The 57,671-nt window shown below is 70.2% G+C and carries 41 protein-coding genes (1 of these 41 running past the window's edge); 25 read left to right on the top strand and 16 right to left on the bottom strand.

What is annotated here, in order from left to right; genetic code table 11:
• The 6 genes from ACTOQ1_RS29240 to ACTOQ1_RS29215 form a co-directional block, all read left to right on the top strand.
• Window positions 1-505, top strand: the 3' portion of a protein-coding gene (locus tag ACTOQ1_RS29240) for an ArsR/SmtB family transcription factor (protein ID WP_440071188.1). Its footprint begins 116 nt before the window's first position; only the last 505 of its 621 coding nucleotides appear in the window; its start codon lies beyond the left edge, outside the window; it ends in the stop codon at window positions 503-505.
• Window positions 506-732: 227 nt separating this feature from the next.
• A complete protein-coding gene (rpsB, locus tag ACTOQ1_RS29235; RefSeq protein ID WP_440071187.1) occupies window positions 733-1,659 on the top strand; it encodes a 30S ribosomal protein S2 in 927 nt (308 codons plus the stop codon).
• A gap of 109 nt (window positions 1,660-1,768) precedes the next feature.
• On the top strand, window positions 1,769-2,602 hold the full coding sequence (tsf, locus tag ACTOQ1_RS29230; protein ID WP_440071186.1) for a translation elongation factor Ts: 834 nt from the start codon (window positions 1,769-1,771) through the stop codon (window positions 2,600-2,602).
• Window positions 2,603-2,724: 122 nt separating this feature from the next.
• Entirely contained in the window at window positions 2,725-3,420 is a 696-nt protein-coding gene (gene pyrH, locus ACTOQ1_RS29225) for a UMP kinase (protein WP_329091288.1), read from the top strand.
• A 353-nt stretch (window positions 3,421-3,773) separates the two neighbouring features.
• Window positions 3,774-4,331, top strand: a complete 558-nt coding sequence (frr, locus tag ACTOQ1_RS29220; protein WP_440071185.1) for a ribosome recycling factor — start codon at window positions 3,774-3,776, stop codon at window positions 4,329-4,331.
• Window positions 4,332-4,408: 77 nt separating this feature from the next.
• On the top strand, window positions 4,409-5,260 hold the full coding sequence (locus ACTOQ1_RS29215; protein ID WP_440071184.1) for a phosphatidate cytidylyltransferase: 852 nt from the start codon (window positions 4,409-4,411) through the stop codon (window positions 5,258-5,260).
• Window positions 5,261-5,404: 144 nt separating this feature from the next.
• Here ACTOQ1_RS29215 and ACTOQ1_RS29210 read toward each other — a convergent pair whose 3' ends face one another.
• Window positions 5,405-6,496 (bottom strand): suppressor of fused domain protein, encoded by a 1,092-nt coding sequence (locus tag ACTOQ1_RS29210; RefSeq protein WP_440071183.1) that lies wholly within the window; start codon window positions 6,494-6,496, stop codon window positions 5,405-5,407.
• A gap of 72 nt (window positions 6,497-6,568) precedes the next feature.
• On the opposite strand from ACTOQ1_RS29210, the gene rlmN reads away from it, so the two are divergent.
• Window positions 6,569-7,693, top strand: coding sequence for a 23S rRNA (adenine(2503)-C(2))-methyltransferase RlmN (gene rlmN, locus ACTOQ1_RS29205; RefSeq protein ID WP_440071182.1), 1,125 nt, complete (start codon window positions 6,569-6,571; stop codon window positions 7,691-7,693).
• An 88-nt stretch (window positions 7,694-7,781) separates the two neighbouring features.
• On the opposite strand, the gene ACTOQ1_RS29200 is transcribed toward rlmN, so the two are convergent.
• A complete protein-coding gene (locus tag ACTOQ1_RS29200; RefSeq protein WP_440071181.1) occupies window positions 7,782-8,000 on the bottom strand; it encodes a hypothetical protein in 219 nt (72 codons plus the stop codon).
• 238 nt (window positions 8,001-8,238) lie between these two features.
• Window positions 8,239-8,451, bottom strand: coding sequence for a hypothetical protein (locus ACTOQ1_RS29195; protein WP_440071180.1), 213 nt, complete (start codon window positions 8,449-8,451; stop codon window positions 8,239-8,241).
• A gap of 340 nt (window positions 8,452-8,791) precedes the next feature.
• On the opposite strand from ACTOQ1_RS29195, the gene ACTOQ1_RS29190 reads away from it, so the two are divergent.
• Window positions 8,792-10,189, top strand: coding sequence for an alpha/beta fold hydrolase (locus tag ACTOQ1_RS29190; protein ID WP_440071269.1), 1,398 nt, complete (start codon window positions 8,792-8,794; stop codon window positions 10,187-10,189).
• Between the two features lie 111 nt (window positions 10,190-10,300).
• Here the strand turns inward: ACTOQ1_RS29190 and ACTOQ1_RS29185 are convergent, their stop codons facing one another.
• The 4 genes from ACTOQ1_RS29185 to ACTOQ1_RS29170 all read right to left on the bottom strand — a co-directional run bounded on the left by ACTOQ1_RS29185 (window position 10,301) and on the right by ACTOQ1_RS29170 (window position 17,533).
• Complete coding sequence (locus tag ACTOQ1_RS29185; protein ID WP_440071179.1) at window positions 10,301-10,972, bottom strand: hypothetical protein; 672 nt, start codon at window positions 10,970-10,972, stop codon at window positions 10,301-10,303.
• Window positions 10,969-11,727, bottom strand: a complete 759-nt coding sequence (locus ACTOQ1_RS29180; RefSeq protein WP_440071178.1) for an ATP-binding cassette domain-containing protein — start codon at window positions 11,725-11,727, stop codon at window positions 10,969-10,971. Before ACTOQ1_RS29180 ends, ACTOQ1_RS29185 begins: the two co-directional genes overlap by 4 nt.
• 322 nt (window positions 11,728-12,049) lie before the next feature.
• Window positions 12,050-15,364 carry a galactose-binding domain-containing protein gene (locus ACTOQ1_RS29175; RefSeq protein WP_440071177.1) on the bottom strand — a complete coding sequence of 1,105 codons (3,315 nt, stop codon included), beginning with the start codon at window positions 15,362-15,364 and terminating at the stop codon, window positions 12,050-12,052.
• Between the two features lie 45 nt (window positions 15,365-15,409).
• A complete protein-coding gene (locus ACTOQ1_RS29170) occupies window positions 15,410-17,533 on the bottom strand; it encodes a ThuA domain-containing protein (protein WP_440071176.1) in 2,124 nt (707 codons plus the stop codon).
• Window positions 17,534-18,153: 620 nt separating this feature from the next.
• Here ACTOQ1_RS29170 and ACTOQ1_RS29165 point away from each other — a divergent pair.
• Together ACTOQ1_RS29165 and ACTOQ1_RS29160 are read left to right on the top strand one after the other, a co-directional pair.
• Window positions 18,154-20,910, top strand: a complete 2,757-nt coding sequence (locus tag ACTOQ1_RS29165; protein WP_440071175.1) for a glycosyl hydrolase family 95 catalytic domain-containing protein — start codon at window positions 18,154-18,156, stop codon at window positions 20,908-20,910.
• A gap of 447 nt (window positions 20,911-21,357) precedes the next feature.
• Window positions 21,358-21,939, top strand: coding sequence for a DivIVA domain-containing protein (locus tag ACTOQ1_RS29160; RefSeq protein WP_440071174.1), 582 nt, complete (start codon window positions 21,358-21,360; stop codon window positions 21,937-21,939).
• A 122-nt stretch (window positions 21,940-22,061) separates the two neighbouring features.
• On the opposite strand, the gene ACTOQ1_RS29155 is transcribed toward ACTOQ1_RS29160, so the two are convergent.
• Complete coding sequence (locus ACTOQ1_RS29155; protein WP_329091340.1) at window positions 22,062-22,556, bottom strand: Lrp/AsnC family transcriptional regulator; 495 nt, start codon at window positions 22,554-22,556, stop codon at window positions 22,062-22,064.
• 193 nt (window positions 22,557-22,749) lie between these two features.
• Here ACTOQ1_RS29155 and ACTOQ1_RS29150 point away from each other — a divergent pair, with 193 nt between their 5' ends.
• From ACTOQ1_RS29150 to ACTOQ1_RS29100, 11 genes are all read left to right on the top strand, one after another.
• Entirely contained in the window at window positions 22,750-24,207 is a 1,458-nt protein-coding gene (locus ACTOQ1_RS29150; protein ID WP_440071173.1) for a gamma-aminobutyraldehyde dehydrogenase, read from the top strand.
• A gap of 25 nt (window positions 24,208-24,232) precedes the next feature.
• On the top strand, window positions 24,233-25,378 hold the full coding sequence (locus ACTOQ1_RS29145) for an ABC transporter ATP-binding protein (protein ID WP_440071172.1): 1,146 nt from the start codon (window positions 24,233-24,235) through the stop codon (window positions 25,376-25,378).
• Window positions 25,379-25,421: 43 nt separating this feature from the next.
• Entirely contained in the window at window positions 25,422-26,630 is a 1,209-nt protein-coding gene (locus ACTOQ1_RS29140; RefSeq protein ID WP_440071171.1) for a polyamine ABC transporter substrate-binding protein, read from the top strand.
• Between the two features lie 42 nt (window positions 26,631-26,672).
• Window positions 26,673-27,524 carry an ABC transporter permease gene (locus tag ACTOQ1_RS29135; RefSeq protein WP_440071170.1) on the top strand — a complete coding sequence of 284 codons (852 nt, stop codon included), beginning with the start codon at window positions 26,673-26,675 and terminating at the stop codon, window positions 27,522-27,524.
• A complete protein-coding gene (locus ACTOQ1_RS29130) occupies window positions 27,521-28,372 on the top strand; it encodes an ABC transporter permease (protein ID WP_440071169.1) in 852 nt (283 codons plus the stop codon). Before ACTOQ1_RS29135 ends, ACTOQ1_RS29130 begins: the two co-directional genes overlap by 4 nt.
• A gap of 243 nt (window positions 28,373-28,615) precedes the next feature.
• Window positions 28,616-30,010, top strand: coding sequence for an NAD(P)/FAD-dependent oxidoreductase (locus ACTOQ1_RS29125; protein ID WP_440071268.1), 1,395 nt, complete (start codon window positions 28,616-28,618; stop codon window positions 30,008-30,010).
• Window positions 30,011-30,218: 208 nt separating this feature from the next.
• Window positions 30,219-31,106: an alpha/beta hydrolase gene (locus tag ACTOQ1_RS29120; protein ID WP_440071168.1), complete on the top strand. Its 888-nt coding sequence runs from the start codon at window positions 30,219-30,221 to the stop codon at window positions 31,104-31,106.
• A gap of 5 nt (window positions 31,107-31,111) precedes the next feature.
• Window positions 31,112-32,107 (top strand): N-acetylglucosamine kinase, encoded by a 996-nt coding sequence (locus tag ACTOQ1_RS29115; RefSeq protein ID WP_440071167.1) that lies wholly within the window; start codon window positions 31,112-31,114, stop codon window positions 32,105-32,107.
• Window positions 32,108-32,274: 167 nt separating this feature from the next.
• Window positions 32,275-33,456, top strand: a complete 1,182-nt coding sequence (locus ACTOQ1_RS29110) for a DUF418 domain-containing protein (protein ID WP_440071166.1) — start codon at window positions 32,275-32,277, stop codon at window positions 33,454-33,456.
• 8 nt (window positions 33,457-33,464) lie between these two features.
• The gene (locus ACTOQ1_RS29105) at window positions 33,465-33,797 is read left to right on the top strand and encodes a hypothetical protein (RefSeq protein WP_440071165.1); all 333 of its coding nucleotides are present in this window, start codon (window positions 33,465-33,467) and stop codon (window positions 33,795-33,797) included.
• Between the two features lie 68 nt (window positions 33,798-33,865).
• The gene (locus tag ACTOQ1_RS29100) at window positions 33,866-35,086 is read left to right on the top strand and encodes a cation:proton antiporter (protein WP_440071164.1); all 1,221 of its coding nucleotides are present in this window, start codon (window positions 33,866-33,868) and stop codon (window positions 35,084-35,086) included.
• Window positions 35,087-35,096: 10 nt separating this feature from the next.
• Here the strand turns inward: ACTOQ1_RS29100 and ACTOQ1_RS29095 are convergent, their stop codons facing one another.
• Both ACTOQ1_RS29095 and ACTOQ1_RS29090 read right to left on the bottom strand, forming a co-directional pair.
• Window positions 35,097-37,376, bottom strand: coding sequence for a WD40 repeat domain-containing serine/threonine protein kinase (locus ACTOQ1_RS29095; protein WP_440071163.1), 2,280 nt, complete (start codon window positions 37,374-37,376; stop codon window positions 35,097-35,099).
• A 149-nt stretch (window positions 37,377-37,525) separates the two neighbouring features.
• Entirely contained in the window at window positions 37,526-39,418 is a 1,893-nt protein-coding gene (locus ACTOQ1_RS29090; protein WP_440071162.1) for a propionyl-CoA synthetase, read from the bottom strand.
• Between the two features lie 137 nt (window positions 39,419-39,555).
• Here ACTOQ1_RS29090 and ACTOQ1_RS29085 point away from each other — a divergent pair, with 137 nt between their 5' ends.
• The 4 genes from ACTOQ1_RS29085 (at window position 39,556) to ACTOQ1_RS29070 (ending at window position 43,739) form a co-directional block, all read left to right on the top strand.
• Window positions 39,556-40,059 carry a hypothetical protein gene (locus ACTOQ1_RS29085; protein ID WP_440071161.1) on the top strand — a complete coding sequence of 168 codons (504 nt, stop codon included), beginning with the start codon at window positions 39,556-39,558 and terminating at the stop codon, window positions 40,057-40,059.
• Entirely contained in the window at window positions 40,056-40,217 is a 162-nt protein-coding gene (locus ACTOQ1_RS29080; protein WP_440071160.1) for a hypothetical protein, read from the top strand. Before ACTOQ1_RS29085 ends, ACTOQ1_RS29080 begins: the two co-directional genes overlap by 4 nt.
• Window positions 40,218-40,320: 103 nt before the next feature.
• Window positions 40,321-40,524, top strand: coding sequence for a hypothetical protein (locus ACTOQ1_RS29075; protein WP_440071159.1), 204 nt, complete (start codon window positions 40,321-40,323; stop codon window positions 40,522-40,524).
• Complete coding sequence (locus ACTOQ1_RS29070) at window positions 40,521-43,739, top strand: hypothetical protein (protein ID WP_440071158.1); 3,219 nt, start codon at window positions 40,521-40,523, stop codon at window positions 43,737-43,739. Before ACTOQ1_RS29075 ends, ACTOQ1_RS29070 begins: the two co-directional genes overlap by 4 nt.
• Before the next feature lie 128 nt (window positions 43,740-43,867).
• Here ACTOQ1_RS29070 and ACTOQ1_RS29065 read toward each other — a convergent pair whose 3' ends face one another.
• From ACTOQ1_RS29065 to ACTOQ1_RS29040, 6 genes are all read right to left on the bottom strand, one after another.
• On the bottom strand, window positions 43,868-45,586 hold the full coding sequence (locus tag ACTOQ1_RS29065; RefSeq protein WP_440071157.1) for an HAD-IIB family hydrolase: 1,719 nt from the start codon (window positions 45,584-45,586) through the stop codon (window positions 43,868-43,870).
• A 223-nt stretch (window positions 45,587-45,809) separates the two neighbouring features.
• Window positions 45,810-46,355, bottom strand: a complete 546-nt coding sequence (locus tag ACTOQ1_RS29060; RefSeq protein ID WP_440071156.1) for a hypothetical protein — start codon at window positions 46,353-46,355, stop codon at window positions 45,810-45,812.
• A gap of 170 nt (window positions 46,356-46,525) precedes the next feature.
• Window positions 46,526-52,264, bottom strand: coding sequence for a ThuA domain-containing protein (locus ACTOQ1_RS29055; RefSeq protein WP_440071155.1), 5,739 nt, complete (start codon window positions 52,262-52,264; stop codon window positions 46,526-46,528).
• Between the two features lie 215 nt (window positions 52,265-52,479).
• Window positions 52,480-53,769, bottom strand: a complete 1,290-nt coding sequence (locus tag ACTOQ1_RS29050) for an ROK family protein (RefSeq protein WP_440071154.1) — start codon at window positions 53,767-53,769, stop codon at window positions 52,480-52,482.
• 260 nt (window positions 53,770-54,029) lie between these two features.
• A complete protein-coding gene (locus tag ACTOQ1_RS29045) occupies window positions 54,030-56,849 on the bottom strand; it encodes a PEP/pyruvate-binding domain-containing protein (RefSeq protein WP_440071153.1) in 2,820 nt (939 codons plus the stop codon).
• Window positions 56,818-57,306, bottom strand: a complete 489-nt coding sequence (locus tag ACTOQ1_RS29040; RefSeq protein WP_440071152.1) for a MarR family winged helix-turn-helix transcriptional regulator — start codon at window positions 57,304-57,306, stop codon at window positions 56,818-56,820. The genes ACTOQ1_RS29045 and ACTOQ1_RS29040 overlap by 32 nt, the downstream gene beginning before the upstream one ends.
• Between the last annotated feature and the right edge of the window lie 365 nt (window positions 57,307-57,671).

Below are 57,671 nucleotides of genomic sequence, written 5' to 3'. Positions count from 1 at the left end.
GACCGAGGTCGCCGAGGTAGTCGGGGTCACGCCCAGCGCGGCCAGCTACCACCTGCGCATGCTCGCCAAGTACGGCTTCGTCGAGGACGCGCCCGCGCGCGACGACGGCCGCGGTGACGGCAGGGAGCGCCTGTGGCGCCCCAGTGCCGGCGGGTTCAGCGTCAGCCCCGAGCCCGACGACGGCCCGGACGTGCGCAGCGCCAAGGAATTCCTGATCAAGGCGTTCCGGGAGCAGGCGGCCGACGAGGCGAGCAGAGCGCTGGAGGGCCTTGAGCGGGAGTCACGCGAGTGGCGCGAGGCCGCGATGTTCAACCGCGCCATCCTGCTGGTCGACGCCGACGAGCTGAAGATGCTGAACGAGCGGATCGACGAGCTGCTCGCCCCCTACAAGACCACCGTGAGGGGCCGGGAGGACGCCCCGCCCGGGGCCCGGGTCTCCGAGGCGCAGGTCAGCCTCTTCCCCCGCGCCCGGCGCCGGCCGCACGGTCTTCCACGCGACGGGTAAGGGCCACCTGACACCCGAAGGTCGGGAAGAGGCGCGGTTGCGGGTACACTTTTGGAGGCCTGTGAGTCATGGGCCGACTTCGCATGCCCCGTCAAGAACCGGGGTCCCTCGGTCCGGGCGAGAGCCCGGCTGGATCCTGTTCGGGGCATCAGGGCGACAGCCGCAGGCTGTCGCGTCCAACCGAGAACAGCGCCCAGAGATGGGCGCCCCGATCTGGAGGACAATCAATGTCCACCCCCGTCGTCACCATGCGACAGCTGCTGGAAAGCGGCGTGCACTTCGGCCACCAGACCCGTCGCTGGAACCCGAAGATGAAGCGCTTCATCTTCACCGAGCGCAACGGCATCTACATCATCGACCTTCAGAAGTCGCTGGCCTTCATCGACAGGGCCTACGACTTCGTCAAGGAGACCGTCGCGCACGGCGGCACGATCATGTTCATCGGCACGAAGAAGCAGGCCCAGGAGGCCATCGCCGAGCAGGCCGCCCGCGTCGGCATGCCGTACGTCAACCAGCGCTGGCTGGGTGGCATGCTCACCAACTTCTCCACCGTGCACAAGAGGCTCCAGCGCCTGAAGGAGCTGGAGGAGCTCGACTTCGACAACGTGGCCGCCTCGGGGCTCACGAAGAAGGAGCTCCTCATGCGCCGCCGCGAGAAGGAGAAGCTCGAGCGCACCCTCGGCGGCATCCGCGACATGTCCCGGATCCCCAGCGCCGTGTGGGTCGTCGACACCAAGAAGGAGCACATCGGGATCAGCGAGGCCCGCAAGCTTCACATCCCGGTGGTGGCCATCCTCGACACCAACTGCGACCCCGACGAGGTCGACTACCCGATCCCGGGTAACGACGACGCCATCCGCGCCGTCGGCCTGCTGACCCGCGTCGTCGCCGACGCCGTCGCCGCCGGTCTCATGGCCCGCGCCGGCGCCAACCGCGGCGACGACAAGCCGGCCGTCGCCGGTGGCGCCGAGCCGCTGGCCGAGTGGGAGCAGGAGCTGCTCGCGGGCAGCGCCGACAGCGCCCCGGCCGCCGAGGCCGAGACCGCCGAGGCCGCGGAGGCCCCCGCCGAGGTCGCGGAGACCGAGACCGCCGAGGCGACGGACGCTCCCGCCGCCGAGGACGAGTCCGCCGAGAAGACCGAGAAGCAGGCCTAGGTCACCTTCGTACGGCCCCGGCCGTACGACCCGCAAGACCCTTCCGGGTGGGTGCCGCTCAGTCGGGGGCACCCACCCGATCCACGACGATTCCCACGAGGAAAAGACAATGGCTTCCGTGAACATGGCCGACGTCAAGCGGCTTCGTGAGCTGACCGCCGCCGGCATGATGGACTGCAAGAAGGCTCTCGAGTCCTCCGAGGGCGACTTCGACCGCGCGGTCGAGATCCTCCGCCTCAAGGGCGCCAAGGACGTCGGCAAGCGTGAGGCCCGCACCGCCTCCAACGGCCTGGTCGCCCTGAAGCAGGAGGGCGACTCCGCCGCCGCGCTGCTGGAGCTCAACTGCGAGACCGACTTCGTCGCCAAGGGCGAGCGTTTCCAGGAGCTCGCCGGCCAGGTGGTCGACCACATCCTGGCCACCAAGCCGTCCGACGTGCCCTCGCTGCTCGACTCCGAGCTCGCCGGCAAGAGCGTCAAGACGCACCTCGACGAGGCCAACGCCGCGCTCGGCGAGAAGATCGAGATCCGCAGGTTCGCCGTGCTCGAGGGCGGTTTCATCGGCTCCTACATGCACAAGACCGACCCCCAGCTTCCCCCGGCGGTCGGCGTGCTCGTGCAGCTCGACTCCCCGAACGCCGACGTCGCCAAGGACATCGCGCAGCACGCCGCCGCGATGGCCCCGAAGTACCTCAGCCCCGCCGAGGTCCCGGCCGACGTCGTCGAGAAGGAGCGCGCGCTCTTCGAGGAGATGACCCGCGAGGAGGGCAAGCCCGAGGCCGCCATCGGCAAGATCGTTGATGGCCGGATCAACGGCTGGTACAAGGACTTCACCCTCCTTGAGCAGTCCTTCGTCAAGGACAGCAAGAAGTCGGTCGCGAAGTTCGCGGACGAGAATGGTGTCAAGGTCCAGGCCTTCGTCCGCTTCAAGGTCGGCCAGGCCTAATCCCTGACATCCGCTCTTCAAGCAGAGCACCAAACGAGGAGGCCGCCGCCGTGCAGGAGAACCCAGGATCCGCTACGCCGGCGGTTTCTTCGTACTCGGACCCGCTTCGCTGGAAGCGGGTGATGTTGAAGCTGTCCGGCGAGGCGTTCGCCGGCGGCGAGCCGCTGGGCATCGACCCGGGCGTCGTGGGCCACCTCGCCGACTCGATCGCCGAGGCCGTCCGCGGTGGTGTCCAGGTCTCGGTCGTCGTGGGCGGCGGCAACATGTTCCGGGGTGCCGCCCTGTCCGAGCGCGGCATGGACCGCGCGAGGGCCGACTACATGGGCATGCTCGGCACGGTCATCAACTGCCTCGCCCTCCAGGACTTCCTGGAGAAGCGGGGCATCGACACCCGGGTCCAGACGGCGATCACCATGCAGCAGGTCGCCGAGCCGTTCCTGCCCCGCCGTGCCATCCGCCACCTGGAGAAGGGGCGCGTGGTCATCTTCGGGGCGGGGCTCGGCTCGCCGTTCTTCTCCACCGACACCTGCGCCGCGCAGCGAGCGCTGGAGATCGGCGCCGAGGCGCTGCTCAAGGGCACCCAGGTGGACGGCGTCTACGACGCCGACCCCCGCAAGAACCCCGACGCCGTCCGGTTCGACCATCTCGAATATGGTGAGGTGCTGACCCGCGGCCTCGGGGTCATGGACGCCACCGCCATCAGCCTGTGCATGGACAACAGCCTGCCCATCGTGGTCTTCGACCTCATGGGCGAGGGCAACATCCTGCGGGCGGTGCGCGGTGAGAAGATCGGCACGCTGGTGAGTCCGGCACGGTGACGGAACCGGCATGGTGACGGGCCGGCACGGCGACAGGGCCGGTACGGCAACGGGAGCGAGCCCGACACGGCGAGTGGAGTGGTACGCGAGGTAGGAGCGTCCCGCGAAGCGCGTGAGGGGCGCGTGACCGAGAAGACAGGGAGCGAGCCCGACGTGGCGAGTGGAGTGGTACGCGAGGTAGGAGCGTCCCGCGAAGCGAGCGAGGAGTGGTGAGCGACCAGAGGACAAGGTACGAACCTGACGTAGCGAGCTGAGCGGTACGCGACCGTGGCGGTCCAGGGTGGGCCTCCGGCGTGATGGCGTCCCGCGAAGTGCGTGAGGATGGGGAGTGACCGAGAAGACAGGGAGCCGCTGTGATCGACGAAACCCTCCTCGAAGCCGAGGAAAAGATGGACAAGGCCGTGTCGGTGGCGAAGGACGACTTCGCGGGCATCCGCACAGGTCGTGTCACCCCGTCGATGTTCAACAAGATCAGCGCTGAGTACTACGGGACACCCACCCCCATTCAGCAACTCGCCTCGTTCCACGTGCCCGAGGCGCGCATGGTCATCATCCAGCCTTTCGACAAGAGCTCGATGGCCGCGATCGAGAAGGCGATCCGCAACTCGGATCTCGGGGTGAACCCCGGTAACGACGGATCGGTGATCCGGGTGGCCTTCCCCGAGCTGTCGGAGGAGCGCCGCAAGGAGTACATCAAGGTCGCCCGGAACAAGGCGGAGCACTCCAAGGTCTCCATTCGCAACATCCGTCGCAATGCCAAGGAGACCTTGGACAAGCTGATCAAGGATGGCGAGGCCGGTGAGGACGAGGTGCGCCGGGCGGAGAAGGAGCTCGACGACCTCACCCAGAAGCATGTCGCCAAGATTGACGAGCTGCTCAAGCACAAGGAAGCCGAGCTGCTCGAAGTCTGAACCATGATCCTTGTCCCGTGCGGGCCGTTGTCCGTACGGGGCAAGGATTTTGTGCAGGTATGAAAGTAGGACCCCCTGTGGAACCCGTGGCGGGCAGTAGCCGTACCGGCCGGAACCTCCCCGTCGCAGTGGCGGTGGGGCTCGCCCTGGCGGCGGTCATCATCGCCTCCCTCTATTTCGTGAAGGTGCTCTTCCTCGCCGTGGTGATCGCGGCGGTGGGCATCGGCGTGACGGAGCTGGTCCGGTCGTTCGAGGCCAGAGGCATCAACGTCCCGCTCGTCCCGGTCCTGGCGGGCATGACCGCCATGCTGGTCGGCGCCTACTGGGGCGGTGAGGTGACCGGCTCGGCCTGGGGCGGGACCGCCTGGCTGGTCGGCGTCTTCGCGATGACCGTGCTGGTGCTGATGATCTGGCGGATGTTCCAGGGCACCGAGAACTACGTCCGCGACATCACCGCGACCATCCTGGTCGTCGTCTACCCCTCCCTGCTCGCCGGGTTCGTGGCGCTGCTGCTCGCCGACCCCGACCAGGGCCCGGACCGGGTGGTCGTCTTCATCGCCACCACCGCCGCGAGCGACATCGGCGGGTATTTCGCCGGGATCTCCCTCGGCAGGCACAAGATGTCCCCGGTGATCAGCCCGAAGAAGACCTGGGAGGGCTTCGCCGGGTCGGCGCTGGCCTGCATGGCGGTGGGCGGCTGGCTGGTGGCGTGGCTGCTGGAGGACGACATCTGGAAGGGCGTCCTCATCGGCGCGGTCGTGGTGGTCTTCGCCACGCTCGGCGACCTGGTCGAGTCGGTGATCAAACGCGATCTCGGCGTCAAGGACATGGGCAGCGTGCTTCCCGGTCACGGGGGCATGATGGACCGCCTCGACTCCATGGTGGCCGCGCTGATCCCGGTCTGGGTGCTGCTCACCCTGCTGGTCTGAGCCCGTTGGTCTGAGCCCGTTGGTCCGAGCCCGCTGGTCCGAGCCCGCTGGTCTGAGCCGTGCCGGCCGGAGTCGCAGCGCCTCCCGCGCCTCCTGCCCGCGCGTGACATCCCGCGCCCCGGTACGGCTCCCGCGCGCTCCCGGTCATCCCGCTCTGGTGAGCCGGGTCGCGGACAGGCGCGGGAGCACCGCCCGGTAGCCCTCGGCCGAGACCAGGCTCAGCTCGTCCGGAGTGATCGGGACGAGCCAGAGCCACTGCACGGAGTCGCCGCCGAAGGAGAAACCCGACAGGTCCGGCAGCCCCGGCAGTCCGGTCAGCATCATGACGCCGCCGTAGGCGGAGCCGAGCGGGAAGGTCTCCGGCCGGTGGTACCACCTGGCGGTGTGGCCGTGGCCCAGCCAGGTGACCGAGTGCCACGGATACTGCCCCAGCCACAGGAACAGCCGGGCCGCGTCGCGGGCGTCGCCGGGGGAGGCGACGGCGAGCTCCACCCGGGCGTACGCGTCCGGCCGGTCGATGTACTGCTCGACGGTGGGCATCCGCTGGCAGCTCATCCCGACCGTGGACAGGATCGTGTGCTCCCTGCCCCGCTCCGGGGGGCGTTCGGTGATGCCCACCGCGGGCATCCGCTCGCCCCCCGCGTCCCAGAACCTGCCCGCGGTACCGACCTTGCGGTCCAGGTGGCCCATCACGAACTGCTGGAACGAGGCCCAGGAGCCGTCTTTCGCGCGCCACTCCCAGTAGGCGCGGGCCTTGGCGATCCGGGAGGCCAGACCTTCGTGGGCCTCCTCCAGCGACCAGGCGAACGGGGACTCGCCCAGCGCGTCGCGGGAGTAGCCGGGCATTCCCCTGCCCATGTCCGCCCATCCAGGAATGACCGCGAGCAGCTCGTCGTTCTCGTACAGGGCGACGCCGTCGCCCTCCTCGAACCACAGCGATCGCAGCGCGCCCAGGGGCCCCCTGCCGTCGGGGTGGCGGGTGTTCGCCCTCGGGGCCATCGGCGGCAGTTCGGAGTTCAGGCGGTCCGGGTCGATCGCGTCCGGGGCCGGGCGGTGATTGGCCAGCCAGACGGCTCCGTGCACCGTTCCCCCCGGTCCGCACAGGTAAGCTACCGAGGAAGTCTCGTCGCGTTCGACCACCAGGGTGCGGCTCCCGTAGGGGTTGACGTCGGTGAGCACGACCTCGACGCCGTCCCCCCGCTGTTCCGCGGGGCCCGTGGGGCGGTTCGTCGCCATACCTCCGGACTCTAGATCACTGTCGGGCACCGCTTCGAGCATTCGCGTAACCGTTGAGAGAAGGCGTTGGACTTGTCGACCGTCAGCCCGTCCGGGACCCCCGTACCCGGCCAGCTCACCTTCGTGGCGCCGCGCCGGGCCAAGCCCGCCCGCCACCTGGCCGACCTGACCATGGCCGAGCGCCGGGCGGCCGTCGCCGAACTGGGCGAGAAGCCGTTCCGCGCCGACCAGCTCTCCCGGCACTACTTCGAGAAGTTCAACGGCGATCCCGAGCTGATGACGGACCTGCCGGCCGCGGCCAGGGAGAAGTTCGCCACCGCGCTGTTCCCCAGCCTGCTGACCTCGGTCAGGGAGATGACCACCGACGCGGGCACCACCCGCAAGACGCTGTGGCGGCTCTTCGACGGCGCGCTGGTCGAGTCGGTCCTCATGCGCTACAGCGACCGTACGACCATGTGCGTGTCGTCACAGGCCGGATGCGGTATGAACTGCCCGTTCTGCGCCACCGGCCAGGCGGGACTGACCCGCAACATGACCACCGCCGAGATCGTCGAGCAGGTCGTCGCCGGGGCCCGCGCGCTCGCGGCCGGTGACGTCCCGGGTGGTCCCGGGCGGGTCAGCAACGTGGTCTTCATGGGCATGGGCGAGCCGCTGGCCAACTACAAGGCCGTGATCGGCGCCGTCCGCCGCATGGTCGAGCCCGCTCCCGACGGCCTGGGCATCTCCGCCCGCGGTGTCACCGTCTCCACGGTGGGCCTGGTCCCGGCGATCGGCAAGCTCGCGGCCGAGGGCCTGCCGGTGACGCTGGCCCTCTCGCTGCACGCGCCCGACGACGAGCTCCGCGACACGCTGGTGCCGATCAACACCCGCTGGAAGGTCGCCGAGGTCCTCGACGCCGCCTGGGACTACGCGGCCAGGACCAAGCGCCGGGTCTCCATCGAGTACGCGCTGATCAAGGACATCAACGACCAGGAGTGGCGCGCCGACCTGCTCGGCAAGCTGATCAAGAACAAGCTGGTGCACGTCAACCTGATCCCGCTCAACCCGACCCCGGGTTCGAAGTGGACCGCGTCCCGCCCGGAGGACGAGCGCGCCTTCGTCCGCCGCCTGGAGTATCACGGCGTGCCGGTGACGGTCCGCGACACCCGCGGCCGCGAGATCGACGGCGCCTGCGGCCAGCTCGCCGCCGCCGAGTAGCCCTTACCGTACGGCTGCGCCCCCCGAGGCGCCGACCGCCGCCCCGGCCTACTCGCCCGGGGCGGCGCTCCCCGGCCGTTCCGGGCTCTCACCGCATCGCCGACCGGCCCGGTGCGGCCCGCCCGGATTCCCACGCCGTCGCCTCGGCGTTCCCCGGCACGGTCATGCCCACATCGACCGGCACCCCGCGAAGCAGCGGCCGTTCCGCCGCGTTGTCTGCGATCGTGCCGGCGGCGACCTGACGACCGATCCACCAGAAAAGCAGCGGCCATCCTGCCGGCAACCCAGCGGCCATCCTGTCGGCCACCATTGCTCCCGCGACGCATATTCCATGGTCAGGGGCTTGTTGCTCCCTCTCGGCAGGGGCACTTTCAGGCACGTCGAAAGGCAGTGGAGAGAGGTCCAAAACGGACTGCATGCCATGTCGGTGACCGCTGCCTGGGAGGCTGCCACAGGGGTGACCGCTCGAGTTCCCGATCCCTTCGAGTGGCTGTCGCAATGCCGGCTGTCTCTTCCAGGATTTCCGCTGTCGCGCCTGGCGCGAGTCACAGCATCGGGATCAACGGCACGCGTCGCCAGGACTGGTTCTCCAGCCGTGTCTCTTCTTCCAGGTTGCGGGCCAGTTCTCCCACGGTCGCTCCACAGCGGACGTTGCACAGGCCGTGCTCAAGCCCGTACGCCGGCAGATTGGTACGCCGTACGGCGTACCAGCCGTCTCCGGTTTCGGTGATGATCCAGGTGCGCCCGTAGCGAGTCATCGGCTCGCTGCTTTCCGGATGAGTTTCGCAGCTTCCTCGCTCAAGGCGCGGACCACGAACCCCATCGGATCGGATACCCATTTAGAGGAAATGCTGCCATTCTCTCCTGTTTCTACCTTCGAATATGTGGTGATCCGCTAGCGTCGCCCGTTACGACAGAAGATCGACTAGAGACTGGAGCATTGTGCGAAGAAGAATCTCTTGGTTCGCCGTCCTCCTGGCGATGGTGACGGTTTTACCGGTCGCGGTGGCCAACGCGGACACCGAGGTAGCAAGGGCGCAAACCATCGCCTGGGCGCCTTGTGAGGAGGAGCCTGCCGCGGAGTGCGGCACGTTGAGCGTGCCCATCGACTGGTCGAAGCCGGGCGGGGCGAAGGTCGACATCGCCGTCGCGCGGCGGAAGGCCACGGATCCGGCCGCGCGGGTCGGTTCGCTGGTGATCAATCCCGGTGGTCCGGGCGGGTCGGGCGTGGAGGCCGTGTACGGCGCCCCCGGGTCCTACACCGAGGAACTGCAGCGACGGTTCGACATCGTCGGGTTCGACCCTCGGGGCGTGGGGCGCAGCAACCCGGTGATCTGCTCGGCGTCGGTGTACAACCGGATGCCGCACACCGTCATGAGAAGCCAGGCCGACTTCGACGCCTGGAACGCGTTCACCAAGAAGCTGCACGCCGACTGCCGCGCTCGTACCGGTCCGCTGTACGACCACGTCGATTCCGTCGACGTCGCCCGTGACCTGGACGCGCTGCGCGCCGCCCTGGGCGAGGAGAAGCTCACCTACTACGGGATCTCGTACGGCACGCTGATCGGCCAGATGTACGCCGAGCTGTTCCCCGGCCGCGTCCGGGCCCTCGGGCTCGACAGCAACATGGACCACAGCCTCGGCGTCGCGGGCTTCCTGGCCACCGAGGCGCTCGCCATCGAGGACGCGTTCGACCAGTTCGTCGGCTGGTGCGAGCAGGACACCAGCTGCGTCCTGCATGGGCGTGACATCCGTGCGATCTGGAAGGACCTGCGGGAGAAGGCGCGGCGCGGTGAGCTGAAGTACCCGAGCACGGGCCAGACGATGACCGAGTTGCAGGTCATCTACAACGCCGCACTGGGCACCGAGGGGCCGGCCTGGAACATACTGAGCGAGGTGATCAACTGGTTGGACGGCGGGCCGCAGCCCGAGTGGGTGCCCCCGCTGCCCGGCCGGCAGCCCGTGGAGGGTGACGTCGCGTATCTGCCGACCGCGGTCCTCTGCCAGGACTACAACCTCAAGGTGCGCAACTACTCGGAGTACGCCGCGCTCATGCGTGTCTCCAACCGGCTCGCACCCGACACGGGGTACCACCCGTACCCGATCGACGATCTGCCGATCTGCATGAACTACCCGACCACCAACGCGCCGCACGCACTGCGATACACGGGCGACGCCCCGCTGCTGCTCGGGAATTCCCTGCACGATCCGGCCACCCCGTGGATATGGTCCGCCAACGCGGCCCGTCAGCTCGGGTCCAAGGCGGTGTTGCTCACATACGAGGGCTGGGGACACCGCATCTACGGCAAGGACAAGTGCCAGACGGACATCTTCGACGAGTACCTGATCTCGCTGAAGGTGCCGCCGCGCGGCACGCGCTGCGCCGTGGGCACGCCCGAGGAGAGCATGCTCAAGCAGCAGGCGCCGTCACGGACGTGGCCGACCGGCCCGAACCACTGGGCGGCCGGCCCGGTCGCGGCCTCGCCCGCCTTCTAATCCCGGAGGCGGGCCTCCACCCGGGCGGCTCATCCGGGTGAGATTTGTACGGCTGTCGAGTGGGTGGGTGTCGTCGAACCACGGCGAGTCCGGTGGTTCGACGACACCCGTTCAGGGGTTCAGACGGCGCAGGCGCGCGTACAGGATGAGGCTCGCGGCGGTCCAGAAGAGGGTGGCGGCGGAGATGGGGAGCACGACGGTGTCGAGCAGGCCGGCGTTGGCGGCGCGCATCCAAAGCATGATCGGCACCGAGAGGCGGCCCACCGGGGTGAGGCTGACCAGCAGCAGGGCGAGATAGCCGCCGAAGAGGGCGAGCATCGAGACGGCGGGGGAGGCCAGGATCGGGCGGCTGGTCAGGGCGCCCAGGGCCGTTCCCGCGCTCACGCCGAGCACGTGCAGCGCGATGCCGAGCGCCAGGTCGGCGGAGGTGGGCATGGCCGCGAAGCCGTGGAGCAGCGGGAACCCGACCGCGATCGCCGCCATGCCGAGGGTGACGGTCAGCGCGGCGAGCAGTCCGGCCCCGATCTCGCGACCGGGTCGTCCGGCGGCCGTCATGGAGATCAGCCGCTGCGTCGGGGGCTCGGTGTCGAGCAGTCCCCGGGCGGCCCAGGCGAAGACGAGGATCAGCAGTCCGGCCGAGTCGGCGTACGCGGACAGCTCCTTGCCCGGCGGGGTCAGCGTGGAGTAGAAGATGAGCAGCATCACGAAGAGCCCGATCATCGGCTGGAGCAGCCGGTGCGACCGGGCGTAGGCGGCGAGCTTGAAGCGTACGAGGTGGATCATGATGACCGCCTGGTGAGGTAGCCGTCGGCGCGGAGCTTCTGTTCCACCTCGTCGGCGTCGTCCGCGTCCACGACCACCTCGATGACCACCTGTGCGGGCGGTGCGTCGGGGACGTCCCGGGAGGGGGCGGTGGAGCCGTGCGGGGGGAGCGTCGAGGAGATCGCGACGCCGCCGTCCGCGACGAGCCAGTGTTCGGCGCCGGGGAAGTCCTGGAGTTGTTTTTGGTGGTCGCTGACCACGACGGTCCCGCCGCGCGCGGCGATCTCCTCGATGATCACGGGGAGTTCGGTGCGGGTCTGCTCGTCGAGCCCGGCGAAGGGTTCGTCCAGGATGAGCAGGTCCGGCGGGGCGAGCAGCGACTGGATGAGTCCCACCTTCTGCGCGCTGCCCTTGGACAGGTCGCCGAGCGGCTGCTCCAGCAGGTGGGTCGCGTTCAGCCGTCCCGCGAGTTCTCCGGCGGCTGAGCCGGAGGAGAGGCCCCGGATCCTGGACATGTGGGCCAGGTAGGCGGCGACGGTGAACGGCTGGTCCACGGGGAACACGTCGGGGGCGTAGCCGACGACGCCCGGCCGGTCGGAGACCGAGCCCCGGGTCGGGGGGACGAACCCCGCCATCAGGCGCAGCAGCGTCGACTTTCCCGCGCCGTTGCGGCCGGTGACCTCGACGACGGAGCCGGGACGGAGCGTGAGCTCGACGTCCCGCAGGACCCAGGGGCCGCGCCGCGAGTATCGGAAGGACACCGTGGAGAGCCGCATAGGCCGCAACCCTACCGCGATCATCCGCTTTCCGGCCTGCGCCCTCGATCTCCCGGTTCTCCGGCCGGGTTCCCGGCGTCCGCGCTTTCGGCTGTGTCCCCGTGTCCCCGTGTCCCCGTGTCCCCGTGTCCCCGTGTCCCCGTGTCCCCGTGTCCCCGTGTCCCCGTGTCCCCGCTCACCCGGTGTCCCGCCCGGCCCGGCGGGTCCCGCTCTCCCGCCGTGCCCTCCCGGGACGTGAACGGGGACCCCGCGTGAACGCGAGGTCCCCGTCGTCATCGAGCCTGGGCGGTGTCACGCGCCGTCCGGTTCCGAGTCCACGGGATCAGCTGCCGTAGACGTCGAGGTCCCACAGCGAGTAGCCGTAGGCGGTCAGCGCGCGCTGGGTGCCGTACACGCGCACGTAGCGGCCGGTGCCGCTGACGGTCAGGTCGTCCACCCCGCCGTCGGAGGCGACGGTGGAGTAGACGTCGGTCCAGGTGCTGTTGTTCGTGGAGGTCTGCACCCGGTACGCCTTGCCGTAGGCGGCCTCCCAGTTCAGCCGGACCCGGCTGATCGAGCGGGTCGCTCCCAGGTCGACGGTGATCCACTGCGGGTCGGCGTAGGCGCTGCTCCAGCGGGTGGCGGGGTCGCCGTCCACGGCGTAGGCGCCGACCCGGCCGTTGCCCTCCTCCACGCTGCTGGTCGTGACCGGCCTGCCGACGGACAGCAGCGTGGGGGTCGAGGTGGCGGGGGTGCCGTAGACGTTGAGGTCCCACAGGGAGTAGCCGTAGGCGGTCAGCGCGCGCTGGGTGCCGTACACGCGCACGTAGCGGCCGGTGCCGCTGACGGTCAGGTCGTCCACCCCGCCGTCGGAGGCGACGGTGGAGTAGACGTCGGTCCAGGTGCTGTTGTTCGTGGAGGTCTGCACCCGGTACGCCTTGCCGTAGGCGGCCTCCCAGTTCAGCCGGACCCGGTTGAGGTCGTAGGTCGCGCCGAGGTCGACGGTGATCCACTGGGGGTCGGCGTAGGCGCTGCCCCAGCGGGTGGCGGGGTCGCCGTCCACCGCGTTGGATCCGGCGTGCGCGCTGCCGCTCTCCACGCTGGAGGTCGTTACCGGCCTGCCCCGTGCCAGGTCGGTGGTGGGGTCGGGGTCGCCGGGCGGGGTGCCGGCCCCGGTACCGGTGAAGGTGTAGCTGTCCAGGTCGAACAGGGCGCCGGTACCGGTTCCGGTGAAGACGATGTACAGGTCGTGGGTGCCGTCGTCGGGTTTGGTGACGGGGGCGGTCACCTCGGCGTAGTTGTCCCAGCCGCCGGTTCCGGCGACCGCGACGCGGGCGACCTCGGTGCCGGTGGGCGAGTCGAGGCGGAACGACACGGTGCCGCCCGCGTTGGCGGAGGAGACGCGCGCCCTCACCCCGGTGATGCCCTTGAGGCTGACGGCGTGGTGCTTGACCCACTCGCCGTTCTGGATGTCACCGAGCCGCTTGGCGCCCTCCGCCGCCGCCTGGTCGACGACCCTGGGGCCGTTGAGCTGGACGTAGTGCTCGGCCTGCCACTGCTTGGGCCAGAGCGTGATCTCCTTCTCGCCGGTGAGCGGGACGCTGCCGGTCGCGCCGCGGTCGGTGTAGCTGCCGCGGATCACGAAGAACTGCACGGCGTCGAGCCCGGCGTGGATGGGACCGGTGTTCACGGTGAAGCCGCAGCCGGTGCCCTGGCCCTCCTCGTGGGCGTGCTCCTGGTGGCCGAGCGCGGCGCGGATGACGACGTCGGCGCAGGGGGGCGTGCCGTCCTGCGCGTCGGTCGCGGTCGCGGTCGAGACCAGGTCGTCGCCCCAGCTGTACATGCCTCCGGCGGGCAGGCCGTTCAGCGTCACCGCGGGCCGGTTGTTGCCCACCACGATGGGGATCACGACGGTCCCGGTGCGGTTGCCCGGGTCCCTGACGGTGAGCCTGGCCCGCTTGTCGCCGTTGGTCGTGTAGGTGTGCGTGGGGTTGGCGGCGGTGGAGTCGACGGTGCCGTTGTCGTCGAAGTCCCAGGCGTAGGTGAGCGCGTCACCGTCGGGGTCGGAGGTCCCGGTACTGGAGAAGGTGACCGCGAGCGGGGCGAGCCCGTTGTCCCGGTTCACCGTGGCCTGGGCGATCGGCGACCGCCCGCCCTGCACATGGTTGATCTTGTAGAGGCCGGCGTCGGCGGCGCCGGAGAAGTAGCCGCTGCCGTACTCCAGCAGGTAGAGCGAGCCGTCGGGGCCGAACTCCATGTCGATGGGGTGCACGAGGTTCATCCCCGCGAGCACCGGCTCGATGACGGTCGGCGTCCCGGTGGTCGGGTTGCCGTTGCCGAACTGGACCTCCTTGATCCAGTTACGGCAGTACTCGGAGATCAGCAACTTGTCGTCGTAGTAGACGGGCCACTTCACGTCCGAGACGAGGTTCGGGTCGTAGTGGTAGACCTCGGCGTGGTTGGGGGAGCCGCAGCCGCCGGGGTTGTCCAGGGCGGGCCACTCCTTGCTGCCGCCGTGCTGCTCCCAGACCAGCGCGGGCTTGGTGGGGGGCAGCTGCTGGAGGCCGGTGTTGCGCGGCGAGTTGTTCACCGGGCCGGTCGTGCCGCCGCAGGGGAACCAGCCGCGGGGGGCGTTCGCCGCGAAGTCCCAGTCGTTGTAGGCGACGTTGGGACCGCCGCAGTAGGGCCAGCCGTAGTTGCCGGGCCCGGTGGCGCGGTTGAACTCGTCGTAGGCGGCGGGACCGCGGTTGGCGAGGGTCGCGTTCGCGTCGGGGCCGACCTCGCCCCAGTGCAGGGTGTTGCCCGACTTCTTGTCGACCCAGATCCGGTACGGGTTGCGGGTGCCCATGACGTAGATCTCGGGCCTGGTCTGCGCGGTGCCCGGGGCGAAGAGGTTGCCCGCGGGGATGGTGTAGGTGCCGTTGTTCTCCGGGTGGATCCGGTTGATCTTGCCGCGCAGGTCGTTGGTGTTGCCGGAGGTGCGCTGCGCGTCGTACTGCGGGTTGCGGCTCGTGCGCTCGTCGATCGGGGCCATGCCCGCCGAGTCGCCGCCGGAGTTGGTGTTGTCGCCGACGGCGAAGTACAGGTTGTCGTCGCTGTCCCAGGTCATCGAGCCGGCCGAGTGGCAGCACAGCTCACGCTCGGTGGGCCACTCGATGATCATGTCCTCGCTGGCCGGGTCGAGGACGTTGGTGGTGGTGTTGAAGGTGAACCGGGAGATCCGGTTCACCAGCGGCGTCACCTTGGGCGAGTGGAAGAGGTACACCCAGTGGTTGGCGGCGAACCTCGGGTGGAGGGTGATGCCGATGAGCCCGTCCTCGAAGCGCGCGTCCAGCTGGAGCGTGAGTGCCACGGTCGTGGCCTTCGTCGCGGGGTCGTACAGGCGGACCTGGCCGCCGCCGGAGGTGGTGCCCCGGTTGATGTAGAGGACCTTGCCGTCGGGCAGGACGGAGAGCTCGATGGGCTCGCCCATCGACAGCCCGCCGTCCAGCTTGACCTTCTCGAACGCGCTGGTCGGCGGCGGGGCGAGGGCGGAGGTGGTCCCGAGCGTGGTGGCGGTCGACGCCGCGGCGGTGGTGCCGGTGGCTCCCGCCGCGGCGGCGGCGAGGGCGAGAACGAGAACGCCCAAGGTCGTACGAAGGCGCGTGAAACCTAACACGAAGGTCTCCTGGGGGGTGAAAAGGCAGACGCGTGCGGGGTGGTGTCAGGTGCCGTAGATGTCGAGGTCCCACAGGGAGTAGCCGTAGGGGGGCAGGCCGCGCTGGGTGCCGTACACGCGCACGTAGCGGCCGGTGCCGCTGACGGTCAGGTCGTCCACGCCCCCGTCACCCGCGGTGGTGGAGTGGACGTCGGTCCAGGTGCTGTTGTTCGTGGAGGTCTGCACCCGGTACGCCTTTCCGTAGGCGGCCTCCCAGTTCAGCCGGACCCGGCTGATCGAGCGGGTCGCTCCCAGGTCGACGGTGATCCACTGCGGGTCGGCGTAGGCGCTGCCCCAGCGGGTGGCGGGGTCGCCGTCCACCGCGTTGGATCCGGCGTGCGCGCTGCCGGTCTCCACGCTGCTGACCGTGACCGGCCTGCCGGTGGACAGCAGCGTGGGGGTCGAGGTGGCGGGGGTGCCGTAGACGTTGAGGTCCCACAGGGAGTAGCCGTAGGGGGGCAGGCCGCGCTGGGTGCCGTACACGCGCACGTAGCGGCCGGTCCCGGTCAGCGTCAGGTCGTCCACGCCGCCGTCGCTCGTGGTGGTGGAGTAGGCGTTGGTCCAGGTGCTGTTGTTCGTGGAGGTCTGCACCTGGTACGCCTTGCCGTAGGCGGCCTCCCAGTTCAGCCGGACCCGGTTGAGGTCGTAGGTCGCGCCGAGGTCGACGGTGATCCACTGGGGGTCGGCGTAGGCGCTGCCCCAGCGGGTGGCGGGGTCGCCGTCCACCGCGTTGGATCCGGCGTGCGCGCTGCCGCTCTCCACGCTGCTGACCGTGACCGGCCTGCCCCGCGCCAGGTCGGTGGCGGGAGGGTCCGAGGGACCGTCCTGCTTGATGCGGATGTTGCGGTAGCTGATGTCGAGCCCGTCACCGTCGTTCTGGACGCCGATGTAGCCGTTGGCGATGTTCCGCGTGCTCGTGTAGTCGTTGATCTTGGTGCCGTTGAGGTAGATCTCGACGCGCTGCCCGTGCACCGCGATCTCGTAGGTGTTCCAGGAGCCGGGCGGGTTGAGCGCCGCGGCGCGCGCGGCCGTGTCGGGCGCCTTGAAGCTGTAGACGCTGCCCGTGGTCCGGGTGGGGTCGGCGTCGGAGGCGTCGATCTGGATCTCGTGTCCCAGGTCGACTGGCCGCCACGGGTCGTTGCCCGGGTCGGGGAAGCCGATGAAGACGCCGCCGTTGTCGTCGCCCGGCATCATCCAGTCGAGCTTGAGCGAGTAGTTGGAGAAGGTCGAGACGGGGTACCAGAGCAGGCCCATGCCGCCGACCGAGGACAGCGTCCCGTTGGCGAGGGTGAAGCCGCCGGGGCCGGCCTGCCGCCACTTGCCGAGACTGGCCTGCGTGCCGTCGAACAGCGGCGTGTAGCCGGTCTCGGGACGGCAGTCGGCGGCCTTCGCCTTGGCGGCGACCTGGATGCCGCCGAGCAGCATCTTGGTGAAGCCGGGGTCGGCGTAGGACTCGTCGGTGTGACCGAGGCCGGTGTACCAGGCCCGGCCGCCCTGGTAGTCCTGGCACCAGGTGATCGGGTGGTCGGCGCCCATGCCGCCGCCGCCGTAGGACGACTCGTCCAGGTTGGCCAGCACCTTGACGGCGGTGCGCGGGTTGGCGCGGTAGTCGTACCACTCGTCGGTGCGGGTCCAGGTGGGCGCCAGGTGCGAGGTGGACGGGTTCGCCCGGTCCTCGACACGGATCGTCGCCTGCTGGGTGGCGGGGTGGGCGCGGAAGTACGCCCCGACCAGGCCTCCGTACCAGGGCCAGTCGTACTCGGTGTCGGCCGCGGCGTGGACGCCGACGTATCCGCCTCCGCTCGCGATGTAGGACTGGAACGCGGTCTGCTGCGTCGCGTTGAGCACGTCGCCGGTGGTCGACAGCCAGATGACCGCCTGGTACTGGGCGAGGTTGGCGGTGGTGAAGGCGCCCGCGTCCTCCGTGGCGACCGCCGTGAAGCCTTCTGCCGCGCCGAGTTGCTGGATGGCGGAGATCCCGAAGGGGATGGAGGAGTGCCGGAAGCCGGCTGTCTTGGAGAAGATGAGGACCTTGGTCAGGGGGGCCGCCGAGGCGGTACCGGGTAGCAGCGCGATGGCTCCGGTGATCATGACGGCCAGCGCGAGGAGAACCCGCGAGATCCGGCGCATACGTCTACTCCTAGGGGGAGAGGAGCGCGCCGCCGCACCTGGTGACAACCTTTCGGCGGAGGTGTCGAGACATTCGCCGCCGTACGACAAAAGATTCGCACGGCCTGGCGAAAGCGTCAATGCATGGGAGCGCTAACAGGCGATTCGCCTTGCGATGATCTTGATACATCGGATGTATTTATTTGCGGCACGCTGTAATTTCCGGACGAGATGGACAAAATACGGCCTGGTCAGCGACTCATCGTGCTCGCGGGGCAGGTTTTTCCTGTCCAAAGGGGATATTTCATATCTTGACGTGTGCAGACGTCCGATGTTAACTACGGCTGACAGATCCGATCTACCAAATGTGAAGCAGGCCCGGCCTGTGACCACAGGTGTCCTGGTGACGGATCTGCCCCTACGGGGAAGTCAGGGAGTCGCCGCCGGTCGCCGATTGCCGGCGGCGGCTCCCTGACTCCCCGGCGTAGCTCCCCTGCGTCACGTCACCCGCCCACCGGAACGTCCCGCCGAAGCGACCCGCTCTCCCCGGGCGGCGGCGCCGGCACGCAGGTGGGTGAGTCGCGCGCTCGGTCAAGGCGGGGCGGCGTGGCCGCCGTCCCCGGTGGCGATTAAGGAAGATCATGTCGAGAAAACCAGTACGCCTCTTACTGATGTGGTTCCTCGTGACATGCCTGGCCTCGGTCGGCATGGCCGCGCCGGCGTGGGCGGCACCGGGTGACACGGCCTTCGACCAGGCGACCGGGGCGCTGAGGGTCGACCGCGGGTCGTACCTGTCGAAGCACGACATCGTCTACAACCGCCCCAACACCAACCCGGTCCAGGGCCTGACCGTCGGCAACGGCCGCACCGGGGCGATGGCCTGGAACCAGAACGGGCTGACGATGCAGGTGTCGGGGGTGGACCTGTCGCCGCAGTCGACCTACGCGGCGGGCCTGGCGAACCTCAGCACCACCCCGGCCATGGACACCGGGTACACGACCTTCCAGCAGCGGCTGTCGCTGTACGACGGGACGCTGACCACCAAGTACGACTCCAACCGGACCGTGACCGTGATGGGGTCGCCGAACTCCGAGGTCATGGGCATCCACGTCGAGGACACCCGGGGCGGCGTGTCCAACGTGGCCTTCGACCTCAGCATGTGGGACCCGGCCACCGTCCAGAACATCGCGGACGTGCCCGACCTGAACACCTGGCGGACGATCTCCACCTTCTCCGACGCCGGCGTGGCCGGGTTCAGCCGGGGCCAGACCGACGCGAACGGCTTCGGCTACACCATGGCCGCCACCGTCGAGGGCGCGAACTTCACCACCCAGGTCGTGGACGGCAGGAAGGTGCGGCTGAACATCACGCCCACCTCCAGCTACACGATCTGGTTCACCGCCGCGAGCCGGATCAACGCCCCCAACCGCGACTCGGTGGCCCAGGCCCGCAGCCAGCTCACCTCGGTCAAGAACACCGGCTACACCACCACGTTCGACAACTACCGCAACTGGTGGCACGCGTTCTGGGCCAAGTCGTTCGTCCAGTACTCCACCTCCAACCGCGACGCGGACTACCTGGAGAACGTCTACTACCTCAGCACGTACATGATCGCCGCGGGCGGCTACGGCAACTACCCGCTGCACTTCATCAACGGTGTCTTCCGCGCCACGCAGGACAACTCCAAGTGGAGCAACGCCTACTGGTACTGGAACCAGCGGGATGTCTACAACTCCTTCCTCGCCTCCAACCACGCCGACCTGATGAACACCTTCAACCGGCTCTACAGCCGTAACCACACCGCGCTGAAGGCGTACACGCAGACGAGGTACGGGATCGACGCCCTGTGGGTGCCCGAGACCATGGGCTGGGACGGCAACGCGCGCGGCACGGTCAACAGCGACTACACCAAGAACATCCTGACGACCGGCTACCAGGCCGCTTACAACATGTACCTGCAGTACCGCTACACCAACGACGCGAACTACCTGCGGGACGTGGCGTACCCGTACATGCGGGACACCGCGAAGCTCTACAAGGGCCTGCTGTCCTTCGACGGGCCGACCGGCAAGTACTACATGGCCAACTCCCACTCCCACGAGACGTACTGGAACGTCCGCAACGCGATCACCGACCTGGCCGCGGTGCGCAGCATCTTCCCGCTGACGATCCAGGTCAGCCAGCAGCTCGGCCTCGACGCCGGCCTGCGCGCCGACTGGCAGAACATCGTGAACAACCTCGTCGCCTACCCGACGGGCAACGGCGCCTACCTGCCCCACGAGCCGCCGATCTCGCAGACGAGGAACAACGAGAACGTCGCCTCGGAGCTGATCTGGCCGTACAACATCACCGGCATCGGCTACCCCGACTACCAGACCGCGCTGAACACCTGGAACCAGCGGCCGTTCCCCTATGGCAACGTCTGGTCCAACGACGCGGTGCAGGCGGCCCGCCTCGGTCTCGGCGACCAGGCGTACCAGGGCATGAAGACGATGCTGCAGAAGTATCAGAATTACCCCAACGGCATGACGACCAACACGAACGGCGTCTTCGAGTATCTCGGCGTGCACCTGTCGGCGCTGAACGAGTCGCTCATGCAGAGCTACAACGACAAGATCAGGGTGTTCCCCGCGGTGCCGGGCGACTCCTCCTTCGTCGGCAGGTTCACCCTCCTGGCCAAGGACGGCTTCCAGGTCAGCTCCGAGCGCGAGGCCGGGGAGATCAAGTACGTCGGGCTCAGGAGCCTGTACGGCAAGCAGGCCACGGTGGTCAACCCCTGGGGCACCCAGCAGATCCGGGTGCGCCGCGCCTCCGACAACGCCGTCCTGGCCACCGTCTCCACCGGCGAGGTCTCCTTCGCCACCGCCGCCAACGCCGTGTACGTCGTGGAGCGGACCGCCAAGCCGCTGAGCGGCTACGCCTCCACGACGCTGACCGGCTCCGCCAACCAGGGCGTCAAGGCCCTGAGCGGCACCGCCTCCACCCTGGGTCTCCCCGGCGGCACGAGCAACGGGACGATCAGCCTGCGCTCCAAGGCCAACGGTCTCTACGTCACCGCCTCCAACGGCTCGCCGCTGATCGCGAACGGGACGTCCACCGGGACGGCGCAGCAGTTCGAGCGGGTCAACCAGAGCGACGGCACCATCGCGCTGCGCGCGAAGATCAACAACAAGTTCGTGGCCGCGGAGGGCGCCGGAGCCCAGCCGCTGATCGCCGACCGTGACGCGGTGGGCCCCTGGGAGGTCTTCCAGCTCATCACCAACCCGGACGGTTCGGTCAGCCTCAGGGCCCAGGTCAACAACAAGCTGGTGTGCGCCGAGGGCGCCGGAGCCCAGCCGCTGATCGCCGACCGTGACGCGGTGGGCCCCTGGGAGAGCTTCGACCTGATAAATAACTAAATCAGGATTTTTCAGGAAACCGAGTCCGGCGGAGCGTCTCGATCGGCCGGACTCGGTTTCCGTCTTTCCCGCCGTTCACCCGGCTGCCGGGCCCGGTCTCCGCCTTTCTCTCCGGTCACTCGATCCGTGCTGCCCGCTCTCCGTCATTCCCCGCCGTTCACCGGCCCCCGGGCCCCGTCTCCGGAATTCCCGCCGTTCACCCGAGCTGTCACCCCCGGATATCCTCGTCGTCATTCGTCGCGACGGGACTGTCCGGGTCCCGCCGCGTGCCGAGGCCGTTTTCGCGGATCCCGGTGTCCATTGGAACACCAGGCTCCACGCCCGCCCCAGATGTCTCGCTTTTGTCCGGCTATTCCCTCCAGAATAGATACATCGGATAAAGGCCCTATCGGGGAGACGCGAAAGGACGCGGGTTTGAACCGCTTTCCACGGGTCCTCGGGATTCGCATGGGATATGACCCGGACCAGGTGGACCTGCTGGTCCGCCGGATCGAGGGGACCCTCGGCAGGGGCGCCCCGGAAGGTGAGCCGGTCACCGCGGACGAGATCCGCGACGCCCGGTTCCGCACCAGGCTCGGCGGCTACAACGAGGTCGCCGTCGACTTCGCGCTCGAGGCCTTCATCGTGGCGATCGAGACCCGGCCCACCGGCACGGACGGGCGTCCGGTCGTCCCCGCCGGCCGTGCCGCGCCGGAAGAGCCCGCGCGTGAGGAGAACGAGGACCGCGCCGCCCGGGTCGAGCGGGTCGCCTTCAGGCCGGGGCGGCTCGGCATGGGCTACAACGAGGACGAGGTCGACGCCTTCCTCGACCGGATCGTGGCCACCCTGCGCGGCACCACCGACACGCCGCTCACCCCCGGCGACGTGCGCGCGGCGAGGTTCGCCACGGTGATGCTGAGGCCGGGGTACGCGATCGCCGAGGTCGACGAGTTCCTCGACGAGCTCGCGGACGTCCTGGAGCCCCGCCCGGCCGGCGACGACGCCTTTCGTGATCCGTCAGCCGGCGACGAGGCCTCTCGCGGCCTTTAGCGGCACGGGCCCTCCTGGCTCCGCCGGCCCGCGGCGGTACGCCGGAGGCGACCCCCCATCGGCCCGCGGCGGTACGGCGAGGTACCGGACGCGGAAGGCGCCGGAGTGTGCGCCGGGACCCGTCAGCGGGTACCCCAGGAGTAGGTCTGTTTGTGAAGCTTGAGGTAGACGAAGGTCTCGGTGGCGCGGACGGTGGGGATGGCACGGATCTTGCCGAGGATCTCCAGGAGATGCTGGTCGCTCTCGCAGACGACCTCGACCATGATGTCCAGCGACCCGGCGGTCAGCACGACGTAGTCGATCTCCCTGATGGCCGACAGCTCGTCGGCCACCGTCTCCAGGTCGCCCTCGCACTTGATGCCGATCATGGCCTGGCGGGGGAAACCCAGGGTGAGCGGGTCGGTCACCGCGACGATCTGCATCACCCCCGCGTCGAGCAGGCGCTGCACCCGCTGGCGCACGGCGGCCTCGGAGAGCCCCACCGCCTTGCCGATCGCGGCGTACGGCTTGCGCCCGTCCGTCTGCAGTTGCTCGATGATCTGCTTGGAGATCTCGTCGAGGACGACGGGGCCGGGCCTGGCGTCGTTTTCGCGGCGAACCTTGGGTGGCGTCGTCATGGGCGCTCCCTGGCGTCATGTTGCGGGGCTGTTGCCGTCATGTTGCGGCTCCGATGCGACATGCTGTCAGTTCCGGCGCTTCTGTCAAGCGATTTCGTAGCAATTTGGTATCTTAACAACGAAATCCCTTGTCGTAAGGCTGTCGCTCTGTAAGAGTCGCGACAACTCAGCCCCGATCCTTAGGAGGCCGACGGTGACCACCCCGGTTGAGACCAGCGAATTCCCTCGCCTGCGGAACTACATCGGCGGCGAACTCGTGGAGGCCAGGAGCGACCGGTTCTCCGACGTCATCGATCCATGCACCGGCGAGATCTACCTTAAGGCCCCCGTCTCGGGTCCCGAGGACGTCGACGCGGCCTATGCCGCCGCCGCCGCCGCGTTCGAGTCGTGGAGCCGGGCCACCCCGGGGGAGCGCGCCAACCTCCTCCTGAAGGTGGCCGACGCGATCGACGCGCGGGCCGAGGAGCTGAACGAGGCCGAGTGCCGCAACACCGGCAAGCCGCGCGCCCGGATGGCCGAGGACGAGACCCCGATCGCCGCCGACCACTTCCGCTTCTTCGCGGGGGCCGCGCGCACGCTGGAGGGCCCGACGTCGGGCGAGTTCCTCGCCGACCACACCTCCGTCATCCGGCACGAGCCGATCGGCGTGGTGGGCCAGGTCACCCCCTGGAACTACCCGATGATGATGGCGGTCTGGAAGATCGCCCCGGCGCTCGCCGCGGGCAACACCGTGGTGCTCAAGCCCTCGGACACCACCCCCGTCTCCACGGTCAAGCTGGCCGAGATCCTCGGTGACGTCCTGCCGAAGGGCGTCTTCAACGTCGTCGTCGGCGACCGGGAGACCGGCGCGCTGGTCGTCGGCCACCCGACCGCGTCGATGGTCGCGATCACCGGTTCGGTCGGCGCGGGCATGGCCGTGGCCAGGAGCGCCGCCGACGACCTCAAGCGGGTGCACCTGGAACTGGGCGGCAAGGCGCCCGTCGTCGTGTTCGACGACGTCAGGGACCTCAAGTCCGCCGCGGAGTCCATCGCCACCGCGGGCCTGTACAACGCCGGGCAGGACTGCACCGCGGCCTGCCGCGTGCTGGTCCACGAGGACGTCCACGACGAGTTCGTGGCCGCGCTCACCGAGGCGGCGGCGAGCACCGTGACCGGCGACCTCTCCGACGAGGACGCCCTCTACGGCCCGCTCAACAACGCCGACCAGCTGGCCCGCGTCACCGGCTTCATCGACCGGGTCCCCGGCCACGCCAAGGTCCTCACCGGCGGGAACCGGATCGGCGACCGGGGCTACTTCTTCGCCCCCACCGTCGTCGACGGCCTCAAGCAGGACGACGAGATGGTGCAGAACGAGGTGTTCGGGCCGGTGATCACCGTCCAGACCTTCTCCGACGAGGCCGACGCGGTCGCCAAGGCCAACGGCGTCAAGTACGGCCTCTCCGGCTCGGTGTGGACCTCCGACCACGGCCGGGCGATGCGGGTGTCGAACCGTCTCGACTTCGGCGTGGTGTGGGTCAACACCCACATCCCGTTCGTCTCGGAGATGCCGCACGGAGGCTTCAAGCACTCCGGTTACGGCAAGGACCTGTCCGTTTTCGGATTGCACGACTACATGCGCGTCAAGCACGTCATGCACTACATCGGCGAATAGCCGCGAACAGAGGGATAAGCCTGGAATGACCGAAATCCAGGCGAGTACGGAGACGGCCGACACCGTCTCCCGCTCGCCCCACGTACCCGCAATCGAACTTGACGGGGTCGTCAAGGAGTACGTCTCCCACGGCGAGGTCGTCCAGGCGGTCAAGGGTGTCACCCTGTCGATCGCCGAGGGGGAGTTCTTCTCGCTCCTCGGCCCCTCGGGCTGCGGCAAGACCACCACCATGCGGATGATCGCCGGCTTCGAGGACCCCTCGCGCGGCAACGTGCGGCTGCACGGCCAGGACGTCACCGACGTCCCCCCCAACAAGCGCGACGTCAACATGGTCTTCCAGTCGTACGCCCTCTTCCCGCACATGAACGTCTGGGAGAACGTCGCGTTCGGCCTCCGGCGCAAGAAGGTGGCCGCCGCCGAGATCAAGCGCCGGGTCGGGGAGATCCTGGAGATCGTCGATCTCACCGGGCGCGAGAAACGCCGCCCCCGGGAGATGTCCGGAGGCCAGCAGCAGCGGGTCGCCCTGGCCCGAGCCCTGGTCAACAACCCCCGCGCGCTCCTGCTGGACGAGCCGCTCGGCGCCCTCGACCTCAAGCTCCGCCAGGCCATGCAGATCGAGCTCAAGCGCATCCAGCGCGAGGTCGGCATCACCTTCGTGTACGTCACCCACGACCAGAGCGAGGCGCTCACGATGAGTGACCGCATCGCCGTCATGAACGACGGCCAGGTCGAGCAGCTCGGCACTCCCAGAGAGATCTACGAGCGGCCCGCGACCGCTTTCGTGGCCGGGTTCATCGGCACGTCCAACCTGCTCAGCGGCACTGTCGACCGTTTCCAGTCGGGCTTCGCGGTGCTTAAGCTGGGTGATGACGACCACGTCCTCGCCGAGGGCGGATCGTTCCGTGCCGGGGAACCGATCGCGATCACGGTGCGCCCGGAGAAGATCAGGATTACCACGGAGGAGCCCACCGGAGATCTCAGTGTCGTGCGAGGCACCGTCTCAGAGGTGGTCTACCTGGGGCTTTACACCAGTTACACGGTCTGCCTGGCCCACGGCGCAGAGGTGACCGTCTTCCAGCAGAACGCACTCGACAGCACGAGCACGGCGGAGCGTGGCGACGCCGTCTGGCTGTCGTGGTTGCCGCACCACTCGTACGCGATCGGAAGTTGAGCTCGACATGGACCCCCGCACGAACCCCGCCTTTCTGCGAGGCATGACGCAGAGCCGCTCCGTCACGCGCCGTGACGCCCTCCGCCTCGGCGGGCTGTCGGCCGCGGCCCTCGCCCTCGCCGCCTGCGGCGTGGAGGGCAAGAAGGTGGCGGCCGTCCCCCCCAGGGACGCCATCGCCGAATACTGGGGCTCCAAGAAGAAGAACGGCACGCTGCGCTTCGCCAACTGGCCGCTCTACATCGACAAGGACGGCAAGCGGTACCCCTCGCTGGAGCTGTTCACCGCCGACACCGGCATCCAGGTTTCCTACCAGGAGGCCATCCAGGACAACAGCACGTTCTTCGGCAAGGTCCAGCCGCTGCTCGCCGCCAACAACGACATCGGCTACGACCTGATGGTCCTGACCAACGGCCTCCAGCTGAGCAAGGCCATCGCGCTGGGCTACCTCGTCCCCCTCGACCACTCCAAGCTGCCGAACTTCGCGGCCAACGCGAGCTCCGCGGTGAAGAACCCCACCTGGGACCCCAACAACGCCCACACGATCCCGTGGACGGTCGGCGTCACCGGCATCGCCTACAACCCCAAGTACGTGGACGAGGTCAAGAGCATCCAGGACCTCTGGAACCCCAAGTACAAGGGCAAGGTCGGCATGATGCTCGACACCCAGGAGGTCGCCAACTTCGGCATGTTCGCCCTGGGCATCGACCCCGACAAGTCGACCGAGGCCGACTGGAAGAAGGCCGGCGAGAAGCTCAAGGAGCAGCGCGACGCGGGGCTGGTGCGCAAGTACTACGAGAACGACTACGTCGACGCCCTCGCCAGGGGCGACGTCTGGATCACCATGGCCTGGTCGGGCGACATCTTCCAGCAGGTCGCCGAGGGCAAGGACCTGCGGTTCGTGGTGCCCGAGGAGGGCGGCACGATCTGGACCGACAACATGTGCATCCCGAAGACCGCGCTGAACCCGGTCGACGCGCTCACCCTGATGGACTACGTCTACCAGCCCAAGATCGCCACGATGCTGGTCGAGTACATCAACTACATCACGCCCGTCTCCTCCGCCAAGGACCTCGTCCTCGCCGACGCGGCCAAGGCCGAGGGCGACGAGAAGAAGGCGCTCGAGCAGATCGCCGAGAGTCCGCTGATCTTCCCCTCGGAGGCGGACATGGCCAAGCTGCGGTCGTACAAGACGCTCACCTCCGCGGAGGAGAAGATCTTCGAGGACATCTTCCAGCCGGTCACGCAGGGCTAGGCGGATGAGAGAGCGACTCGGACGGGAAGGGGTCGTCGGCCGGTGAAGCGCCTCGCCCCCTACCTGCTCATCCTGCCCGGCGGACTCTGGCTCGCGATCTTCCTGGTGGTGCCGATGGTCTTCATGGCCTCGGTCTCCACCCAGGAGGGCAACGTGGTCGACGGATTCGTCCAGACGTTCAACTTCGCGGTGTACGGCGACGCCCTGGCGCAGTACCAGACGCAGTTCCTGCGCTCGGCGGGGTACGGCCTGGCCGCGACCGTGATCTCCATCGCGCTGGCCTACCCGATGGCCTACTGGATCGCCTTCAAGGGCGGCAGCCGCAAGTCCACCTACCTGCTGCTGGTGCTGCTGCCGTTCTTCGTGTCGTTCGTGCTGCGCACGGTGTCGTGGCGGTTCATGCTCGCCGACGACGGCATGCTGCTGGGGCCGCTGAAGTCGGTGGGGCTGCTGCCCGAGGACTTCCACGTGCTGCAGACGACGTTCGCGGTGATCGGCGGGCTGGTCTACAACTACCTGCCGTTCATGATCCTGCCGATCTACGTCGCGCTGGAGCGGGTGGACCCCAAGGTCGTCGAGGCCGCACAGGACCTCTACGCGGCCAGGCGCGAGGCGTTCACCAGGATCGTGCTGCCGCTCTCGCTGCCGGGCGTGTTCGCCGGGGTGCTGATGACGTTCGTCCCGATGACCGCCGACTACGTCAACGCGGGCATCCTCGGCGGCCCGGAGAACACGATGATCGGCAACATCATCCAGACCGAGTATCTGGTCAACAACGACTACCCGACCGCCGCCGCGCTGTCGTTCACGCTGATGGCGGCGATGCTGGTCGGCATCTTCGCCTACGCCAAGGCGCTCGGCACCGAGAACGTCCTGGAGGCGGCGGCCCGATGAGCGGCACCATCGACGTCACGGAGGCCCCGGCGGCGGACGCGCCCGCCGGGCGGAGGTCCCCACGGGGACGGAGGCGGCTGGGCGACCGGCTGCTCTTCGGCTACGTGTGGCTGATCCTGATCTGGCTGTTCCTGCCGATCGCCGTCATGATCGTGTTCGGCTTCAACGACACCCAGAGCAAGTCGAACGTGACCTGGCAGGGCTTCACCCTCCAGTGGTGGGGACGCCTGGACGAGTATCCCGAACTGCTCAAAGCGGTGCGCAACTCCATCTCCATCGCCCTGCTCTCCACGGTGATCACGACGCTGCTCGGCACGCTCATGGGCCTGGCCCTGGGCCGTTACCGGTTCCGCGGGCAGGGCGCCACCAACCTGGTGATGTTCGCCGCGATCGCCTCGCCCGAACTGGTCATGGGCGCCTCGCTGCTGTCGCTGTTCATCAGCGTCGGCGTGCAGACCGGCTTCGCGACCGTGGTCGTCGCGCACGTGCTGTTCTCGCTGTCCTTCGTGGCGATCACCGTGCGGGCCCGGGTGATCGGGCTCGACCGGTCGATCGAGGAGGCGGCGCGCGACCTCGGCGCGTCCACCTGGATCACGTTCTGGCGGATCACCTTCCCGATGATCCTGCCCGGCGTCGTCTCGGGCGCGCTGCTGGCCTTCGCCCTGTCCATCGACGACTTCGTGATCACCCAGTTCACCAGCGGCGCCGTCCAGACGTTCCCGCTGTGGATCTGGGGGGCCACCCGTATCGGGGTGCCGCCTCAGGTGAACGTCATCGGAACGCTTATATTCGCGGTAGGCGTCGCCATCGCCGTGGTCAACACGGTCACCGCGCGCCGCCGCACCTAGCCTTCGCCGAGCCCCGTGCCCTCACCGGGTGGCACGGGGCTTCGGTGTACCCGGGCTCCCGGATCTCCGGGTCCCGGGTTCCCGGCGGCGAGGGCCGCGGCGGACAATATCCCGGCGGAGAACAGATTCCCGGCAGAGAACAGGGAGGCGAGATCGGATTCAGGCGGGGGGAACCCGCGCGCGATCTCCATGATCACGCGATACACACAAAGACAACCTGACTCACGTAGGGAAGTGAGATTTGTGGATCCGCTGAAGGCTCTTGCTGACGCGGAGCGCAAGCCGTACTGGCTCGACAGTCCGGCGAAACCCGAGCCGCTGGCGCGGCTCTTCGGCGAGACCACCGCCGACCTGGCGGTGGTCGGCGGCGGCTTCTCGGGGCTCTGGACCGCCCTGATGGCCAAGGAACGCGACCCCTCGCTCGACGTCGTCCTCCTTGAGGGGCGCCGGGTCGGCTGGGCGGCGTCCGGCCGCAACGGCGGCTTCGCGATGGCCACGCTGACCCACGGCATCGCCAACGGGCTGGAGCGCTGGCCCGAGGAGATCTCCACGCTCGAACGCCTCGGCGTCGACAACCTCGACGAGATCGGCGAGGCGGTCGCCGGATACGGCATCGACTGCGGCTACGAGCGCACCGGCGAGCTGCACGTGGCCACCGAGCCGTGGCAGCTGGAGGAGATGAACCGCAACGTCGGCGTCGCCCGCGACCTGGGCGCCCGCTTCGACGTCCTCGACACCGAACAGGTGCGGGCGGAGGTGAACTCGCCCACGTACATCGGAGGCCACTGGGAGCGCGACGGCTGCGCCATGCTCGACCCCGCCCGGCTGGCCTGGGGGCTCCGGCAGGCCTGCCTCTCGCTGGGCGTGCGCATCCACGAGCGCACGCCGGTACGCACGATGAGGGACACCCCGACGAGCCTGGACCTGATCACCCCGCACGGCAGCGTCAGGGCGCGCAAGGTGGCGCTCGGCACCGGCGTGTTCCAGCCGCTGCTGCGGCGGCTGAAGCACTTCCTGGTGCCGGTCTACGACTACGCGCTGATGACCGAGCCGCTCTCGGCCGGCCGGCTGGCCTCGGTGGGCTGGCACAACCGGCAGGGGGTCGGGGACGCGGCCAACCAGTTCCACTACTACCGGCTGACCGAGGACAACCGGATCCTCTGGGGCGGTTACGACGCGGTCTACTACAACGGCGGCATGATCAAGCCCGAGTACGAGCAGCGCGACGAGACCTTCGTCAAGCTGGCGGAACACTTCTTCACCACGTTCCCCCAGCTGTCCGGGCTGCGCTTCACCCACAGGTGGGGCGGCGTGATCGACACCTGCAGCCGGTTCAGCGCCTTCTACGGCCAGTCGCACGGCGGGCGCCTCGCCTATGCCGCCGGATACACCGGCATGGGCGTCGGCGCGACCCGGTTCGGGGCGAACGTCATGCTCGACCTGCTCGCCGGAGAGCGGACCGAGCGGACCGAGCTGCGGATGGTCAAGGAGAAGCCCGTCCCGTTCCCGCCCGAGCCGGTCCGCTCGGCGGGGATCCAGATGACCCGCTGGTCGATCGCCCAGGCCGACCTGCACCAGGGGCGCCGCAACCTCTGGCTGCGGACCCTGGACCGGATGGGTCTCGGCTTCGACTCCTGAGGTTCCCGAGGTCCCTGCTTCCCAACGGCCGTCCCCGTTCCCGCTCCCGGCTCAGGCCGGTCGGGCGGGGGCGGGGACGGCCACGGGACGGCATGGGACGGCAGAGGACGATCAGGGACGACGGGGGACGGGCCGAAGAACGGCCGGGTCCGGGGCCGGCGGGGGAACGCCGTTGGCTTCCGCCGCGCGGGCCGTACAGACTTGGAGCATGTCCGAAAAGGTGAAGTTCACCGCCGGAGGGATCACCCTCGTCGGCGACCTGCGGATTCCGGCGGCGCCGGGCCCGCACCCCGCCCTGGTCCTCACGGGCCCGTTCACCGGCACCCGGGACCAGGTCACCGGCCTGTACGCCGCCCGGCTGGCCGAGGCGGGATACGCGACGCTGGCCTTCGACCACCGCAACTGGGGGGAGTCGGGCGGGGAACCGCGCAACCACGAGGACGCCCAGGGCAAGCTGGAGGACCTGCGGGCCGCGGTCTCGCTGCTGCGCTCGCGTCCCGAGGTGGACGGCGACAGGATCGGCGCGGTCGGGATCTGCCTCGGCGGGGGCTACGCGCTCAAGTTCAGCGCGTTCGACCCCCGGGTGAAGGCGTTCGCGGGCATCGCGGGGGCCTACAACAACCCCTACGGCATGCGCGCCGGGATGTCGCCCGCCGGGTACCAGGAGGCGCTGGCCTCGTTCACAGCGGTGCTGGAGCGCCAGGACAGGGGTGGTGAGGTGGAGTACCTGCCCGCGGTGGCCGAGGAGGGGGAGGCGGCGATGCCGGGCGACGAGCCGTTCGCCTACTACGGCACCTCCAGGGGCGCCTCGGAGCACTGGCGCAACGAGGTCACCCGGGCCTCCGTCCGGGAGCTGATCACCATGGACAACATGACGGGCGCCGACTTCCTGTCGCCCAAGCCCGGCCTGATCGTGCACGGCGTGGTCGACCGCTTCTGCTCGCCCGAGGGGGCCGAGGAGGCGTACCGGCGGATGGACGAGCCCAAGAGGATCGTCTGGCTGGACGCCAGGCTGCACATCGACCTCTACGACGCCGAACCGCACGTCACCCGGGCGGTCGAGGCGACCGCCGCGTTCTTCGGCGAGCACCTCTGAACGCGATGTACGTCCTCGGGCTGGACGTCGGCGGGACCTCCTCGCGGGCCCTCCTGCTCGACGCCTCGGGGCGGCGGGCCGGGTACGGGAGGGCGCCGGGCGGCAATCCCGCGGCCCACGGCAACGCCGTCGCGGTGGCCAACATCGGCCTGGCGCTGGAGCTCGCCCTGCGCGGGATCGACCCGGGCCTGGTGTCCGGGGCGGTGATCGGGCTGGCGGGCGGCGGGGCGCTGGACCGCCTGGTGTTCGACCCCATGTGGGCCGCCGCCGGCCTGCGGGTCCCGCCCCGCCTCACCGGCGACCTGGGCATCGCCTTCGCCGCCGGTACGGCGGAACCGCGCGGCACCGCGCTCATCGCCGGGACCGGGGCCATCGCCGCCAGGATCGAGGACGGCGAGCCGGTGATGATCGCCGACGGGCTCGGCTGGCTGCTGGGCGACCAGGGCTCCGGGTTCTGGCTGGGCAGGGAGGCGGCCGGCGCCGCCGCCCACGCCCTCAGCCGGGGGGACGCGGGCGGCAGGCTCACCCGCCTCGTCACCGACGCCCTCCTGGAGGACGAGGTCTCGGGGCCGGCGGTCGCCGAGATGGGAGAGGGCGGCGCGGGCACGATGGAGGAGATGCGGGCACTGGCGATCAGGCTGGTGGTCCGCGCGCAGTCGCGGCCCCCGCTGGAGCTGGCCCGGCTCGCCCCGCTCGTCAGCCGGGCGGCGGTGGAGGGGGACCCGGCCGCCCTGGAGATCGTGTCCACCGCGGCCCGGCTGCTCTGCGAGACGGTGGCCGAGGTCCGCCGGGCGGGCGAGACGAGCCCGATCGTGCTGGCCGGGAGCGTGCTGACCAGTGAGGGACCGGTCGCCTCCGCCGTACGGGAGAGGCTGGGTCCCTCGACGGTCCTGGCGGGAGACGGCGCGGCGGCGGCGGCGTGGCTGGCCGGCCGGAAGGCGTTCGGCTGGGACCCGGCGACCGCCGCCCGGCTGCACGCCCGCGTCGTCTCCGGAGGCTGACCGGGCTTCGTCTCCACGGTCCGGCGGGCCGTAACCCGGTCCGGGTACACACCTCGATTCCACGGTCCGGCGGGCCGTAACCCGGTCCGGGTACACACATCGATGTACGTCCCGGATGGGCCTGCGTGACGATGTCCGCGGGCCCTCCGGACGGGATCGTGGAAGGCGTGACAAGTCGCCGCGTAGAAGTGCTCGACCTGCTCAGGGGAATCGCCATCGTCGGCACCCTGGGCACGAACATCTGGATCTTCACCGATCCCGGCGGCCCCGCCGACGTCATCGGGGCGCTGGGCAGGCCGGAAACCGTGGAGACGCTCCTCCGCTTCCTCACCAACGGCAAGTTCCTCGCGCTGCTCACCCTGCTCTTCGGGGTCGGGCTCGAACTCCAGTACCGCTCGGCCGCCCGCCGCGGCGTGCCGTGGCCCGGCTGGTACCTGTGGCGGGCCGGGCTGCTGTTCGTCGAGGGCCTGATCCACTACCTGCTGATCTTCGAGTTCGACGTGCTGATGGGCTACGCGCTGACCTCGGTCATCGTGGCGTACCTGATCGGCAGGAGCGACCGCGTGGTCAAGGTGTGGATGATCACCGTCGGGACGGTCTTCACCGCGCTGATCGCGCTGCTCACCGTCGGCACCACCTCGGAGAGCCTGGACACCGGGCCGGAGTCGTCCACGCTCTTCACCGACGGCACCTACCCGCAGCAGGTCGCCGCCCGGATCGAGATGATCGGTCTCTACCGGATCGAGATCGTCCTCATCGTCCCGATGGGCATCGTGCTGTTCCTGCTCGGCTCCCGGCTGATGCGCGCCGGGGTGTTCGAGGACTCGGAGCGGGGCGCCACGCTGCGCCGGAGGCTCATGGTCGCCGGGCTCGCCGTGGGCCTGCCGCTGAACCTGGTCACGGCCTTCGCCGGCCCCGGCTGGTTCCTGGTGGACCGCTACCTGCTGCCCCCGCTGGTGGCGCTGGGCCTGCTCGGCCTCGTCGCGACCCTCGCGCGGCGGGCGACCGGCGCCCCCGGCGTGCTGAGGCGAGGGCTGAACAACGTCGGCCGTACCGCCCTGAGCTCCTACATCTTCCAGAACCTGGTCGCGTCGGCGCTCTGCTACGGCTGGGGACTCGGCCTGGCCGCGTCGCTCGACGACCTGCGACCGTGGTGGGTCCTGGCGGCCTGGGCGGGCATCTGCGCGCTCTTCATGACGCTGTCCACGCTGTGGCTGCGGCGCTTCGAACGAGGTCCCGTCGAGACGCTCTGGCAGTGGGCGTACCTGGCGCCCCAGGGGCGCCCGAAGAACCCTGAGGGGCGCCCGAAGAACCCTGATAAAATAGTGGAAGTTTCCACAAAACGTTAGGGCTTGGTTTGTCGCGGAGGGTCGCCGGCGCGGTCACGGCCCTTCTGCTGTCCCTCATCGCCCTCGTGTACGCCCCGCTGCCGGGGCCCGGCCACCATCCCGCCGCCCCCGGCGCCGCGATCACGCTGGCCAGCGGGGTCGGCTTCGCTCCCGCGACCCCCCACGCGCCGGCCTGCGACCTGTGCCCGCCCGGCCCCGGCCTCGCGCCGCCCGGCCGGCCGGCGAGGGTCGCGCCCCTGCCCGGCCGGCCGGTCCCGGCCACGCACGCCCTGTACGACGACAGCTCTCCCCGAGCGCCTCCGTCAAGCGATCAGCAGAGGTTCCTGCCCGAGATCGTTTGACGGAGGTTTTTTCATGTTCCACGAATGTGTGTCCGCCATGCCCGCGATCGTCTCCGGGGGAGGGCAGAATGGCACTGGGTGACGCTCTCGTCGCGCTCGGCGGCTCCTTCCTCGCCGCCGGGATCATCGCCAGGCTCGGCACCCGGATAGGGCTGCCGACCATCCCCCTGTTCATGCTGGCGGGCATCATCTTCGGCCCGCACACGCCCGGTCTCGCCCTCGTGGAGAATCCGGCGGACCTGAAGGTCATCGCCGCGCTCGGCCTGATCTTCCTGTTGTTCTACCTCGGCCTGGAGTTCTCCCTCGACGACCTGGTGGCGGGCGGCAGGCGCCTGGTGTTCGCCGGGGTCGGCTACCTCGTGCTCAACGTCGGCGGCGGCCTGGCCTTCGGGTTCGCCCTCGGCTGGGGGAGCAGGGAGGCCATGGTCCTGGCCGGGGTGATCGGCATCTCCTCCTCGGCGATCGTGACCAAACTCCTGGTCGACATGGGGCGCCTCGGCAATCCCGAGAGCCGCCTCATCCTCGGGATCATCGTCGTCGAGGACGTCTTCCTCGCGCTCTACCTCGCCGTACTGCAGCCGGTCCTCAGCGGAGCCGACAGTTTCGGCGCCGCCGCGATCTCCTTCGGCAAGGCGTTCGCCTTCCTGATCGTGCTGACCGCGCTGGCGCGGTGGGGCACGCGGCTGGTCAACAAGCTGGTCACCACCAGGGACGAGGAACTGCTGGTGGTGACGTTCACCGGCCTGGCGATCCTCACCGCCGGGATCGCCGAGGAACTGGGCGTCTCCGACGCCATCGGCGCCTTCATGATCGGGCTCATCCTCAGCTCCAGCAGGGCGGCCCCGCGCATCCGGCAGCTCGTCCACCCGCTCAGGGACGCCTTCGCCGCGCTGTTCTTCTTCGCGTTCGGCCTGTCCATCGAGCCGGGCGACATGCTGTCGGTGGCCTGGCCCATCACGATCGCTGTGCTGGTCACGGTGCTTCTCAACGTCGCGGCCGGGGTGCTGGCGGCGAGGCTCAACGCGTTCGGCCGGGCCGAGGCGGTCAACATCTCGCTGACCGTGCTCTCACGCGGCGAGTTCGCCCTGGTCCTGGCGACCATGGCGCTGGCCGCCGGGCTGGACGACAGGCTCGCCCCGTTCATCGCCGGGTACGTGCTCGTCCTCGCCCTGCTGGGCCCGCTGGTCGCCAGCCGCTCCGAGCAGATCGCCCGGCTGCTCCCCGGCGGGCGGCGCGACGCCGAGGCGGCGGATTCGGCCGGGGCCGGGGACCGGCAGCCGGTTCCCTAGAACAGCCCCGCTAGGAGGCCGCCGGGGTTCTCGCCCCGGTGGCCTCCCCGGCGGGAGCCCGCCCGCCGCGCCGCCGCAGGATCACCACCGCTCCCGCAGCCACGACCAGCACGCCCGCCCCGGCGAGCCACGGCCACGGAACGGCCGTGCCGGCACCGGCCGCGAAGGAGGTGTCCCACAGCGTCACTGTCTTGTCGTCGCTACCGGTGGCGAGGATCTTCCCGTCGGGAGCGAAGGCGGCCGACCAGACCGGACCCGTGTGGCCGGTGAGCGGGCCGCCGATCGGCCGCCGGGTCGCCGGGTCCCACAGCCGGACGACGGAACCGGTGCCCACGGCCAGGGTCGCGCCGTCCGGGCTGAGCGCGACGGTGTGGATCTCGTCCGGATGGCCGGTGAGAGGGGCGCCGATCGGCCGGCGGGTCGCGACGTCCCACAGGATCACCGTCCTGTCGCGGCCGCCGGTGACGAGGGTGCCGCCGTCGGGACCGAAGACGACCGACCGCACCAGATCGGTGTGGCCGGTGAGCGGGTCGCCGACAGGTCGCCGGGTCGCGACGTCCCACAGGATCACCGTCGCGTCGTCGCCGCCGGTGGCGAGGGTCCTGCCGTCGGGGCTGAAGGCGACCGACTGCACCCAGTCGGTGTGGCCGGTGAGGGGGTCGCCGATCTGCTGCCGGGTCGCGACGTCCCAGAGGATCACCGTCTTGTCGGCACTGCTCGTGGCGAGGGTCTTGCCGTCGGGGCTGAAGGCGACCGACCGTATCCAGTCGGTGTGGCCGGTGAGGGGGTCGCCGGCCGGCTGCCGGGTCCGTGTGTCCCACAGGATCACCGTGTGGTCGCCGGAGCCGGTTCCCTCGCCGTTGTTGCCGCCGCTGGCCAGGAGCCCGCCGTCCGGGCTGAACGCCATCGCCTCCACCGCCCTGGTGTGGCCTTTCATCGGGTCGCCGACAGGTCGCCGGGTCGCGACGTCCCACACGATCACCGCGCCGTCGCCGTCGCCGCCTGCCAGCGTTCCGCCGTCGGGGCTGAACGCCACGACGTTCACCCTCTCGACGTGCCCCCTGAGCTGGGCGACGCCGGTTGTTCTCGCGGGGTCCGGCGCGGGCCGGAACAGGTAGACCGCGGTTGCGGCGGTGACCAGGATCGCCGCGGCCACCGCGATCGCCGGGCGGAGCCCGCGCCGGGGGGTGCGCGCGGGGACCCGCGCGGGCCCGGTGGCGGCCGGAGAGGTGGTGGGGGGCGGGGCGGTTGGGGACGCAGCGGACGCAGCGGACGCAGCGGTGAACGGCAGGGTGACGGGCCGTACCTCCTCCTGGCGCGCGGTGGCGTACGCCTCGGCCGGCGAAGGAGACGGGGGAGGAGCGGGTGCGGGGGGAGCGGCGCGGCCGGCGATCCGGGTGTCGCCGTCGTCCGGTCCCGGCCCGGCCGAGGATTCGTCTCCCGGCCCGCCGGAGAATTCACCGGGTGCCTGCCCGGCGGCGATCCCGGCGAGCGCGGCGGCGGCCTGGGAGCCGGTGAGGCGCAGGGCGGGGTCCTTGCGCAGCAGCCCTTCCAGAACGGGCGCCAGAGGACCGGCGTGCACGGGCGGGGCGGGCGGCCGGGTGGCGATCGAGACGTAGATCGATCCGTGCGTCGTGCCGCTGAACGGACGGCGGCCCTCGACCGCGGCGTACAGGGTGGCGCCCAGCGACCACAGGTCCGACGCCGCGGTGGCGGGGTGGCCGTTGATCTGCTCAGGAGAGATGAAGGCGGGGGTGCCCAGGGTGACGCCGGCGCCGGTGAGGGTGACGTCTCCCTCGACGGCGGCGATCCCGAAGTCGGTCAGCACGACCCGCTCGCCTTCGAGCAGGACGTTGGCGGGTTTGATGTCGCGATGGGTGATCCCGGCGGCGTGCGCGACCGTCAGCGCCGCGAGGATCTGCCCGCCGATCGCCGCCACCCGCTGGGGCGGCAGGCGCCCCCGGGTTCTCAGCGCCTCGTCCAGCGAGGGCCCGTCGACGATCTCTGTCACGATCCACGGGCGGCCGTCGGCCTCGACGACATGGTCGTGAACGGTGATGATCGCCGGATGTTTCAGCTGCGCCGCGGCGCGGGCCTCACGCTGCATCCGCTTGTAGAGCGTCTCGCGCGCGGAAACGTCCAGGTGATCGGGGAGGATGAGTTCTTTTACCGCCACCTGGCGGTGCAGGCTCTCGTCCCGCGCCCGCCACACCGTGCCCATCCCGCCGCGGCCCAGCACGTTTATCAGCCGGTATCGCCCGGCGACCAGCCTGCCCGCGTCGTTCGCCACGATAAGACCTTAACGACGGCATGGTGGCATAAGCCGTGAAGGGGAACTGATCGTAACCGTGATGATGCCGAGCGTGGACCGTCCGATCGGCGCGGCCGTCACGCGAATTGTCGAGAACACCCGGGGTGACCTCGGGAGATTCCGGCCTTCTAGCCGTCTGCGGCGGTGTGGCGGCCGATGATGGGGCGCAGCACGTCCAGCACCGTCGCGTCCTCGATGGTCGAGGGGACGGGCTCGTCGGAGCCCTCCGCGATGCCGCGCATGGTCTTGCGCAGGATCTTCCCCGACCGGGTCTTCGGCAGGGCCGGGACCACGTCCACCTGCTTGAGGGCCGCCACGGCGCCCACCTGCTCGCGGACGGCCAGGACCAGCTCGGCCCGCAGGGTCTCCGGGTCGATCTCCACCCCGCTCTTCAGCACCACGAAACCGCGCGGAACCTGCCCCTTCAGCTCGTCGGCGACCCCGATGACCGCGCACTCGGCCACCGCCGGGTGCGCGGCCAGCACCGCCTCCATGGACCCGGTCGACAGCCGGTGCCCGGCCACGTTGATCACGTCGTCGGTGCGGCCCATCACGAACAGGTAGCCGTCCTCGTCGAGATGGCCGCCGTCGCCGGTCAGGTAGTGGCCGGGGAAGGCCGACAGGTAGGACCTCACGTAGCGCTCGTCGTCCTGCCAGAGGGTGGGAAGGGTGCCCGGCGGGAGCGGGAGCCGGATGCAGATCGCCCCCTCCTCGCCCGGGGCGCACTCGTCGCCGGAGGCCCTCAGCACGCGCACGTCGTACCCGGGGACGGGCACGGTGGGGGAGCCCGGTTTGACCGGCATGGGCTCCAGCCCGCGCAGGTTGGCGGCGACGGGCCAGCCGGTCTCGGTCTGCCACCAGTGGTCGACGACCGGCACGCCCAGCCTGTCCGCGGCCCAGTGGTAGGTGTCGGGGTCCAGGCGCTCCCCGGCGAGGAACAGCGTCCGCAGCGACGAGATGTCGTACCCGCCGAGCAGGGCCGCCTCCGGGTCGGCCCTCCTGATGGCGCGGAACGCGGTCGGCGCCGTGAACAGCGCGTTCACCCGGTGCTCGGCGATCACCCGCCAGAACGCGCCCGCGTCGGGGGTGCCGACCGGCTTGCCCTCGTACAGCACGGTCGTGGCGCCGCGCAGCAGCGGACCGTACACGATGTAGGAGTGCCCGACGACCCAGCCGACGTCGGAGGCCGCCCAGAACACCTCGCCCGGCGCGATGTCGTAGACGTTGGCCATGCTCCACAGCAGCGCCACCGCGTGCCCGCCGTTGTCGCGCACGACGCCCTTCGGCAGGCCGGTCGTGCCGCTGGTGTAGAGGATGTAGAGCGGGTCGGTCGCCCGAACCGGCACGCATTCGGTCGGTTCGGCCTTCGCCATCGCGTCCGCCCAGTCGACGTCCCGCCCCTCCACCGGTTCGGCGGGGGCCTGCTCGCGCTGCAGGATCACGCAGTGCGCGGGCGCGTGCGCGGCCAGCCCCAGCGCGGCGTCGAGCATCGGCTTGTACGGCACCACGCGTGAGGGCTCGATCCCGCAGGAGGCCGACACGACCACCTTGGGGCGCGCGTCGTCGATCCTGGCGGCCAACTCCTTCGGCGCGAACCCGCCGAACACCACCGAGTGCACCGCCCCCAGCCGCGCGCACGCCAGCATGGCGATCACCGCCTCGGGCACCATCGGCATGTAGATCACCACCCGGTCGCCCTGCTCCACCCCGAGCGAGCGCAGCACCCCGGCGAACCTCGCGACCTCGTCGCGCAGCTCGGCGTAGGTGTAGCGCCTGCCGGTGCCCGTCACCGGGCTGTCGTGGACCAGCGCGAGCCGGTCGCCGTGACCGGCCTCGACGTGCCGGTCCAGCGCGTTGTGGCAGGTGTTCAGCTCCCCGTCGGGAAACCACCGGTAGAAGGGCGGCGCCCCCGCGTCCAGCACCTCGCGCGGCGGCCTGCTCCAGGTGACCGCCTCGGCGGCCTCGGCCCAGAAGTCCTCGGGATCGGCGATGCTGCGGGCGAAGGCGTCAGCGTACGACATCAGGCCATCATGCTCTTTCCCGGACTCCCGGGTCGAGGCCCCTCTCCGGCCTTCGCGCACGGAGAACGGTCACCGGCGGGGCCGCGGGCCTGGACCTAGGATGTTGACGCATGTGGATGCGCCGGTCGGCTGCCGTGATGTTCGTGCTGTTTCCGACGGTATCTGCGCATATCGGGGGAGCGCTCATTTCGAGCACGGGGTTGTTTTATTACGACATATCCGTGCTTGATGGGATCGGGATCTTCTCGCTGGCGCAGGGACTCGGCGCCGGGTACCTGAATTCGGCGGTCTTCGATGTGGCGGTGGCGGTGCTGCGCGCGGAAATTTTCACGATCGGTTTCGCGGTGCCGGCGGTTCTGGTCGTCGCGGCGTTGCTGTGGCGGGAACGTCGCCTCACCAGGCTCGTGATCTGGTTGCTGGTCGTCCTCTCGGTGGCGAATCTCGGCGCCAACCTGGTCGCCCTTTTCTCGGATCTGTCGGTGTGCCCGCCGTTGGGTGACCATGACTCCACCTGCTACCGGGGCGCCGGGGCGACACCGTTCTTCCTCTACGCCCCGGCCTACGCCCTCGCCGCCCACCTGCTGGCGACCCTCACCACCGCCGAGGCCGGCGCTGACGCCACACGAGCATCCGTCCCGTGATCCCCCTGGCCCGCATCCCGGTCGGCGAGTCCAACGGCGGCGGCGTGCTCCGGCGCAGCTACCTCACCGCTCCGGTGCGGGCCGATCCCGATTCCGCGACCGCGTGTTCACGGGAGGAGATCGGCGACGGGCTGGAGTCGCTGGACGCGGAGGCCTGACGAACGACCTGGCCGGTCCGGCGCGGGGGACGTTCACCGGAACTTTTCCCCTCTCGACATCTGCCGCGCCGGTTTGTCGGTGAGGTGATCTAACGTCCCGGCCATGACTTCAGTGACGCGGGCGTACACATACGCCGCGCCCCCCTCCCCGGTCGACGGTCGTCTCGCATCGGCGACCTGCGGCGGGCGGGCCCTGTCCGGCCCGGCCGTGGCCCCCCGGTTCCTCAGCGGCATGGTGACCCGGGCGGTCCCCGCCGAGGCGGCCCTGCCCGGCGTCGCTCGCGCCGCAGCGGAGGTCTCCCGATGACCCTCTGGACGGAGATCTGTGATCTGGTCACCCGCAACCAGGTCACCCACCTGGCCCGCCGGCTGGTCGCGCTCACCGAGGAGGAGCGCGCCGAGGTGGGCGGGCGGTTGCCCGGCCTCGTCAAGGAGCTGCGCCGTGCCCGCACCGAGCGGGTGCGCGCCGATCATCCCGACGACTTCGAGGAGATGGCCTCCTGGGAGGTCGGCGACCTGCTCGACGAGCTGGCCGGCGCACTGCTGCTGACCGGTGTCGGCGTCATCACCGGTCCGGCGGCCGCGGTGACGTGGATGACCGGCCGCGACGTCAACCGCCGCTGGGCCGAGGACATCGACGTCGCCCAGGTGTGCCGGGTGGCGGCCGCCCGGCCCCCGGAGTGGCGTCGTGATGTCGCGGTCCGGCTGGCCCGGCGGGTACGCCGTCCCGCCGACCGCATCGCGCCGCTGGCCGTGGCGCTGCTGCGCGAGTCCGGCGCCGTGCCGCCCGACCACGACCCGCTGGTCGCCGCCTGGCTGGCCGCACCGAGCGTGGCCCGTGACCCGCTGACCCCCGTGCTGCTGCCTCGTGTCTTCGACGCCGACGGCGCGGGCCGCGCCCTCCGTGACGAGCGGCTGGAGCCCCGGCCGACCCGCTGGCTGGCCGCCGCCGCCCGCGAGCTGCCCAGGGAGCGGGTGCTCGACGGCTGCGTGAGCCGTTTCCTGCGCGGCGGCGAGGCGCAGGACCTGCGGTTCTTCGTCCGGCTGCACACGCTCCTCGACCCCACGCCCGCGGAGTCCGCGCCCCGCCTGCGCGACTACCTGCGGTTGTTGCCGTCGGCTCCGGGCACGGTCGCCGAACTGGCCGCCGGGCAGGTGCGCGGGGCGATGCCGCTCGACCACGCCGACCTGGTCGAGGCGGTCGACGCGCTCACCTTCCGGGACGAGGCCAAGCTCGCCGCCACGGGCCTGCGCTGGCTCGACCGGGCGATCCTGGCCACGCCCGAGGCGGCCGCCGATCTCGTGACCGCGCTGACCACGGCGTACGCGCACAAGTCCTTCGACGTGCGCAACCGCGCGGCCGAGCTGACCCTGAAACACGCCGACCTGTTCGCCGACCACGCCGACGTGATCCTCGACGCGATCCCCCAGCTCCCCGCCGACCTGGGCGCGAAGCTGGCCGAGCGGTTCGGCGGAGAGGTCCCGGTCGAGGAACCGCTGGAACGGAAGGAGTTCCCGCCGCTGCCCGAGGTGCCCTCACCGGAGCGTTTCCCCGAGCCGTCGATCTTCCCGAACCACCACGAGCGGTGGATCGGACGGGAACGCTGGATGGCGGCGTTCGTCGCCGGGGTCGCGGAGAACCGCACGAACCTGCGCCTCAGGTTGAGGCCGCACGTCGAGCAGCAGACGCAGTACCGGCCGGACAGGGACGAGATCACCGACCCCGACGAATGGCAGGCCGTGCTGGCCGAGGAGCTCGTCGTGCCCGGCACCCTGCCGGAGATCCCCCCTCTCGGCCCGGAGAAGTTCTGGGACGACGCGAGTCACTCGGTCTCGGTCCGCCAGGTCGCCCGCGGCGAGGAGATCGAGCTGGAGCCGCCGAAACGGCGGATCACGGTGATCGGCGGCTGGCGCCCCGGCCGCTACCTCGACGACGACACCCCGCTCCGCGTCGTCTTCATCACCTGGACCAGCGACGACGGCCCGGCCGGGGCCGTGGCCGTCGAGGCCGGCCGGCCGATCCCCTTCGCCAACGGCCGGATCCACCTGTACGGACAGCCCTCCGATGACGACCAGGCGCCGGAGACAGGCGCCGACGAGTCCGAGGAGTTCGACGAACATGAGGACTTCGACGACGCCGTCCCGGATCACCACGAGCGCCGTCCGGTGGAGCCCGGAGTCCTCTACGACGACTCGGTGGAGGCGATGCCGTGGCACGACCTGGATCGCGCCTACGAGCGCATGGCCGACCTGGGGGTGGACCCCGACCGGATCACGGCCATGCGGAAAGGCCTGCCGGTGCCCCCGCCCGGCCCGGACGAGCCGCTCGTGGCGGTCACCGTCGGCTTCGTCCCGCCCCGGTTGCGCTCCTTCCAGCCCCAGCCGCTTCCTCCCCTGCACGAGTGGCGGCGGCGGCACCGGCTCCCGCACCCGAACCGTCTCTCGCCGCCGTCCGACTTCCTCGCCACCCGCTACGCGGAGCTGTACGGGGCCCTGCGCGCCGACACGCTGCCGCCGGTTCTGCTGGCCACGCCGACGTGGACGACCGGCCATCTCGATCCCGACGTGCTGGTCGCCCGGCTGGAGACGTGCGCCGCCGCGGGCGTGGAACCGCTGCGGGCCGATCTGGCGCAGGCACTGCTGCGGTTGCCCCGGGGCGGCCACCCGGCCGCCGCCGACCGGGCCGCGAAGATCGATTCCGCGGCGGCGCGCACGGCGGCCGAATGGCTGGCCGGGCAGGGCATGCCCGACCCGGAGTGCGGTCTCCGGTGGACCCACATGGTGGACGCGTCCATGGTCGAGTTCGGCGACGGCGAACCCGAGTACTTCACCGAGGTCCGCCTGACGCCCGCGCTACGGGCCACGCCCACCGGCGACGAGCTGATCGACGAGGTGCTGCTGCGGCAGCCGTTCGACTGGGCGGGCGAGGGCCTGGGAAGCGGGATCGGCGGGTGGCCGGCCATGCTGCCCTCGCACCGCGAGGTGGTGGCCGTGAACATGCTGCCGTTCGTGCTCCGCGACCGCTGGTACGCGAGCGTGACCCCGGCGGAACTGTCCCGCCTGGCCGCCTGCGACGGCCCCGTGAGCGAGGCGACGGCGGTGATCATCGCCTTCCTGCTGGGGAGCGGCGTGCCCGGGACGATCCCGGTGGTGCTGCGGATGGCGGCCAGGGGCGACCTGCCCGCCGAGGCGATCGGCCACCAGCTCGCGCTGGTGCTGCGCCGCACCTGGCTGGAGACCCGCCCCGCCATCGCGGCCCTGACCGAGCTGGCCGACGCCGGCGGCCACCACGAGGTGTGGCGCATCCTGCTCGCCCTGCTGCCCGGGATGTTGCCGGGCGAGGGGCGGCGCATCACCGTGACCCACACCGAACTCGTCGCCTTCGCCGCCGACGTGGCACGCTGGACCGGCGCGCGCGGGGAGATCCCGGTCGTCGCCGAGTTCGCGCGCAGCCGCCGGACGATCCGCTTCGTCCACGAGTGCAGGCGTCTTCACGCCCAGCTCACCGCGACCACGTCATGACGAACCGCGCCGGGGTACATCGAAGTTCCCGGTGATCCCGGCGCGGTTCACTCTCACCGGTCCGGCGAGGACGGCGTGCCGGGCGAGGTCACGCCTTCCTCGCCCGACACGCCGGTCCGGCCGGAGGATCAGGTGATCCCGCTCGGTTCGGCGGGGGCGGTGTAGCGGGCCTCGATGAGCTCGCGCACCCGTTTCCTGGCGTCGTCGACGGAGTCGCCGGGATCCTGCTCGACCTCGGCCACCTCGGCCGACAGCTCCTCGTCCTTGACACTGTCCGCCAGCCAGCGCGAGTAGTCGCCCCGGCGCAGGTGGTAGGTCCACGTCTCCTCGTCGACGCCGTCGGCGATGCGGCAGAACGCGGTGAGGTTGCCGGCCCGCAGGTTCAGCGCGTTCTCGGGGCCGCGGAAGTAGAAGCTCGCGTCCTCCCCGAGCTCGCCGGCCGCGTACTTGCGGCGGTGTCTCTGGCGTTCCTCCTCCGGCGGGGCCAACCGCACCCTGACCGGCTCGCCGTCGAGCCGCCAGAACAGCAGTTCCCCGGTCGGCAGGTCGGGAAGATCCCGGCCGGGAGCGTCGTGGCCGGTGGCGGCGGCGAACGCGCCCAGGACGCCCCCGGGCTCGTCCCCGACCGCGACGACCGTGTCGAGGGTCTGGACGACCGCCTCGCTGACCGCCTCGGGATGCACGGTGACCAGCAGGATCCCGCCTATCTCGCGCAGCATCTCCACCGACTGCAGTTTGAACCCGTCGGGCATCATGTGGTGGGCCTCGTCGACCACCAGCCAGTGCGGGTGCCCGGAGCCGGCCGGCAGTGCCGACAGGCGGGGCAGGAAGTCCTGGAAGAAACCGGGCCGGTCGTCGAGGGGTACGCCCAGCAGGTTGACCACGACGCTCTGCCCGGGGTCCTGCAGCACCTGGAGGATCTCCTCCTGGGTGGGCGCGCGCCGGACGTCGCCGAGCACGGACGCGCCCTCGACCCCGTCGGTGTAGTCGCCCTCGGGGTCGATCAGGCAGAACTGGTAGCCCGCCCTGGTGATCCGCTCCAGCAGCGCGGCGGTGACGGTGGACTTGCCGCTGTGCGAGGGCCCGGCGACCAGCATGCGCACGCCGTACGGCGGGAACCGTACCTCCCCGCCGTCGTCGGTGCCCAGCAGCAGGTGGTGGCGCGCCACGTCCACGTCGGCCAGGTCGGTCTCCACGATCCGGTCGATCAACTCGACGACCCCGGCGCCGCGCTCCCGCTCGGTCACCAGGTCACACCGTTCCTTGACGGCGGGGAGCGCGTTGGCCACCGCCACCGCGCACTCGCAGGCGGCCAGGAAGGCGTGGTCGTTCTCGGCGTCGCCCACGCCGACCACGCTGTGGGCCGACATCTCCAGCTCGGCCAGGGCCGCGGCCAGGCCGGTGGCCTTGTTGACACCCGAGGGCAGGACCATCACCGCGCCCTTGTTGAAGATGACCTGCATCTCCAGCCCGAGCTCGCGGATGGTGGTGAGAACGGTCTCGGCGTGGGGTTCCAAGGTGGAGACGATCGCCGAACCGACGCTGAGCGGCTCCACGCCCAGCTCGCGCAGCCGCTCGACGAAGGCCTCGGGCGGCGCCTCCGCGAGGGTCGAGCTCTCCTGTTCGCCGGGGCGGTGGAGCACGGCCCCGTTCTCGGCGACGACCAGGTCGAACAGGTCCAGTCGCTCGAAGTCCCGGGTGAGCGAGCCGACCTCCCTGCCGGTGACCATCACCAGCCGCCGCCCCGATCGGGCGAGGCGCTCGAGCGCGTCCAGGGTGTCGTCGTCGACGCGGCCCTCGGCGGCCAGCGTTCCGTCGTAGTCACAGGCCAGAACGGGATAGCGCATGCCCGGCCACTTACCCCGCCCCAGGGAGGGAAACGGGGTCCGAGGTGAACTTCTCCTGGCAGGAGGATGTTCCGGCGGCGGAACGAGTTCCCTGACACGCCTGGCGTGGGCCGGATCCGGCCGGCTCGCGTGCCGGAGGAGGCGGCCACCGGCGTGCTCGATGACGGCGGCACGCGATCGTCATGGGATGGGCCGGGGGCACGGTGATCCTCCGGCCCGCGGGTCAGCCGGACACGTTCCGGCGGCGGACGAGAACGAACATGATCCCGATGGCGGCCACCGCGGCGGCGGCGATGACGCCGATCTGGAGGGGGAGGTCGTCGGACGAGCTCTCCTGGGCGGCGCGTTCGGCCAGTGCCGTGGTGGACGCCGGCGTGGTCGCCTTGGGGAGCACGATGTCCTGCGCCTTCACGGTCGCCGACTTGCGGACCTCGGCGGGCTTGGTGACGGTCACGGCGACCTTCCACTCACCCACCGGGAGCGGCTCGGCCGCGTTGTAGAGGTTCTGGCCCTCGGGCGCCGACTTCAGCGGGATCGGGCCGAAGGTACGGCCGTCGGGTGCCGTCGCGAGCAGGGTCGCCGCGACGATGTCGGTGACCGGGCGGCCGTCCTTCTTCCAGGTGATGAGCACGTTGACATTGCGGCCGCCGTCCCCGACGACCTCCAGCGCGAGGGGTGAACCGGGCGCGGCGGAGGCGGCCGGGGCGCCGAGCAGCAGCCCGAGCCCGGCCAGCAGGACGGCCGCGGCGTATCTCAGGGCCTTGTTCACTGGGCGTGGTTTCCTTCCGGGTTCGGCGGCGGCGGGTCCGGTGGGGGCCCGCCGCCGCCGGAGCGCGAAACGGGGTGCCCGCGTCGCGGGGCACCCCGACTACGGATCCATCGGGGGCGCCGGGCTCATGGAGAGAGCCCGGCGCCCCCTCGTCGGGGCCGTGACCCCACTTACACGGGCTTGCCGCCGTACGCGACGATCAGGGCGTTGGCGTCACGCAGGAGCGTGGCCTTCACCGTCGGATCGGAGACGACCTTCCGGTCCTTGACCTCCTTGATGAAGTGCTCGAGCTCCTTGACTACCTTCTTCTTGTCCGGTCCGTGCCCGTGCCCGGGCCCGTGCTTCTTGTCCTCGGCCCTCATGACCTTGCAGATCTTGTCCTGAAGTTTCTTGGCGCTCTTGGCGGACAGCTGCCCGGCCGCCTTGAAGCGCTCGATCAGGGCGGAGATGTCCTTGGTCGAGGTGACCGTCTTGAACGCGACCGACTGCTCGTGGATGCCGCCGGACTGGGTCTCGACGGTGACGGTGAGCGTGTGCTCGCCCAGGGCCAGCGTGTGGAGCGGCTGGACGGTCCCGGACGTGAACGGCCGGCCGTCCAGCTTGCCGGTCACGGTCTTGACCCCGGGTCCGGTGACCTCCCAGGCGATGGTCAGGTCCTTGCTGTCGCCGTACTCGGTGCCGTCCGCGACACCGGAGATGAGGATGGTGGGCTCGGCGCCGTCCTCGATCTTGATGGTCGCGGCCTTGGTCTCCTCGACGTTGCCGGCCTTGTCGGTGGCGCGGTAGCGCAGCTCGTGGTCGCCGACACCGGTGACGTCGACCGTCGTGGTGTAGGGCGTCCAGTCGCCGCTGTCGAGGGCGTACTCGATCTTCTCCACGCCGGACGTCGCGTCCGTCGCGGCGAGGGTCACCGGCACGGTGTCCTGGCCGACCGGGAGGAAGTCCGCGGTGGTGACGGGCGCGGTCGCGTCGACCTTGACGGCGAGCGTCTTGGCCTCCTCGACGTTGCCCGCCTTGTCGACGGAACGGTACGCCAGGGTGTGGTCACCGTCACCGGTGATGACCACCGGCTCCAGGTACGCGGTCCAGGCGCCGCCGTCGAGCTGGAACTCGGTCTTGTCGACGCCGCTGCCCTGAGCCTCGTCGGCGCCGGCCAGCGAGACCTGGACCAGGCCGGTGAACCACCCGTTCGCCGGCTCGGCCGGGTCGGGGGTGGCCGTGGTCACCGGGGCGGTCGAGTCGGCCGTTCCGCCGCCGTTGAGGCGGAAGTAGTCGAACTTGACCGTCTTGGACGCCTGCTGCGAGGTGCCGATGGCGTACACGCCGACCTTGCCGTCGCCGACGGCGGTGTTGGTCACCGCCTCCGAGAACTCTGTCCACGTGGTGCCGTCGGAGGAGTAGGACCCCTTGAAGCCGGTGCCCTCCTTCTTCAGGCGGAGGTGCCAGACGCCCTGGGTGAGCGAGCCGATCTGCGGCTGCGGGTTCAGGACGGTTCCGGCGACCTCGCTGCGCAGCTCGATCCGCCGCGACACCGCGGAGCCCGCGGCGTTGTCCATGACGTAGTCGAGCTTCACGTAGTCGTCGTCACCGGCGTAGACGATCAGGCCGCCCTGCTGGTACTGCTCGTTGAGCGCCGAACCGTCGATCTTCGTCTCCAGCGTCCAGTCGCCGCTCGGCGCCGTCTGCAGGATGAAGTTCTTCGGATCGGAGTTGCCGGTCCCGAAGATGTCGCCCGTCTGGGTGTCGATCTCCAGGTTGCCGCCGGTCACCCGGGCGGTCGAGCTGTCACCACGGACGATCGCGTCCCAGCGGCAGGTGTCGATCGACGAGCCGTCGAACTCGTCGCTCGGCTCGGGCTTGCTCGCGGTGTCGTCGGGGCTGATGTGGAACCAGTCGAACGACGCGTCGACCACCGGGCGGTTACCCGTGCTCGCCAGGGCGAACAGGCCGATCCTCGGGTTGGTGATCCCGGCGAGCGCCTTGGTCTGCGGCATCGCCGTGAAGGTGGTCCCGTCCGGCGAGTAGTGGGCGGTGAGGTTGGTGCCGTCGCTCATGAACCGCACGTACACCGTGTCGGGGTAGGCGTCCCCGAGGTTGGCCGTGTTGCTCTCCGTCACCTCGTTGGGGGTGCCGTTCTCCTCCCGGATGAACTGGAAGATGCGGGCGGCGTGGTCGTTGGTCCCCCGCGCCTGGAGCACCATCTTGGCGTAGTTGTCGTCGTCGCCGTAGACGATCAGACCCGCCTGCTGGTAGGCGTCGCGGGCGTTCAGCGTGACCTTGGTGGTGGCCGTCCAGCCACCCTCCGGCATCGGCTGGAGCACGATGTTGGTCGTGGTGCCGGTGCCGGTGCCGTAGATCTCGGTGAGCGACGTCGGCAGGACGAGCTTGCCGTCCGCGACCTTGAGGTTCTGGTCCTCACGGACGACCGACCAGCGGTCCCGGTCGAGCTCGGCGCCCAGGAAGTCGTCGGAACGACCGGTGAGGCACGCGGTGCTCGGCGGGTCCACCTTGATGGAGACCGTCTTGCTCGTCGAGGCACCCTTGGCGTCGGTCACGGTCACCGTGGCGGTGTACGTGCCGGGCGCGTTGTAGGTGTGGCTCGCGTCGGCGGTGGTCGGCTCCGGCGAGCCGTTCACGCCGAAGTTCCACTTGTACGTGAGCGGGGTGTTGTTGTCGGGGTCGGTGGCGGTCGAGGTGAAGTCGACCTTCAGCGGGGCGATGCCCGTGACCGGGGTCGCCGACACGGTCACCGTCGGGCGCTGGTTGTCGGTGGCGCCCTGGCCGATGAAGTCGACCCAGTTGAAGTTGAGCAGGTAGGCGTCGTTGGCCGCGCTCGCCGGCTTGCGCACGATGAAGAACAGCGGGCCGGTCGTCGTCGGGACGTCGGTCAGGTCGACCGTGACGTCCTGGAACGTCTGCCAGCCGCCGGTCGGCGCGATGTCGACCGAGCCCACCAGGGTTCCGGTGTCGGCGTTGCCCGCCTTGATCTGCACGGTGCCGCCGGCGCCGCCCGAGGAGACCCGGAACCGCACCTGGGAGATGCCGCTCAGGTTGATCGGGGTGTAGGACCAGTAGTCGCCGTCGTTGGTGAAGCCGATGTTCTGGGCGCCACCCTGAGGGTCGGTGGTCGTCTCGGTCTGGACGCCGGGGGTGTCGGTGCCCGTGCCGTCCGCGACCCGGCCGGTCGCCGAGAAGTGCTCGGCCTGCTTGCGCTTGGGCTGGAGGATGGCCTCGGCCCGCCCGGTCAGCGACTGGGCGCCGCCCGCGCCACCCTTGTCGGCGTAGGTGGCCTCAAGGATGTAGAACAGGTTGTCGTCGATGCCGTGGCCGCTGTCGGACAGCGTCTGGATGGTGCCCTCGCAGCCCTCGTGCTGGTCGAGCGGGTGACCGTGGCTGTCGTGGCCCAGGTACGCCTGGATCTTGACGTCGTCACAGTCGATCGTGCCGTCCTCGGCGTCGGTGACCACGATCTTGTAGTTCACCTGGTCGCCGAACTCGAAGAACGCGCCGTTCGGCGGCAGCTCGAAGGTCACCTTCGGACGGGTGTTGCCCGCCGTGATCGGCAGGTTCGCCGTGCCGGTGAGGCCGTCGGGGTTGCTGACGGTCAGGACCGCGCTGTACTGCCCGGCCTGGGTGTAGGTGTGCGAGGGGTTGGCGTCGGTCGAGTCGGTGGTGCCGTCGCCGTCGAAGTCCCACGCGTAGGTGATCGGCCTGCCGTCCGGGTCGTTCGACCCCTGGCTGGAGAACTGCACGGTCAGCGGGGCCGGGCCGTCGGTCTTGTCCGCGGAGACGCGGGCGACCGGCGGGCGGACGCCCTTGACGTACTCGATGCGGTAGATGCCGGAGTCGGCGTTGTCGCCGCCGAAGCCGGAGCCCCACTCGATCAGGTACAGCGCGCCGTCGGGACCGAACTTGATGTCCATGGGGCGCTTGAAGCTCATGGCGCTCAGGATCTGGTTGATCTTGATCTGGGCGTTGCCGGCCTCGTTGAGCTGGAACGAGAACATCTTGTTCGTGTTCCACTCACCGAAGATCGCCTTGCCGTCCCAGTAGGCCGGCCACTTGACGGTCGACTGCAGGTCGGCGTCGTAGCGGTAGACCGGGCCCGCCATCGGCGCGCCGCCGTTGAGCTCGGGGAAGGAGTTCGGGTTGGTGGCGCTGGTGTACGGGATCGACGCCGCGATCGCCGGGGGCAGCGTGGTCAGACCGGTGTTGTTGGGCGAGTCGTTCACCGGCGCGGCGCAGTTGAACGCCGAGCCCGAGGTGCTGGTGGCGAAGTTGTAGTCGATGTACGGGGTGTTGGCGCCCACGCAGAACGGCCAGCCGTAGTTGCCCGGCTTGTCGACCAGGTTCCACTCGACGGTGCCCCGCGGACCGCGGGTGGCGCTCGCGGAGCCGGCGTCGGGTCCGTAGTCGGCCACCATCGGGAAGCCGGTCTTCGGGTCCAGGCCCATGCGGAACGGGTTACGGAAGCCCATGGCGTAGATCTCGGGCTTGGTCTTGTCCGTGCCCGCGGGGAACAGGTTTCCGGCCGGCACGGTGTAGGTGCCGTCGTCCTGCGGGGTGATGCGCAGCAGCTTGCCGCTCAGGTCGTTGGTGTTGCCCGAGGTGCGCTGCGCGTCCCACGCGGACCGGCCGGACCGCTCGTCGATCGGCGTGTAGCCGTCCGAGGCGAACGGGTTGGTGTTGTCACCGGTGGCCAGCCACAGGTCGCCGGTCTTGTGGTCCATGAGCATGCCGCCACCGTGGTGGCAGCACTCGGCCCGCTGTACCGGCACGTCGAGGACGACCTTCTCGCTCGAGAGGTCGAGCGAGTCGCCGTTGACCGTGAACCGGCTCAGCCGGTCGACGTTCTGGCCCGTCGGCGAGTAGAAGAGGTACAGCCAGTTGTTGGTGGCGAAGTCCGTGTCCAGCGCCAGACCGAGCAGGCCGCTCTCGTTGGCGGTGAACACGTTCAGGCGACCGGCCGTCACGGTCGAGCCGGTGGTCTTGATGATCTTGACGTCACCCAGGCGGTCGATGTAGAAGACCCGGCCGTCCTTGGCGATGTCGGTCATCATCGGGTTCGCCGTGTTGTCGTCGAGGGCGACCTTCTCGAAGCTGCCGCTCTGCGAGGCCGAGCAGTCGGCCTTCTCGGCGCCCGCGGCGGTCTTGATCCCGCCGAGGAGCATCTTCAGGAAGTTCGGCTCGGCGAAGCTCTCCTTGGTGTGGCCGAGGCCGGTGTACCAGGAGCGTCCGCCGTCGTAGTCCTGACACCAGGAGATCGGGTGGTCGATGCCCTGCGTGGAGCCGGTGTAGGACTTCTGGTCCATCGACTGCAACACGTGCACGTTGTTGCGCGGGTTGGCCTGGAAGTCGTACCACTCGTCGACGCGGGTCCACGAGGTCGGCAGGTGCGAGGTCGACGGGTGGGCGAGGTCCTCGGTGAGGACCGTCGCCTGCTGGGTCGCCGGGTGCGACTTGAAGTACGCGCCGACGAGCTTGCCGTACCACTCCCAGTTGTAGCCGCTGTCGGAGGCCGCGTGGATGCCGGCGAAGCCGCCGCCGTTCTGGATGTAGCGCTCGAAGGCGGCCTTCTGGTCCGGCGTGGTGACGGGGTCACCGGTCGTGGACATGAAGATGACGGCCTGGTACTGCGCCAGGTTGGCGTCGGTGAACTGGGCGCTGTCCTCGGTCGTGTCGACCGCGAAGTTGTTCTCCTCGCCGAGCTTCTGGACGGCGGCGATCCCCTCGGGAATCGAGTCGTGCCGGAAGCCGCTGGTCTTGGAGAAGACCAGGACCTTGAAGGCGGGGTCGGCGGCGTTCGCCGACGACGCCAGGGCCGTGGAGGCCGGCCCGCCGGCGGCGTTCGCCGGCGGCGTCAGGAATGTGAAGACGGGTATCAGGGGCACGACGATGGCCAGGGCCATCGCCGCCGCCGTCCGGCGTAGGGAGCGGTTTTCGGTTATCGGCAGGCTCTTCGAGAGCCTGGCCCACGTTCGAGAACGTGGTGACATGATGATCCCTTTCCTGACTTGGGGGGTCGTCAGGCAAAGCGCGCGCCGCCGCACTGGTGCCACTTGTTGCGTGAGGTTGGGTACTGCGGTGACTGGAGGGTGCCGCCTCCAGGCTTGTGGGGGATCCGTCAGCCGGTCGACAGCCGGGGTAGCGGATCCGTGATGAGGGTCGGATGGTCGATGAGCCGGTTGATCACCATGTCCGCGGCGCCCCGTGAGGCGGCGCCGAAGCCGAGGTCGGAGGCGACGAACCGGCACTGGTTGGCGGAGCGGGCCACGACGAGCCGTTCCAACTCCGCCTGGGCGTGGGGCAGCAGCCATTCGGCGAGCGTGGCGAAGTAGCCGCCGACGACGATCACCCGCGGGTTGAACAGGTTGGCCAGGATCGAGCCGCCGAGCCCGAGCCACCGCCCCACCCGCGCGACCGCGTCCGTCATCCGGCGGTCGCCCGCGGCCAATCCTCTGGCGATCTCCGTCGCGTGCTCCTCGGGGTCGGACACCGGCAGGTCGGCCGGTCGGTAGGCATGGTCGGGCATGGCCGTCCGTACCAGCGCCGCCAGCCCTACCTTGGTCTCCCAGCAGCCGTGCCGCCCGCAGCCGCAGCGGGCGCCACCCGGGTCGACCGGCAGGTGCCCGACCTCGCCGGAGAAGCCGTCCGCGCCACGGAGCAGCTTGCCGTCGACGAAGATGCCGCCGCCCACGCCGACCTCGCCGGTGAGGTAGACGAGATGGGGGGTGCCGGCGGCGACACCGGAGGTGTGCTCGGCCACGGCCGCGAGGTTGGCGTCGTTGTCCACCAGCACTGGAACGCTCCATGGGCCGAGTTCGGCCGACAGCCGTGCCGCCAGCGGCAGGTCGCGCCAGCCCAGGTTGGGTGCGAACGTGACGACGCCGCGTGCCACGTCGACCAGGCCGGGAACCGCCACCCCGAGACCGGCGGGGACGGCCTCGGCCCGCTTCATCTCCTCGACGGCCTCCAGGGCCATCCTGCCGAGCACGCGCAGCGCGCGATCCGGCCCGCCGGCCATCGCGTCGAAGCCGGTTCGGCGCTCCACGAGGACCCGGCCGCCGAGGTCGGACCCGTGAACCGAGATGTGGTCGACGTTGATCTCCAAACCCAGCGCGCCGACATGCGTGCCGTGCAGCGCCAGGGGGCGCCGGGGACGGCCGATCGCGCCGACGTGCTCCATGTCGACCTCCTGGACCAGTCGCCGATCGATCAGCTGAGACACCAGGTTGGAGACCGTGGCCCGGTGCAGGCCGGTCACCTCCGCGATGTCGGCCCGGGACTGGGACGCGCGGTCACGCAGGTGACGCAGAATCAGCGAGAGGTTCGTCTGGCGCATCATGGGCGAGCTGGTCGGTAGGGCGGTGCCGGTGGCGTACATGACGTTGTACTCCTGGGTCACGCGAGGCACCGCCTTTCGTTTGTCTCAGCGATCAACTATTGGGGTTTTTAACATGCATGTGTCCGATGTGCACCTTGTTGAGAGGTAACGAGTTGACATCTTCGAACATGTGCAGGTAGACGGCGTGAGGGTTTTGTTATCAAGTTGTTATGTTTGTAATTTTCACTCTCCGGGCCTGCGCGCCCGGCAGACGCCGGGGTGCGTGCGAGAGGGCGGCGAAGGAGTCGCCGTGAGCCACGAGCGGAGCCGTGAACGAGTCGTGTGACCGGTCAGGTGGCGGTGACGGCGCCGGAGGTGCCGTCGACGGTGATCTCCTGGCCGGTGGCGATGTGCTCGGTCGCCCCGCTCACCCCTACCACGGCCGGGATCCCGTACTCGCGGGCCACCACGGCGCCGTGGGAGTTGGCACCTCCCATCTCCATCACCAGGCCGCCCGCGGTGAGGAACAACGGCGTCCAGCCGGGGTCGGTGGAGGGGCAGACCAGGATCTCCCCGGGCTCCAGGTGCGCGCCGACCGGGTCGAGGACGACCCTGGCGACACCGGTGACGGTGCCCGCCGAGGCCGGGGTGCCGGTCAGCGCCCCGTCCACCGGCGTCCGTACGGCGACGGCCTCCGGCTCGGTGCCGTCCGACAACAGGACGCGGGGGACGTGCCTGCGGCGCAGCTCGCGGGCGGCCTCCTCGCGCCGCCGCGCCACGAGGTCCGTCAGCGCGGGTCGTGCGGCACCGGCCGTGGCCGGGGCTTCGCGGGAGGGCGCGGCCGAGGCCTCCAGGGAGGGCACGGCGGCGAGGGCCGCCCTGGCTTCGCGGAAGGTGAGGAAGAAGACGTCGTCGGCACGGGACAGCAGTCCGCGCGCCGCCAGCTCGACGCCGACGGCCAGCAACTCGGTCCGCATCGCGGCCAGCGCGGTCACCATGGCGTACTTGGGCATCTCGCGCAGGCCCGCCAGCGCCCGCGTCCTGCCGAGCGCGAAGCGGACGAACCGCCCGCGAAGGCCTCCGGCGCGGCCGCTCAAGGTTTTGATCATGAGAACGGCCTCGGTGGCGCCCTTGGCGAACAGGGCGTCCGGAGCCAGGGCCGGATCCTCCAGCCTCAGGTAGTTGGCGAGGACGCCGACGATGTGGGCCGGATCCTCCGACCAGCGCGGTAGGCCGAGGTCGATCTCGGCGACCGCCCTGACACCGTAGACGGACAGGAAGTCCGCCAGGCCCCTCTGCGCGACGCCGGGAAGCGATCCGGCGCGGAAGCGCTCGGCCAGTTCGGCGGCGGGGGTGCCCAGCAGCAGGGAGGTGGTTTCGCGGTCCTCGCGTATGCGGGTGGCCAGCCGCCACAGCGTCAGGTCCATCTCGGTGGTCACGTTGTGCGGGAGCCCGCGCAGGACCGTCTGCAGCTCGCCGGGTCCGACCCGGTCGCCCAGCGCCTTGGCGGCCAGCCCGAGCATCGCGAACCCGGCCGCCGCCGCCGGGGCGACGGTCGGCAGCAGGGGGAAGATCTGGCGGCTCAGCACCCGCTCGACGTGGTCGAGACGCTGGGCCGGCGTGGCGTCCCCGGGCGCGGCCAGCTCCCTCCGGAGGCGCGCGTTCAGCACCTTCACGTCCCGGTGTGCCGACGCCGGGTCGAGCAGGGCCCGTACGGCGCGCTGTGGAACGCGGAAGCGGGACGCGATCCTGAACGCCCGGCGCAGGGGCGGGCGGAGCGAGGGCTGGGTGACGCCGAACCGGGGATCGTCGAGCAGGCCGCGCAGCACCTTCGCCGACCGTGCCTCCATCACGTCGAGCACCTTCGGGAAGGCCACGCGGCCCACCCTGCCACCCATCAATCCGGTGATGTCGAAGAACAACCGCCCGCCCGACTCCGCGATGACGGGGGCGCCGGTCACCCGGTCGGCCACCGGGATCCCCAGCATCTCGAACACCGACGACGACAGCAGCCTGAAGGCCGACATGCCCATGGGGGTGATCGGCCGGTAGAGGCCCTGGGCCAGGCTGAAGCAGAAGTAGATCCGCGCGCCGTCGGGCTCGGAGCCCCCGCGCCGCGAGTCCAGGGCGCGGGTTCCCCCCGCGCCCGCCTCACCCGGCACGGACGGCGGGTCCGCGGACGGCTCCGCGTGGTGGGGGATCGGATAGAGCGTGGTGATGGGACGCGACTGGGTCAGCCAGAGGACGCCACCGGAGTCGATCGCCCACTCGGTGTCCTGGGGCGCACCGTAGTGCCGCTCGACCCGGTCACCGAGCTCGGCCAGCGCCGCCAGCTGCGCGTCGGTGACGCAGGCGTTCTCCGTGGACCCCGTGGATTCCGGGGAGGCCGCGGGGTCAGCGGGTGCCTCGACGCGCTCGACGCCGCCACCCGCCAGCGACCGTACGGCCAGCCGCTTGTCGCCGAGGCGGCGTTCGGTGATCCGGCCGGTGGCGGTGTCGACCACGAAGTGGTCGGGGTTGACCGCGCCGGAGACCACGGCCTCGCCGAGACCGGGACTGGCGTCGATCACCGCCTCGCGCCGCCGCCCGGTGACCGGGTTGGCGGTGAACATCACCCCGGCCACCTCCGACTGGACCATCTCCTGGACGACCACCGCCAGGCGCACCGCGTCGTGGCCGATGCCGTTCGCGGCCCGGTAGGCGACGGCCCGGTCGGTCCAGAGCGAGGCCCAGCACCGCCGGACCGCGTCCAGCACGGCGTCGGCGCCGATCACGTTGAGGTAGGTGTCCTGCTGGCCGGCGAAGCTGGCGTGCGGCAGGTCCTCGGCGGTCGCGGAGGAGCGGACCGCGACGGGACCGTTCGCGCTGTCGCGTACGGCGCTCGCGATGTCGTCGGGGACCGGCGCGGAGAGCACGAGCTCGCGGGCCTTCGCGGCCAGCGCGTTCAGGGCGGGGACGTCCCCGGCGGCCGTCGTGGCGAGCGTCGTGAGCACCTCCTCCAGCCCGGCTCGCTCGGTGACCCTGCGGTAGGCCTCGGTGGTGACGCACAGGCCGGGGGGAACGGGAAACCCGGCGGTGGTGAGCACGCCGAGATTGGCGGCCTTGCCGCCGACGAGGGGCAGCATCTCCGCCCCGATGTCATCGAATCTCAGGATGAGCGGCTTGGGCATGGGTGCGTCGTCTCCTTGAGGCTTCGCCGAGAAGCGTCATGGCCCGGGTCACGAGCTCGCGTTCTTCGACGGTCAGATGGGCCGTGACTTCGAGCTGGGCGTCGGCCCGGACGCGCTCGAACGTGCGGAGAAAGTCCGCTCCGGCCGGGGTGAGGGCGATTCGCCGCACCCGTCGGTCGCCGGGATCCTCCCGGCGGTCGGCCAGTCCTCGCCGTACGAGCTGGTCGACCAGGCGACTGGTGGCCGAGACGGACCGGCTGACCCGCTCGGCGAGTTCGCGGAGCGTGGGGGCGACCGGTTCGTCGAGGAGGTAGAGCGTGGCGATCTGGATCATGGAGGGCTCGTCGCCCTCGAAGCCGCTCAGCATGTGGAGCAGCAGGCCGGGGATCAGCGCCCGCCGGAAGTCGCCGATGTCGTCGGCCAGCCGGTCGCGCTCCGCGCCGTCCACGGGGTCCATCGGACAACTCCTTGCATCAATGCAACTAATGCGTTGTCGCAAGGCTAAGCCGGAGAGGAAGGGAAGTCAACAAGTGATGAAATTAGCGCACGGGCCTTTCGCCGGTCTCGCGTGGTGCCCGGTCCGCGGGTGAGAGGGGCCCGGGTTCGTGGCGGACGCACGGTTCCCTGCGGGATGACGTCCGGCCTGGACGCGGCGATGAATCACGGTGGTACGGCAGTGGACGCGGAGGTGAGGACGGCGCGGGGATACGGCGTTGGGACGCGGCGCCGGGATGCGGGGCCGGGCACAGCACGAAGCCGGCCCCCTGGGGAGCCGGCCGGGTTCGAGCGTGGGAGACCGATCGGGTCGGTGTCGGGTCGGTG

Source organism: Streptosporangium sp. OZ121, from assembly GCF_051918885.1.
In the GTDB taxonomy this organism is placed as follows: Bacteria; Actinomycetota; Actinomycetes; order Streptosporangiales; family Streptosporangiaceae; genus Streptosporangium.
This window is presented reverse-complemented; position numbering and strand designations above follow the sequence as displayed.

Excerpts from the sequence above, each read along its gene's own strand:
- ACTOQ1_RS29195 (WP_440071180.1), bottom strand. The coding sequence starts at position 8,451 with ATGACTCGCTACGGGCGCACCTGGATCATCACCGAAACCGGAGACGGC.
- ACTOQ1_RS29070 (WP_440071158.1), top strand. The coding sequence starts at position 40,521 with ATGACCCTCTGGACGGAGATCTGTGATCTGGTCACCCGCAACCAGGTC.
- ACTOQ1_RS29130 (WP_440071169.1), top strand. The coding sequence starts at position 27,521 with ATGAGCGGCACCATCGACGTCACGGAGGCCCCGGCGGCGGACGCGCCC.
- ACTOQ1_RS29075 (WP_440071159.1), top strand. The coding sequence starts at position 40,321 with ATGACTTCAGTGACGCGGGCGTACACATACGCCGCGCCCCCCTCCCCG.
- ACTOQ1_RS29120 (WP_440071168.1), top strand. The coding sequence starts at position 30,219 with ATGTCCGAAAAGGTGAAGTTCACCGCCGGAGGGATCACCCTCGTCGGC.
- ACTOQ1_RS29100 (WP_440071164.1), top strand. The coding sequence starts at position 33,866 with ATGGCACTGGGTGACGCTCTCGTCGCGCTCGGCGGCTCCTTCCTCGCC.
- rpsB (WP_440071187.1), top strand. The coding sequence starts at position 733 with ATGTCCACCCCCGTCGTCACCATGCGACAGCTGCTGGAAAGCGGCGTG.
- ACTOQ1_RS29090 (WP_440071162.1), bottom strand. The coding sequence starts at position 39,418 with ATGTCGTACGCTGACGCCTTCGCCCGCAGCATCGCCGATCCCGAGGAC.
- ACTOQ1_RS29040 (WP_440071152.1), bottom strand. The coding sequence starts at position 57,306 with ATGGACCCCGTGGACGGCGCGGAGCGCGACCGGCTGGCCGACGACATC.
- ACTOQ1_RS29140 (WP_440071171.1), top strand. The coding sequence starts at position 25,422 with ATGACGCAGAGCCGCTCCGTCACGCGCCGTGACGCCCTCCGCCTCGGC.
- ACTOQ1_RS29185 (WP_440071179.1), bottom strand. The coding sequence starts at position 10,972 with ATGATCCACCTCGTACGCTTCAAGCTCGCCGCCTACGCCCGGTCGCAC.
- ACTOQ1_RS29115 (WP_440071167.1), top strand. The coding sequence starts at position 31,112 with ATGTACGTCCTCGGGCTGGACGTCGGCGGGACCTCCTCGCGGGCCCTC.
- pyrH (WP_329091288.1), top strand. The coding sequence starts at position 2,725 with ATGTTGAAGCTGTCCGGCGAGGCGTTCGCCGGCGGCGAGCCGCTGGGC.
- ACTOQ1_RS29160 (WP_440071174.1), top strand. The coding sequence starts at position 21,358 with ATGGGATATGACCCGGACCAGGTGGACCTGCTGGTCCGCCGGATCGAG.
- ACTOQ1_RS29210 (WP_440071183.1), bottom strand. The coding sequence starts at position 6,496 with ATGGCGACGAACCGCCCCACGGGCCCCGCGGAACAGCGGGGGGACGGC.
- ACTOQ1_RS29170 (WP_440071176.1), bottom strand. The coding sequence starts at position 17,533 with ATGCGCCGGATCTCGCGGGTTCTCCTCGCGCTGGCCGTCATGATCACC.
- ACTOQ1_RS29145 (WP_440071172.1), top strand. The coding sequence starts at position 24,233 with ATGACCGAAATCCAGGCGAGTACGGAGACGGCCGACACCGTCTCCCGC.
- ACTOQ1_RS29165 (WP_440071175.1), top strand. The coding sequence starts at position 18,154 with ATGTCGAGAAAACCAGTACGCCTCTTACTGATGTGGTTCCTCGTGACA.
- ACTOQ1_RS29055 (WP_440071155.1), bottom strand. The coding sequence starts at position 52,264 with ATGGCCCTGGCCATCGTCGTGCCCCTGATACCCGTCTTCACATTCCTG.
- tsf (WP_440071186.1), top strand. The coding sequence starts at position 1,769 with ATGGCTTCCGTGAACATGGCCGACGTCAAGCGGCTTCGTGAGCTGACC.
- ACTOQ1_RS29085 (WP_440071161.1), top strand. The coding sequence starts at position 39,556 with ATGTTCGTGCTGTTTCCGACGGTATCTGCGCATATCGGGGGAGCGCTC.
- ACTOQ1_RS29155 (WP_329091340.1), bottom strand. The coding sequence starts at position 22,556 with ATGACGACGCCACCCAAGGTTCGCCGCGAAAACGACGCCAGGCCCGGC.
- ACTOQ1_RS29045 (WP_440071153.1), bottom strand. The coding sequence starts at position 56,849 with ATGCCCAAGCCGCTCATCCTGAGATTCGATGACATCGGGGCGGAGATG.
- ACTOQ1_RS29180 (WP_440071178.1), bottom strand. The coding sequence starts at position 11,727 with ATGCGGCTCTCCACGGTGTCCTTCCGATACTCGCGGCGCGGCCCCTGG.
- ACTOQ1_RS29065 (WP_440071157.1), bottom strand. The coding sequence starts at position 45,586 with ATGCGCTATCCCGTTCTGGCCTGTGACTACGACGGAACGCTGGCCGCC.